Consider the following 57,671-nt stretch of genomic DNA (forward strand, 5'->3'; position numbering starts at 1 on the left):
TCCGGAAGTTTGACCGGGAATTGCCGGGATGGTGGTGACGGTCGGCTCGGCGGCTTGGTCCTTGAAGAGCACCAACAGCAGCACGCCGAGCACCACGCCGGTCACGACCGCAAGCAAGGCGGGCAACAGGTACGAGAATCGCTTCGCATCGCCATCGTTTGGGCGGCGGAAGGAAAACGCGTTGCGCGGCTTGAGGTCGAGCAGGTGACGCGAGTTATGTTGGCGATCTGACATCTGACGGTTCGACGCGGTGTTCAAGGTGGGCTGGTCCATGTCCTCATCGACTCCTTCGTTTCTCTTAACTCCAATACTAGACTCTATGAGCGGAGTTGGAAGTCTATGACCGGAAAAAAAGAAAAAAAACGACCGCTTGGTGTGTAACCAAACGGTCGTGTTGTTCGTCTAACAGGTATCTAGAGAGTTCGATTAGTTCAGGATGTACACTTGCACGGTCCGTCGACCGAATTGCAATGCTTGTGCTTCGCTGTCGAAGTGCAGATCGATTCGGTTCCCCTTGATCGCTCCGCCCACATCGCTTGCAACCCCGTATCCGTACCCCTCTATGTAGAGTCTCGTACCCAACGGAATTACACTCGGGTCCACTGCGACGGTTCCCTGTCCTGCCGCGCCGCCGGTTGCGGTGCGCGACCCCGGCATGGAATACGCCGAAGCGGCCATGGTCATAGATTTCTGGGCTTCTAAATTCTCACCGCTGCGGCTTGCAACGATGATCGGCCGCTGTTTCGTGCCATACGCGATAACTTGATTGACCGGTTCAGCGGTCGTCGTGCGATCTTCCTTGCGGTCCACAGCTTTGCCGTTTTCATAGAAAACGGTCGTTTTGACTTGGACCTTCCCTTCCACACCGGGCGTCAGCACCTTCTCTGTGCCGGTATACTCGTTGGCATCCGGCTGGCGTTCGGTCTGAAAAGGTATTGCTTCTTCTGCAACTTGGACATCTTGCGTGCGACGGGTAATCGCGATCGTAAGCCCTGATTGTATGGAAGCTGTTGCATCTACACTGAGTTTATCGGCGTCCGTTACTTGGATCTGAAGTTCCTTGAGCACATCGGCGACGGTGTCGCTCAACGTGTTGACGGAGACTGGGTCGTGGGTGCCATCTTGTATGACGATTGATTTCGCGTGTTTTACTTTGATTTGGGTGCCGTCAGTAAGTTCCTTCGTCACTGTAGGTTGCACCAGATCATCTTTCCCTACCTGTACGCCTTGTTTCTTCAGCAGATCGGCAACCGTCCCGAACTCGAACCCTTTGACGAGTTGGGATTTGCCGTCGACTTCTATGGAGATCGACTTGTAGGCCGTGGCGGCCGTGGCCGAACCTCCCAGAAGCAACGCAACTGCTGCGGCAGACAGGCAATAGATCGACTTTCGGTTGACCTTGCGCACTCAACCACCTCTTTTCACTTTTTGCAGTTCCTATGACCTAGGAAAAAAGACCCCCATTACCTGTTGGACAAATGCTGGAATCAGTATAACCCGACTTTTCCATCTTGGCAATGGGGGAAATTACCGTTGTCAGAAAATTACCGCGACTCGACAGGATTCGTCCGCCATGTCGGGTCGTAGGTTTTCATGGGTCCCGGAGCAGGCAAAACGTCGATTGCGTTCGGTGCAAAGTAGAGCGTGAAGTCGATGTCAAGCGTCACCACCGTCTTAAACACGTGGTTGCTTTGGATCGTATAGTCCGGTTGGTTGACGAGAATCAGCGGCGGCGGAATGTTCGCCGGGGGTTGCGGCGTCTCGTTTTGACCACCTTGCACATCGGACGTCTGTGCGTCCGCCGTGGAAGATATCAACCCGAGCACTTCGCGGATGTTGGCGTTGGTGCCGGGGATGAACACTTGCGCAAACTCTTGGTCAAAAACGGAATCGGCCTGTTTCTTCCCTGCCGTTCCGGCACTGTAGCGGTTGAACCCCTGTTGGATTCGCAGGTTTGCCACGTCCTTCTCATGCTGAGTCGTCAAGGTCGGAACGGTGGCGCGGATCGTCTCTTGGTAGCGGTTAAAATCGGTTTGCGTAAAAATCGGCGTGAGATCGTTCAACAATTTGTCGTTGAGAAACTCCGGCGTCAGGTGTTTGCGAATCTCGGCCGGGGTGAGGTTTGCGACGGCGAGTTGGTTTTGCAAGCGTTGCACGGTCGAAACCGTGTTTGCTGTGCTCCCCGTTCCCGTCGTGACCGCTGAAAAAGTCGCGGAAGAGCCGGAAACTCCGGAAGTCCCGGCTGCGGGCACGGTCGTGTTTCCCGTTCCGGTCGACGTCGGGGTAATGTCCTGTTTCTCTGCTTTGAGCGTCCAGGCGTTGTACGTGACCAGACGGCTCATCGTCGAAAATTTTTCGAGAAACGTTCGGACTTGTTTGTAGTCGCCGGTTAACGACAACTTCCCGCTGAACGTCTGCATCGGCAGAGCGGCGCTGCCCGGTTTGGCGTTCGTTTTCACCGAGGGCTTGGCGTTCGACCCGGCCGAAGCGTTCGGCGCTTGCGCACCCGCCAGCCCAGAGGACTTCGAGTCCAAAAACGCAATCGACACCACGTTCACTCCTGACGCTGCCGCACCCGCGTGCAGCTCTTGCAAAAAACGCTCCTGCTCCAGCTGCGCTGGCACCAGCAGGGCCAGTGCGTTTTTTTGCGCGTCGGTGACAGTCGAGGGCTTCGGGGTGGAAAGCAGGTTCGCTTGTTGCGCTTGGGCGGTCGAGAGTTGTTTCTGCAAACTCTCAACCCAGAACACTTTCGGTATGAAAACAAAATATGCAAGCAAAGAACCGACAAGAACCAACAAAACAACGCAGAGGATGACCCACTGTCGCAGTTTCCACTGTTTGACGTTCATACCGACGGGCCTCCTCTCTAGGATTGTTGCGCCGTCTTGGGCTTCAAAGCGACGGTGAGTTGCGCGGTAAAACTTTTCAAAGCGGGTTCGGACGTTTCTTCTTGGATATTGAGGATCGTGAGGTCGGACACCCAGACTTCATGGCGAAGCAAAGCGGCGTACTCCTCGATCTTGGACGCGTCGTCGGTGCGCAGCTTCAAGTCGAGCGACTGCTTTCCGGTGTCGACCGTCAACTGTTCCACCTGCATGTGCTCCGAAAGTTTCGCAGAGAGGTCGTCCAACATCTGCCCATAGTCGTTCTGCTCGGCGATCAGTTTGTCCACCGCCCCGCGCACTTGGTTGTATTTTTGGGTGCGGGAGTCCACGGTGCGCTCGGCGGCGAGAGCGGTGTTGTCCGCTTTGACGCGGTTGAGTTGCGCTTGCAGGTTGCTCTCCGTCGTCACGAGATGAATGTACCCAACCAGCGTTGACCCCACTCCGCCGAGGAGCAAGACGGCTGCGGCAAGCCAGGCGAGCATGCGGTATTTTTTGGTAGGGGACTCTTTGGGCAGGAGGTTGATTTCCACGTCACTTCACCTCCTTGAGCGCCAAACCGATCGGAATTGCGTATTCGTGCACGATTTCCTTGAGGTGTTCGATTTCCTCCGTCCATTGCAGCGCATCCAGCGGCATCGTCGTCGTCGCGATGTCGACGAAACGCTCTTGGAGATATCCTTGCAGCACGCCGGTCTTCGGCAGAACGCCGGAGACGATGATGCCCGTCAACGTGGCGTCGCGGTTGTTCAACGTGTAGCGGTAAAAGTTCATCGAGCGCTCGATCTCGTACCCGAGGTCGTTGGTAAACGACCGGAAGTCGGTGTTGCGCTCGAAGTATTCGAGGATTTCCAAGACGTGCAGCGGCTTTTGCAACTCCCGGTCGATCCGGTATTGCTCCAGTTGCATCGGCACGTTGCGGGTAAACTGCAAGATCTCTCCGTCAAAAATGTGGATGTCCGTCCACTCTTCGGCGATGTCAACAAACATCGTGGTTTGCCGGGGAATGCTCGGGCACAGTTTGCTGCACGTCCGCGAGAGCGCCAACGCGCGGATGTCCACGCCGGCGGGCTTCAGTCCGGCTTTTTTGGCAGCTTCGACAATCGGGTCGATCACGGAGCGAGAAGACGCGATCAACGCCACGTTGGCGAGCGGTTTGTTGTCTCCCGCTTTCTCCGTCGAAAGCTCGTCGACCGGGACTTGCGGCGTTGCGCGGCCTGTTTTAACCACGTCGTACACCGGGTCTTCAAACGGCAGGTGGATGGAGTTTTGCAACTCAAAGTCGATCACTTTGCGCAGTTGCGGCTCCGGCACGTCCGGCAGTTGCAACTGCCGGATCACGACATATTGGCTGGGCACGACGAGATGCGCTTTGTTGCTGCGGATGTTGTGTTGGCGCATCGTCTCCCGGATCACGTTCGCCAGAGTTTCCACTTGGACGATTTTGCCTTCGGAAGACATGACGCCCAGGGGAATCGAAGCTTGCACGATGCGTTGCAGGGTGTAAGTACCGGATTTTTTTCGAAGCTCGGCGATCAAGACGCGGTATTCGTTGATCTCGATGCCGAGTGTGGTTTCGGAGATGATGCTGAGCATGGGACTCCCTCTCTCTTCTCAAAAAACTGCGCTGTCCATCAGTGGCGGGTCAGCGTCCGTCTTGGTCATACAGCGCGGCTTGCGCTGCCGTCAACGTCACATAGAGGCGGTAGTTGGACGGCCAACTCGGTTTCTTGGCGTCGGTGTTCAAGATGCGCTCCGCCGTGATCGCGCCGCTGTGGTTCCAGACGAAGTTGTCCGGGAGTTTCAGCGTGGACGGACTGCTGCTCGCTGTGTTGTAGACGATGAGATCGCCCTGTGAATCGGTGCTTGGGTTCAATTGCAGCGAACCGTTGACGAGGATGATTTTGTCCGCTTTCTCCGCCAGCACGTCCCCGAGCGTTTGGGTGGACGAGAGGAACGTCGAACTGCCGGGGGGTTTTTTCACGGCTTTGGTCGCGGACGTGACGTTGCCGGAGAAATAGTAGACCGGAACCGCTTGCAGGCTGTTGTAGACTTTGTTGCCCAGTTGGTTGACGTAGGCGTGGAAATCGACGTTGCGGCTGCAGGAATCCGGCTGTGCGTACGGCCCCATCAACGAGTACTGCAACTCGGATTGGTGGCCGTTGCCTTGAGACCACTCCAATCCGCCCTCCGGTCGAATCCATCCGTTTATGAGGGTGTAGATGTCAAATTTGTCGTTGTTTTTCGGACGCGCGATCACCAAGGGGGCGTTGTTGTCCAGATAGACGCCGCCGGAGATGTCCACGCTGTCCGCTTTGTAGGCGTACGGGTCGTTTTTTAACAAGCGGCGGTCGTCTTCGAGCATCGCGTTGCCTAATTGAAGAGAGTCGCCGAGAACCAGCGCCCGCATCAGATACGTGTTGCTGACCCCGCAAATTTCTTCACCCGGATACGGTCCGGCGTCGGGAAGCGGTTTGATCGGTTCGGGGTCCGGCGTCGGGGACGGACTCGGGTCGATCGGAGTCGGATCAGGGGTCGGTTCCGGTGTCACGGGCGATTCGGACGCGGTGAGTTGAAAGCGAATCGCGCTCTCCGGTTTGGCAGGTGAAGAATTCCCGAAGCCCGCTCCGTCGGCGCTCGCCACCAGCGTTTCCACCGTCTGTCCTTGCTCGTCTGTGGAGGTTTCCAAACAGACGTTGACCGTGGGGTCGGACGGATTGACCATGCAGTGCGTGCCGGTGTCGCTGCGAAATGTCGCGGTAAATTGATCCGGTTGGTTGTACAGCATATACACGGCCAATTCCATGCTTTGCTCGGCGCGGTACTCCGCTTGCACGTTCCGCTCATGCAAAAGCGATTGATTTTGCGAATTGTGCACTGCAAGCGTCACGCCGCCGAGCATGATCCCGAGAACGGTCACGGCGACAAACACCAGCAACAGCGCCGAACCCTGTTCGTTTTTGAAAACGTTGCCCAACCTCCCTGTCAGACGCATCTTCATCGCCCCCAATTGAAGCGGGAGACCTTGGTGGTCATCTCCGCTCGATTTGCATCGTTCACATCCCCCACCGTCACCGCAATCGTAAACGAATCCCCTTCCTGCTCCACTTGAAACGTTCCGTGTTTCGTCAACGACAACGTCGTCTCCGTCCCGTTTCGCGAGGTCGTGTACAAAATCTCCGTTCCCGCCTGTTCATAGGCAACGTCGATTCCCTCCTGCGTTTCGTCGTTGGAGCGAGCCGTGTGCAGATGGAATTTGTGATCCGCCGCTGCTTGCCATCGGTCGGTCGACGCGCTGCGCCGGAGGTCTTGCGCCAACTGGTTCATGATCTGCGAAGCTTGCTCTTGGTTCAAGGAGCCTTGCGTCGTGTCGCGAAAACTGCTCATCGTGCTGATCGAAAACGCCACCACTCCGCCAAACACCACACCCATCAAGGCAATCACCATCAATAGCTCCATCAACGTCACGCCGCGCTCGTCGTCTCGAAGCATCATGGCGTCACCCCTGCCGCTTTCTGACGGACGGTCGTGGCAAGCGTCGTCAACGCTTTGCGAGCGCCGCCCGCCTGCTCCAAATCCGGGCCTTTGATTTCCACAGTGACGTCGACCAGTGCATGGGTCACCGGGACATCCGGTGTTCCAAAGTCATGGCGTTGAAGCGTAACGGTCGCTTGCAAGCCGTCAACATTCGGGTCGAGCGTGACGACGTGCGGGTCGTCCGGGTACGTGAATCCGTTGACTTCGAGAACTGCTTTTTGTTCCTGCACCGTTTGTTCGGCGAGCAGAACGGCTTGGTTTTTGAGTTGGTCTTCCTTATACCACCGATAGACGGTCGTGCCAATGCTCGTCAACGGAAGCGCGACGATCGTCAGCACGACGACGGCGATCAGCAGTTCCAACAGCGTCAAGCCTTGCTCGTTTTTTAGCATTCGCACCACCTCCTCATCGGTTATCTGAAGAGTTTCTTCTATAGAAACAACTGGCGATACCAGTCCCACACTTGCAGTCCGTACGCCCAAGACGTCAGCGTCCCCAGCAAGATGAACGGTCCGAACGGGATCGCTTGGCGCGGACGCAATTTCCCCGACAGCTTCAGGGGCACTCCGACCGCCGTCCCCCACACGCAGGAAAAAAACAACGCAAGCAACACGAGTTTCCAACCGAGCCCCAGCCCCAGCAACGCAAACAGTTTCACATCTCCGCCGCCCATACCGTTGGGCACGAGTGCCAGCAACAGAAGCAAACCGCCTCCGACCGCAAAGCCCAGCAGGTACACCCAGATCGGATCGGTGTGCACAAACAAGCGCAACACCAGGACGACGACCATGCCGGGCAGCGTGATTTTGTTCGGAATCAACTTCGCCCGCAGGTCGGTCAGCGTGACGGTGATCAGCAAGAGGAACAACACGACATCCACCAACGTCTCCCATCGACCTCCTCCGTGCCGCACGACGAACGTTAAGAGCATCGCCGTCGCCAACTCTCCCAGCGGATACAGCCACGAGATCGGTTCTTTGCAAGTCCGGCACTTGCCGCCCAACACCACCCACGACAAAAACGGAACCAAATCGCGGGCCTGCAATTGCGTCCCGCAAGACGGACAATGCGAACGCGGCGGGTTCCACACCGACGTCCCGGAGAGCGTCCGAAACGCCCACACGTTCAAAAAGGAGCCCAAAAACAGAAACAACACCCAAAAATAGCTCAGAATCACCCAATTTTCCATAGTCCCTCATCTAGAGCAACTGCGTGGACAAAACGTGTCCACGCAGCGCCGGTTGTGTTCTGGTTGTACCATCGATTCTTGCTGGAAATTAGTTGTGTGCGTACGTCACGGTCCCGTCACTTTTGTTAATCGTGTAGGTGCCGCCGTCTGCCGTGTACGTGCCGGCAGCGTTGTCCACGGTGCCGGATGCCGCCGTGATGCCCGATTTCGTCACGACTTCAGCCATGTCGTACTGCGTGGCATCGCTGGAAGCGTCCTTCGCCGTCGCGTACGTTTCGCCGTCGAAGATCAGGCGTTTGGCCGTTTGCGACATCGTCTGCGCGTTGGCTTGACCGGTCGAAGTCTCCGCGTCGGAACGGCTGTTCATGATCGCCGGAATCCCGATGGCGGCGATAATGCCCAGAATCACGATAACGGCGAGCAACTCGATGAGGGTCACCCCTCGTTCTTCTTGCAGTTTCTTCAGTACTTTGCGAATCAGTACCATAAAATGTCGCCTCCCGAGATTCTCTCTACTGCGTGCGTCCTGCGTGTTTATAAATTTCAAACATCGGCGCAATCGCGGCGGTGACGATGATCCCCACCACGACGGCCAAGATCAAGATCATAATCGGTTCAATCATCGGCCGGAGTTTGTCGACAGTCGCGTCGACGTCCGATTCATAGAAATCGGCGATTTTGCTGAACATCGCGTCCATGCTGCCGGTCTGCTCGCCGATGGCGATCATCTGCGTCACGAGCGGCGGGAACATTTTTTCCTCGCGCAAGGGCGTGACCATCGACTGCCCGGCACGAAGCGCATCGCGGGAGCCCCGCAACGCCCGGGCGTAGACTTCGTTGCCCACGACGTTCGCCGCCACCGTGAACACCGTCAAAGCCGGAACGGCGCTTTGCAAAAGCGTCGCCATCGTGCGGGAGCTTCGGGCGATCGCCGCTTTTTGAAACAGTTTGCCGAAGATCGGCAGTTTCAACTTGAACAGGTCAACCGCGAAACGCCCGCGCGGAGTTTTGACGAACGACCGCCCGCCGAGAATCAGGACGATCAACAACCCCAGATACCAAAACCACATGTGAATCAAGTGATCGGACGCTCCTATGACCATTCGCGTCGGCAGGGGCAAGTCGCCGCCGAGAGCGGTCAGGTTTTTGACGAAGTTCGGGATGACTTTGACGAGCAGGAAGATCGAAACCAGCACCGCGACGACGGCGATGACGCTCGGATAGGTCAGCGCGGATTTGACTTTCTCCCGCGTGTAGTGCTCCTTCTCCATCATCGAAGCCAGCCGCTCCAGCACGTCTTCCATGTTCCCGGTCAACTCTCCGGCGCGCACCATGTTGGCAAACACGGGCGGGAACCGCTCGTCGTGTTCACGCAGCGCGTCGGAGAGTTGGTTGCCGCGCGCCACGTGCGAGGCGCAGTCGGCGAGGATTTTTTTTAACCTTCTGTTATCGGTTTGCTCGCTCAAGATGCGCAGAGACTCCACGAGCGTTACACCCGCTTTGTACAGCGTGGCAAACTGGCGGAGAAACGGTACGAAGTCCTTGAGCGGCAAGCGTTTGGAACCGAGTTCGATCTCACGTTTCCAGATGCTGACCTTGGCGTCGGCGAGCTTCGTGACGTACAAGCCCCGGTCTTTGAGGTCGAGCACGGCGGCCTGACGGTCGGCCGATTCGATCCGGCCCTTGTGCGTCTTGCCTGTGTGATCCACTGCGTGATAGGAAAAGGCCGGCATCGAACGTCTCCCCTCTGTGATTCAGGCGGCGGGCGCTCCTAGAGCACCGCGCTCTGGTGTGAAAGCTGCTCGCGGGCGGATTGATCGCTGATGTCGCCGCGCCGCACCAACTCTTGCAAGTGCATCTCCAGCGTCTGCATGCCCTGTGCTTTGCCGGTCTGCATCGTGGTGCGAATCTGATGCACTTTCTCCGAGCGGATCAAGTTGGCGACGGCGGGCGTGTTCACGAGAATCTCTTGTGCCGCCACCCGTCCGTTTTGGTTGGCGCGCGGGAGCAGGCGCTGTGAAACCACGCCGAGCAACACCGCCGCCAACTGCACGCGAATCTGTTGCTGTTGCTCCGGCGGAAACACGTCGACGATTCGGTCGATCGTCTGCGGCGCGTCGGCGGTGTGCAGGGTGGCAAACACCAGATGGCCCGTTTCCGCTGCGGTGATCGCTGTGGAGATCGTCTCCAAATCGCGCATCTCCCCCACCAATATCACGTCCGGGTCTTGGCGCAACGCCGCCCGCAAACCGCTTGCGAACGACTGGGTGTCTTTGCCTACTTCACGCTGGTCGACGATGCTTTGCTGATGATGGTGCATGTACTCGATCGGGTCTTCCAGCGTGATGATATGACGGCGTTGGCGGCGGTTGATCGAGTCCAGCATGCAGGCGAGCGTCGTCGATTTCCCGGAGCCGGTCGGACCGGTGACGAGAAACAGCCCCTGCGGTTTATGCGTCATGTCGAGCAAGATGTCGGGCAGGCCCAATTCTTCGGGAGAAGGAATGCGCCGCGGCACGACGCGCACCGCCATCGAGAGACTGCCGCGCTGGCAGTACGCGTTGATCCGGTAGCGGGAGACCCCCTCTATTTCCCAGGAAAAGTCGTACTCTCCGCGCTCCATCAGCGTTTCGAACTGATCGCGGGTCAACAGTTCCCGCGCCATGTCCATCGTGTCCTGCGGTTTCAGCGGGTCGCCCGGCAGCGCGCGCAAGTCGCCGTGCAAGCGCAACACCGGGGCACTTCCCACCGTCAAGTGCAAATCGGAAGCGCCGCGCTCATACGTCGTGCGCAACAAATCTTGGATCATGCACGTGCCCTCCTTCGGTCATCGTGGTTCTGAACACTTCCGCAAACGTGGTGACACCGTTTGCGACTTTGCTCAGTCCGTCGTCGAACATCGTCCTCATGCCGGCCCTTATGCAGTGTTGACGGTACTCGGAGTCGGGTCTTTTTTCCATGATCAGGCGGCGCAACGGCTCGTCCATGTGCATGATCTCTTGGATGGCGACCCGCCCTCGATAGCCCGTTCGATTGCAGACACCGCACCCGCGGCCGATGCGCAGGAAGTCGACCGGAAGCCCTCGCGCTTCCAGCAACCGACGCTCATCTGCGAGCGGAATGTACGGCTGCGAACACTCGTGACAGATGCGGCGCACGAGGCGTTGCCCGACGACGCCGACAATCGAGGACGAGACGAGAAACGGTTCGATGCCCATGTCGATCAAACGCGTGATCGTTGCGACGGCGTCGTTGGTGTGCAAGGTGCTGAACACCAAGTGTCCGGTCAGCGCCGCCCGTACGGCGATCTCCGCCGTCTCGCCGTCGCGGATTTCCCCGACCATGATCACGTTCGGGTCTTGGCGCAAGATCGCCCGCAGTCCATTGGCAAACGTCAACCCGGCCGCTTGGTTCACTTGCACTTGGTTAATTCCGTCCACTTGGTACTCGATCGGGTCCTCGACGGTGACGATGTTCACTTCGTCGGTGTTCAGCCGGTTGAGCGCGGCGTAGAGCGTCGACGTTTTGCCGGATCCGGTCGGGCCGGTGATCAACACGATGCCGTGCGCGTGGCGCAGCATCCGGTTGAAGCGGTCCAAGTTGTACGATTCAAAGCCCAATTTCTCGATGTCGTTGATCGCGGTCTTCACGTCAAGCACGCGCATGACGATCTTCTCCCCGTGCGCGGTGGGCAATGTGGAGACGCGGACGTCGACCGTTCGCAAGTCGACGTCCATATGGAACCGTCCGTCCTGCGGCACACGGCGTTCGGCGATGTTCAGGTGCGCGAGTATCTTCAAGCGTGCGGAGATGACGCCCTGCATGTGTTTGGGCAGCGAGCGCTCGGTGCGCAGCACACCGTCCACCCGATAGCGCACGCGGATGCCGTCGTCCTGCGGGTCAATGTGAATGTCGGACGCGCGCTGGTGAACCGCCTGTTGGATCATCTGGTTGACCATCCGCACGACCGGCGAATCTTCGTCGATAATCTCGCGGTCGACTTCCAACTCCACTTGCGGCTGCATCGTCTGCATGACTTCTTCGACGGAGCCCTGCATGCCGTAATAGCGGGAAATCGCCCGCATGATCTCGTCTTTGGACGCGATGGCGGGCTCGATCACAAAGCCGGTGCTCATCCGCAAATCGTCGATCGCGTAATAGTCAAGCGGGTCGACCATCGCGACCATCAGCTTGTTGCCGTCTTTCTTGAGCGGCAAGACTCGGTACATCGTGGCGAGGCGTTCCGGGATGATCCCGAGCAAGCTCTGGTCGACTTTGTAGCGGTGCAGTTGGACATGCGGGATGCCCAACTGGAATTCTAAAGCCTCAATTAATTGTTGCTCCGTTACCAGCCCCATGTTGAGGAAGACGTCGCCCAGCTTCTCCTTGCCGGTTTTCTGGATGGTCAACGCCTCATGCAGTTGTTGTTCGGTGATCAATCCGGCGTCGATCAACAAATCCCCGATGCGTTTGCGGATCATGCGTGCGCGCCTCCCTTTTAACGTCTGTAGGCCAATCGTCCCAGTTTCATGGAGACGTATTTCGACATTTTCAGAAACTTTCCTGCTCGCCTTTTAAAAAAAAGATATTAAGGAACAATCCAGACTTACCTTCCTGTGATAAGTGTTTGAATTTATTGCCTTCTCTACAAAAAAAGAACCCCTGCCGCCAGGGCAAGGGTTCGGGGTGCGAGGTTTACTTTTGGAAGAGGAAGTGCCGGACTTCGGAAATCGTGTACAGCGACCCCGTGTAGAGGACGGCGTCCACCTGCCCGCCGACGGCGAGCTCTTGCGCGCGCGCCAACGCGGTCGGCACGGTGTCGCACACATCACTTGGCAAGTGCGGCGCCAGATCGCGAACGACAACGGCCACGTCTTGCGGGTTGGCGGCTCGCGGATAGTCGGCTCGGGTGACGATCACATGTGCCGCGTGAGCCAGCACGGGAGCGAGCACGCCGGGGATCGCTTTGTCGGCGAGAATTCCGAAAACGACCGCCAAGCGGGTGTTCGGCAGCAGTTCGGAAATCGTCTTGGAAAGCATCTCCGCCCCCTCGGGGTTGTGCGCGCCGTCGAGGATGGTCAGCGGCTCCTGCGAGACCACTTCAAACCGTCCGGCCCAGCGCATGCGCTGCAATCCTCGGCGCAGCGCGCCTTCGGAGATGTTCCAGCCCATGGCGTTCAGCTGCACGATGGCGGCGACCGCCAGACTTGCGTTCCACACTTGGTGCGGACCCAACATGCCGATTCGCAATTCGGAAAAAACAACTCTGTCACGCGCGGGCCCCACGTTCGCGTTCGAAGCATCAACCTGCGAAGCAACGGCGCTCGAAGAATCAACGTGCAAGTCATTCGCGCTGGAAGCACCCGCAATTCGGTCAATCGGCGATGCGATGGCAGACGTTGCTTCCCCTTGCCAGTCAAACATCTGGCCTTCAAGCCCGAGCGCTTTGCGGCCGGTTGCCCAAAAGTCGCGCCCCATGTGCAGAGACGGGGCGCTTTTTTCCGAAGCGGTGCGTAAGATGACAGAGAGTGCCGGTTCCGCGGCGGTCGTGAGCACGGGAACGCCGGGTTTGATGATGCCCGCTTTCTCGGCGGCGATCTCTTCCAGCGTCTCGCCGAGGATCGCTTGGTGATCGCGTCCGACGTTCGTGATCAGCGAAAGCACCGGTGTGACCACGTTGGTCGAATCGAGCCGTCCGCCCAATCCGGTTTCCCAGACGACGACGTCCACGCCGACGCGGGAATAATGAAGAATCGAGAGCGCCGTGACGACTTCAAACTCCGTCGGACGACCGTGCTCCGTTTCCGTCACTTCCTCGACTGCGGGACGGAGGAGGTTCCCCATCGCGAGCAATTCTTCGTCGGTGATGTTCAAGCCCCCGACCGACATGCGGTCGTGAAACGACGTCATGTACGGCGACGTGAACAGTCCGACGCGATACCCCGCCTCTTCCAAGATCGAAGCGAGATACGCGCAAGTCGAACCTTTGCCGTTCGTGCCCGCGACGTGCAGGAACTTCAACTCGCGGTGCGGGTTGCCGAGGCGGCTCAGCATCGCTTCCATGCGCTGGAGACCCGGCTTGATGCCTTTGCGACCGTCAAAGCGGTCAAAGCCGTGAATCCACGCGAACACGGCATCCACTGTTTCAAAACCCTCCGGCGACGCGGACGCCGCCGGGAGTTCGTGTTCCGTGCCTTTCATCAGCCGCGCAGCTCCGCGATGCGGGCGTTGACTTTTGCGCGCTTCTCCGCGTAGTCGGCGAGCTTTGCTTTTTCCGCTTCGATGACTTCCGCCGGCGCTTTCGCCACGAAGCCTTGGTTGCCGAGTTTTTTCTCGATGCGTTCGACTTCGCCGTCGAGTTTCTTCGCTTCCTTCTCCAAGCGGGCGATCTCGGCGTCGATGTCGATGAGGCCTTGAAGCGGCAGGAACAACTCCGCGCCGGTGACAACGTTGGTCACCGCTTTGTCCGGAGCGGCGAGGTCGGTGCCGATCGTCAGGCTCTCCGGGTTGCAGAAGCGAACGAGGTACGATTCGCCGCGCTTGAGCACTTCTTCGGTCGCCGCGTCGTTCGCTTTGATCAGGAGCGTGATCTTGCGGGACATCGGGACGTTCAGTTCGGCGCGGGTGTTGCGGATCGAGCGGATGATATCAATGAACAGAGACATTTCGCGCTCGGCGGTTGCGTCGTCGAGCCCTGCGCTGTATTCCGGGTATTTCGCCGTCATGATCGACTCGCCTTCTCGGGAGGCCGGCAGATGTTGCCAGATCTCTTCGGTCAAGAACGGCATGAACGGGTGCAGGAGGCGCAGAGCTTGGTCGAGGACGTAGACGAGAACGTTTTTCGTGGTGTTCTTCGCCGCTTCATCTTCGCCGTTGAGCGGCATCTTCGCCAATTCGATATACCAGTCGCAGTATTCGTTCCAGAGGAATTCATAGAGCGCGGTGCCGGCAGCGCCGATGTCGTAGTTGTTGTCCATGCGCGCGTTGACTTCGCGGGCGGTTTCGTTCAGGCGGTGCAGGATCCATTTTTCGGCGATGCCGAGCTTGGAGTTTTCGTGAATGCCTTCGTAGGTGAACGACTCGTCGAGGTTCATCATCACGAAGCGCGACGCGTTCCAGATTTTGTTTGCGAAGTTGCGGCCCATCTCGACGCGCTCCCAGTTGAAGCGCATGTCGTTGCCCGGCGACAGACCGGTCAAGAGCATGAAGCGCATCGCGTCGGTTCCGTACTTCTCGATGACTTCGAGCGGGTCGATGCCGTTGCCAAGCGACTTGGACATCTTGCGGCCTTCCGGGTCGCGGATCAAGCCGTGGATGAGCACGTCGGAGAACGGCTTCTCTTCGGTGAACTCCAGCGCCGTGAAGATCATGCGCGCCACCCAGAAGAAGATGATGTCATACGCCGTGACCAACACGTCGGTCGGGTAGTAGCGCTTGAGGTCTTCCGTCTGTTCCGGCCAGCCCATCGTGGAGAACGGCCAGAGACCGGAGGAGAACCAGGTGTCGAGAACGTCGTCGTCTTGCTTGAGGTTGTGCGAGCCGCACTTCGGGCAGGAAGTGACTTCTTCCATCGAAACGATCGTTTCGCCGCATTCGCAGTACCAAGCCGGGATGCGGTGGCCCCACCAGAGCTGACGGGAGATGCACCAGTCGCGAATGTTTTCGATCCAGTGCAGGTAGGTGCGTTCAAAGCGCTCCGGCACGAAGTTGACGGCGGTTTTTTCGTTTTTCTGCGCTTCGATGGCAGCGTCGGCGAGCGGTTGCATTTTGACGAACCATTGCGTGGAGAGGAACGGTTCGACAACAGCGCCGGAACGCTCGGAATGACCGACGGAGTGCATATGTTCTTCGATCTTGATCAGAACGCCCATCTCTTGCAGGTCTTTGACGATCTTCTTGCGCGCGTCGGCGCGGTCGAGACCTTGGTACGGACCCGCGTTTGCGTTCATCGTGCCGGATTCGTCCATTACGTTGATCTGCGGCAGATCGTGGCGCAGGCCGAGTTCAAAGTCGTTCGGGTCGTGCGCCGGGGTGATCTTGACGCAGCCGGAGCCGAATTCTTTGTCGACATAGTCGTCGCCGACGATCGGGATTTCGCGGTTCATGATCGGGAGGGTGACCGTTTTGCCGATCAGGTGTTGGTAGCGCTCGTCTTCCGGATGAACGGCAACGGCGGTGTCGCCGAGCATCGTTTCCGGGCGGGTCGTGGCGACGGTGATGTGGCCGCTGCCGTCCGTGAGCGGGTATTGCAGATGGTAGAGCGCGCCTTGCACGTCTTGGTAAATAACTTCGATGTCGGAGAGCGCGGTGCGTTGTGCCGGGTCCCAGTTGATGATGCGGTTGCCGCGGTAGATCAGACCTTTTTCGTAAAGCTTGACGAACACGGTGCGAACCGCTTTGGACAGCCCTTCGTCGAGGGTGAAGCGCTCGCGGGAGTAGTCGACGGAGATGCCGACTTTCGCCCATTGTTTGTGGATGGTGTCGGCGTACTCGTCTTTCCATTCCCAGACTTTTTCGAGGAACTTCTCGCGGCCGAGGTCGTAGCGGGAGACGCCTTGCTCGTCGCGGAGTTTCTTCTCGACTTTCGCTTGGGTGGCGATGCCGGCATGGTCGGTGCCCGGCAGCCAGAGGGTATCATATCCCTGCATGCGCTTGCGGCGGATCAGGGAGTCTTGGATGGAGAGGTTCAGCGCGTGCCCCATGTGCAGGTTGCCGGTGACGTTCGGCGGCGGAATGACGATGGAGTACTTCGGCGCTTCTTTGTTTTCGTTCGGTTTGAACAGGTTGTTTGCAATCCACCAGTCGTAGAGTTTGGTTTCTACGGCTTTGGGATCGTAGACTTTCGGGATGTTCAGTTCTGTCATGTTGGAAAACCTCCTCAAAATAAAAAAGTCCCCTCCGTCCTCCGACGCGGAAATCGCGTCAACAAGGACGGAAGAGACGTTTCTTCCGCGGTACCACCTTGGTTCGCCCCGCTCTGTGGTCGAGGCGCACTCCAATGAAGATAACGGATTCACCGGTCACCCTTAGTGATCCTGCCACAGACAGGAAGGTTCAGGGCAACGACTCCGGGACGACGTTCGAGACATTTCACTTAGGCGGCCTCACAGCGGGTCAACCACCCTCTCTGAAAGTTTCCAGTCTCTACTCTTTCCCATCGCAGTCTTACGTTAGTGTGGGTTGATTTGATACATAGTATACACGAAGAGTGTGTGAAGGTGCTACTGTTTCTTAGTAAAATTTAGATTCGAATTGGAGTTCGTCGGACGGGACGACGACGATGTAGTGTTCCAAATTGTCCAAGCCGTGCAAGTTGCAGTTGTGGTGCGCGACGATTTGCTCGGCGGAGAGGACTTTGTTGTCGGTGGTCGAGTGCGCGTCTTGGACGAGCGTGACGAAGTAGCCGAGCGTCGTGGCGCGGCGGCACGCGGAGTCCACGCAGTATTCGGTTTTAAAGCCGGTGATCACGAGATGGTTGACGCCGAGAGCTTGCAAACGTTCGTGCAAATCCGTCCCGTAAAAAGCGTCGGTTGATTTTTTGTGCACCGAGAGTTCTCCGTCGAGCGGCGCGATGCTGGGGTGAACGGCAAATTCCGGGGTTCCGACCGGGGCGACGTCGACGTCTTGGACGTAGAGCACCGGGATGTCGGCGTTGCGGGCTTTGGCGAGCACGTCTTGAATGCGATCCAGCGTTTCTTCCTTGCGGTAGATCGGGCGAGTGCCTTCCACCAGTCCTACTTGTGCGTCGATGACGAGGACTGCGGTTTGGTTCGTTTTTGGCTCATCTCCACCAATTCCTTCCGGTCATTGTTACAATCATTCTTACAATATCACAAGAGAGATGGAAAAAGACACCTCAACTTTTCAGGAGAGGTGTCTTGGACTTAGAGATTTTCGAGGTCTTGGAGAATCAGAGACTTATCCTTGGGGAGCGATTTGCGCAGAGCGTGGATGGTATCAAGCGGCTGTTCGCGCAGTTTTTTCAGATAGGGAGTGAAGTCGAGTTTGTAGAAGGCTTGGAGGATGTCTTGATAAGCGGAGATTGCTTCGATTATTGCTGCTTCTTCAACAGCCTCTTCGATTGCGTCTTCCATTCGTTGCAGTTCATCTAACCTTGCGATATCACGACTAAGGGCTCGATGCCTTAATATTTCATCTCCACTAAGAGTTACGAGTTTGTGATAAGCACCTTGGACCTGTTCGCTCATAGAACTCACATCCTCTTCGCTAAGTCTGTCTGCATAACGCAAGAAAAAAGCCAGTGAAACAAGGCGTTCCCCGTCTCAAGTACTTTTTCTTTATTATATCCGAACTTCGGCAATTCGATAAAGTGCATCTCCAGATGGTCGGTGAGCGTGAAGCCTTTGTTTCGCTCCCGAATCAAAAACGAGTTGTGAAAATCGGCCTGTCCTTGAAAATGAACAAAATCCACGAGATTGATGCAGATTGCCTTTTTTAGCTGTCGATACTGTTGTCCATTTTCTAATTGTCCACCGTACATTCTGGCCCAATAATAGAGGGAGCGATTGGAGTAATGCTTTTGGTTCGTAATCTGAATTTCGAGGTCGATTTGCTCCCGTTCAGAGGTGAGCACTTTGATATCCAGAATGGAGCTTTTGTCGTCAAGATCTTGAATTTTAAGTACAGGGTCTACAAGCGTCAGATCTGAGATCTTTGCGTCAAGGATCGCTTCCAACAGTGATTTCAAGTACTCTTTGCTGCTTTCCTGACCGAACAAAGCTTTAAACACAAGATCATTAGTAGGCTTCATCAGAGTTTCCTGTTTCATCGTCTCCCCGCCTTTTTGGAACGTTAGGCTGATCCTACCACGTGATCACAGCGGATACAACATGTAACATCCGCTTGCAAAAAAGACACCTCCACGTTTCGGCAGAGGTGTCTTTTTCCTACCGGATTCTCTTAATGCCCTGCCACGTGGTCGACGTGCTTCACATGGCGATGGTTCATTCCGATGAACACCACCGACACAAAAACAAACGCGGCCCCGACGATGAACGGGATGTGCGGGTTGTACCATTCGGCGAGTTTGCCGGCGAGGTACGGGGCGACCGCGCCGCCGATGAAGCGCAGGAAGCTGTACGCAGCAGACGCCGTGGAACGCTCCACCGGCGCGGCGTTCATAACCGCCGTCGTGATCAGCGTGTTGTTGTTCCCAAGCAACGCCCCCGCCACGATGACGCAGGTGATCGTCACCCATTGCGTTTGCGTCCAAATCCCCATGATCAGCAACACGACGGCAAACAGCGCAAGCATCAGGCTCATCGCTTTGATCGTGCCCATCGCCTTCTGCAATTTCGGCGCCATAAACACCGACGTGACCGCGAGCAGGATCCCCCAGCCCAGGAACACAAACCCAAGACCGTGCTCATCCAGCCCCAAAACAAACGGCGCGTACGCAAGCAAGGTGAAGAACCCGAAGTTGTACAAAGCAGCCGTCAAGCCGAACACGACCAGCGAACGGTGCTTCAACGCCTTGAACGGTGCCGACAGCGAGATGCTCTTCTTCGGCCCCTCATGCTTCTTCGCTTTCGGAAGCAGGAACACCGTCGAGAAAAACGCCACCACCATCAGCCCCGCCACGCCGAGGAACGGACCGCGCCATGAGATCGCGCCGAGCCAGCCGCCCAGCAGCGGACCGACGGAAATCCCGAGTCCGATCGCGGCTTCATACAAGATGATCGCTTGTGCCGTCCCGCTGTTCGAGAGCGTGACGATCGCTGTCAACGCCGTCGCCACAAACAGCGCGTTCCCCAATCCCCAACCGCCGCGCAGGGTGATCAACGCGCCGATGCTGTTGGAAAAACCGCCCAAAGCTGAGAACAGCGCAATCACCAAGATCCCCAGCAACAGCGTCCACTTGATCCCCAAACGAGACGAAATCGCGCCGGTGATCAGCATCGCCACGGCCATCACAGCGTTGTACGACGTGAACAGCAGGGTGACTTGACTCTGCGAAGCATCCAGCTTCTTCGCAATCGCCGGCAAGATCGGGTCGACCAACCCCAAGCCCATAAATGCAATAATGCCTGCAAAAAACACAGCCCACACCGCGCGCGGCTGTTTGAGAAGACTACTGCTTCCCTGTTCCGGCAAGGATGACATTGAAACCCCTCCTTCATCGGAATATGCCCATTCACATCGAGATGCGATTGTTTTCCGATTGTTTCTTGTCCAAAATAGTTGTATCATGAAACTACATAGTTGCATTATACAACTTCCTCGAAAGTTGTCAACATGATGACAAGTAGTTTCCCGAAGAGGTGATTGAAATGGATAAACGCGCCTTGGAGACGGTCGAAGTGGAAACAGCGTTTCTCGTGCGCCGCGCCACGTCGATTTCCACGTTAAAAAAAATCGGCGACCTCGACCGCTCCGCGTACCTGTTGCTCCATCAAATAGCATCCCACGGATCGGCCGGAGTTAAAGCGCTCGCCGACGAATTCCGTCTGAACATCTCCACCGTCTCCAGACAAGCGGCGTCTCTGGAGCAAAAAGGCTATGTCACCCGCATTCCCGACCCGACGGACAGACGAGCGTATTCTTTGGAGATCACAGAGGAAGGACTCCACGAGCTGCAAGCCCACAAACAGGCTCGCATGAAACGCATCGGGAACCTGCTCAGAGACTGGTCGGACGAAGAACTGGAGACCTTCGGCCGGCTTCTGACGAAATTCAACCGCACGTTCCTTGACGAAGAGTCTTGATTCTGCACGCCCAAAAACCATTGGCGCAGACCCCCGAAAGAACCAACTCCTTCTGCTCGCGCCGGAGGGATTTATCAAAGCAAAAAACCGTTGCAGCCACCCGGCCTCAACGGTTTTTCTCTGTTGCTCAGCTTATTTCTTTTTCTTCTTCTTCGTGTTGCGGTAGCGCTTTGCCGTCGCGTGCGGGACGAACGGTTTGTCGACTTTGGAATGCTTGTCTTTGACTTTGGCGCGCTCTTCATTCGCTTTCTTGGCGGCCACTTTCGCGTCGAGTTCGGCGCGTTTCTTCTCGGTCCATTCATGCGTTTTGGTGAAGATAAACGTCCCGAACACCGAGATGATCACGACGAGCATCGGGAGCTGCTTCACGGCGTTCAACAACAGCGTGTTGCCATCGACAGACCCGTATCGCGCGTAGACGTAGATCGCATAAACCGCATAAGAAATCACCGCAGCCAATATCGAGCCGATGATTCCGTGCGTGAAGCGGCGCTTCTCCACGCGCTGTACGATGAAGTAGATCGCAAACATCATCGCGACCGGCAGTGTCGAAACGAGCAGATCCGGGGTGAAGAACATCGGGATCACGCCCGAAATCACACCCAAAATCCCCGCGACAGCAAAAATTCGTTTCCAATTCAATTCATTCATCATGTTTCAATCACTCCAGACTGTATCTTCACGGTGCGGTTCGCGTACCGCGTCAAGCTGCGGTCGTGCGTCACCATGACCACCGTTTTGCCCTCCGCTTGCAAGCGGGAGAACAAACCCATCATCTCTTCCGCTGTTTCTTCGTCCAGCGCTCCGGTCGGCTCGTCGGCCAACAAAAGCGGCGGGTCGCCCATCAGCGCGCGCGCCAACGCCACGCGCCGCTGCTCGCCGCCGCTGAGCGTAAACGAACGGTCTTCTCCCCGGTCGGTAAGCCCCACGCGCGCGAGCAGCGCGTCCGCCCGCATCCGGTCGGATTTCGTCACGCTCCCCCGCAACAAGATCGGCAGCAGCACGTTCTCCCGGACGTTCAACGTGTTCACGAGGCTCGGGAACTGAAACACAAACCCGATCCGCCGGGCTCGAAGCCTCGTCCGCTCCCGCTCCCGCAACTGCGTCATATCCCTGCCGTCTATAAAAACGGCACCCTCCGTCGGCTGGCTCAACAGCCCGATCACCGAAAGCAACGTGGATTTCCCGCTTCCCGACGGCCCCATGATCGCGACAAACTCGCCCTGCTCGATCCTCAGGTCGATGCCGGCGAGCGCATGAATCTGCCGTTTGCGCTCCAAATAGTCGGGCACATCCCGGCCCCGCACCCGCTCGCGGCTCCCCCCGTTCCACGGTCCCTGGTAGGTTTTCGTCACGCCGAGCAACTCGATCATCACGACTCCCCCTCCCGAATCGCGTCGTAGGGATTGCGGCGCAGAATCCGGTGCACCGGCACGGCGGCGGCGAGCATGCCGATGCACATCGTGACCAAGAGCGCCGAAACGGCAAGCACGGACATCGACGCAAGCGTCGGGAACACGAGCGGCAACGTGAACGACTTGAGCAGCAGCCCTTGGTTGTCATACAGCGTCGTCGCCACCGCGAAGACCCCGATCCCGCCGCCCGCAAGCGCGGCGAGCGCGGCCTCCGTCAAAAACAAGCGATAGACCGCCCACGCTCCCGCCCCGACCGCGCGAAACATCCCGATCTCGCGCATCCGCTCTTGCACCAGTGCGGAAAAAAGCGTCATCGCCTGCAACGCCGCCATCACGAGCACGATTCCGATCATCGCATACGAGAGCAACCGCATCGGACGAAGTTGCTTGTTCATCGTATCACGAATTTTCGCTCCCGTCACCGCCGCAACGTCCGGCACGGTGCGTTCAATTTGACGTTTGACGAACTCTTCGTCGCCCGGTTTCGTTTTGACCAGCGCCACGGAGATCGAATCGGGCGGCGCTTTCACGTCCAACGTCCGCGCTTTGTCCAAACTCATGAAAATCGTATGATCCGCTCCCGTGCCCGTCGGAAACAACACCTGCGCCACTTCAAAGTCATGCCCGAACAAGTTCAACCGCTCGCGGTACGCTTGGTACTTCATGTGGGCGATCGCGTTGCGCCCTCCGGCTTCGCTGCCTATTAGAAGGGAGTCGGACGTCATCTTGTGCCCGACTTCGCTTCGAAAGCCCTTCAACGTGAAGTCGCTGCCCGGGTCAAACGCCACGACGGAGAAGTCCCCTTGGATCTGACAGCAAACGCCGGAGTACGTCGCCAGATACAACTGCGGCGACACCTGCTCGACTTCCGGAATTTGACGCAGCTTGTCCAACACGGAACTCGGCATGTAAAACGGAGAGGTCTCACCGGAGATCATCACCTGCTCGGCGACCGCGCCGTAGCTTTTGGGCACCACCATCACGTCGGCCCCGAAGCGGGCTTGGCTTGCGGTGAGGCCTTTGTCGACGCTCAGAAGAAAGAAATAGCTCAGGAACAAAATCGAAGCGGTAATCGCCGTGCTCGCCACGAGCAGCGAGCTGCGCAGCGGTTTGCGCCACAGGTTCCCCCACGCGAAACGCACGCGTTGCCACATGGAAGTCCCCCCTAGTCCTCTTCTTCGACGACAGCCGTTCCCTCGTCATACGGGTCCGGTTTGCGCAGAATCCGCACGGTCATCCACGCGCCAACCCCCAACAGAAACAGCCACAACAGATTGAAGAAGATCTCGATGCCGTTCAACATCTCTGTTCCCTCGCTCTCTTGCGTCAGTTTTGATCATAATAAAAAGGCCAAGGGCATGCAACCCTTGGCATGTAAGGACTAGTTTTCCACGATCGTCCGCATTTCATCCAACGACCGGCTCAAGCTCTGCTCCGTCCACAACAGATGCTCCAACAGCAACACGCCGACGAACAGCCCGTCGCGCTCCGGCATGTGACGCGGGATGATCAGCGAGCCGTTGCTCTCGCCCGCCGCGAGCACGTCTTCGCGCTGCACGCGGTCTTGGACTTTCTTGAACCCCTTGCCGACTTCCCGCACGCGCTGTTCGTAGCGGTCGCCGAGCCGGTCGATTTTTTTCGAGACGTCGGACGTTTTGACGAGCGAGCCGCTCCAGCCGCGCTCCCGCAACAGATGCAGCGCCGTCAAGGAAAAAAGGTCTTGGCCGCTCACGACCCTCCCCTGCTCGTCGACGGCGGTGAGGCGGCCTCCGTCGCCGGAAATCGCCACGCCGAAGTCGGCTCCCGTCTCGATCACTTTCTCCTGCAAGGCGGTCAGATACTCCGAAACCGCCGGGTCGGGCGCGATGCCGCCAAACAGCGGATCGTGGCGCAGACGCATCCGGATCACGTCGCTGCCGAGCTCTTCAAACGCCGTCGCCATCAGCTCGCCGCCGGCTCCGTACATGCCGTCGACCACGATGCGCAGGCGGCGTTTCTTCCGGGCGGAGACGGAGAGCAGGCGCAAGAGATGATGCACATACGGCTCGTCGCAGTTGGCGAAACGGATCAGCTCTTGCTCCAGCGCTTGCTCGAACTCCATCGTCTTCGGCGCGGTTCGCCCGACTTTGGCGGCGAGGTACTTCAGTTCGCTGGTCATGATCGGGCCGGCGTGCGGGCCTTTCCACGCGAGGCCGTTCCAATCCGGGGCGCGGTGGTTGCCGGAGATCATCACGCCGACCGCCGCTCCGTGGTAGCGCACCGCAAAAGAAAGCAACGGCGTCGGCGCCGGCGCGTCGAGCAAGTAGACGGAGACGCCGTTGCCCGCCAGCACTTGCGCCGTAACACGCGCGAACGCGTCGGAGAGAAAACGCGTATCATAGCCGATCACGACGCCCTGCTCTTCCGCCTGCCGCTCCACCAGATCGTCCGCCAACGCCTGCGAGACGATCCTGACGTTCGGGAGTGTCAGCGCGTCGGCGGTGCGTCCGCGCCAGCCCTCGGGTCCAAACACGATTTCCATGACGTAGATCCCCTGCCCTCTGCAAAAAAGTTCTTTCCATACCCTATGCAGAGAGATGGGCCGTTGTCACGCCGTGCACGGCACCTTCATAGGATACGGTGAACCGACCCATGCAGTTTGTCGAAACGGGGGTGACGGCGATGTACTACTATCTCTTGCGCGTCGTCAAAGTGTTGCTGTGCACAGCCATCGGGATCATCTTCTTGCGGGCGCTGTTCTTCCCGAACGTGCTGGACATCTTGATCCTCTTGCTGTTGTTCCTCGTGCTGATGACGATGTTCCTCGGAACTTGACACAGTAACTTTGATGACGAAAAAAAACACCACGAGCGCGCCGTCATGCGGCGTTCGTGGTGTTTTGCCATTTAGTTCTGAGCACTGCTCTTGGCGGGCATTTCGCGGCCGTTTTGGTAGCGATGCACAACGCCGACCTCGTCTTGAATCGAGAGGATGTTCTCTTTCTCGTCAAACCACGTCTTCTTCGGCTCGAAGCCGTTGAGCCCGATCGACTTGAACCCGAACATCGACTCGTAGAAGCCGAGGCGCTTCTGCCCGTCTTCGGTATAGAGGAAGTAAATCGATTGGGCATACTGTGATTTGAACAGTTGCTCGATGGAAACGCGATTCCCCGACTCCATGTCGTAGAGCGGCACCAACTCCTGCTCCGCGACTTTGTACACGCCAAACGTGTACTTGCCCCAGTGGTGGACGAAGTAGAACAGCGTCTTGCCGTTGTCCATCCATTGCAGGTATTGCGCGCCCTCCAAGTCAAACAACCCGAGGGTTTGTTTCTTCTGATTGGTGATCACGACTTGCGATTGATGCGTGTAGTACGCCATCGTCTTGCCCTTGGCGTCGATGTCGTACAGCAACGCCGTGTCCGGAGGTTGCAGATGCTCTTCGATCGGCACCGACACTTTGGCGACGGCGACCGCCGAGAAGCTCGACGTCTCGCCGGACGGCGTCAAGTATTGCTCCAGCGCGTAGAAGCCGGTCATTTGCAACACGACGACCGAGGCGAAGAGCATCAAGTATTTCTTCCACGATTTCATGGGCTCTTCCCTCCTCAGTTTTTCGTGACGACAAACGCCGTGGCGACCGGGCGTTCCCCGAGCGGGTTGCTGGGCGGCACGGTCAACGAGCCGTCCTGCCACATCTCGGAGGAAAACCCGCCGTCCAGATTGGCGGCCGTCATCGCGCCGTTTTCAAGCATCACTTGCTCAATGTCTTTGAGCGTCGCGCCGATGCCGCCCGTCCCGCGCCCTTGGACGACGAGGAGCAGCACCGCGCCGTCGCTGCGCTGGCCGATCGCCGAGCGCGCCGAACGTCCCCAGCCGCCGTCGCCGTTCGTGATCAACCCTTGGCCTTTGTCGACCAGTTGCGGACCGAACGAGACCGCTTCGGTGAGGTGCAACGACGCGATGTCTTCCTTATTATAGTTGCCGATGACCAGAGCGCCTGCTTGATTGAAGCCGATGATCGGGGCGTTCGTCGGCGACACGACGGTCTTTCCGTGCGAGATCGTCAACCCCAGCGGAATCCCGCCGGTGCCGTGTCCCGACACGTCCAAAAATCCGCCGGCGTTCACAGCGGCCACCGCGTTCGTGCGGTCCGCCATGTCGCTGACCAACTCCCCGACATCGTTGAGGTGTTGCGTCACTTCGACGTGCAGACGCTTCGGGTCTTTGACGATCATCAACTTGCCGGTGAACAGCTTCTCGTCGATCGGGATCACGTCGATGGAATTATCGTGGATGTCGCTGTAGTTGTTCAGCGCCTCTGCATCGGCGCTTCCCGCCGCCGCCGCGTCCATCGCCAGAGGTTGGTATTGCTTCAGTTTCTCTTCAGATAAAAAATATTCTGCGTACTGCGGATGCCGGGACGTGAGAATCGACCCGACAACCATAGCACGCAGATGTTCAAAAGGTCCGTAAAAGACCAGCAGTACGCTTGATACCAGTAGATATGTGAACAAGCTGAAGAGCAGACCAGTTCGCTTGAGCCATTTTTTCATGCGCACGTTTTTCGTCTCCCTACTAAACTATACTCTATCTCTACCACTTTATAAGAGATGGAGCCGACATAGCAAGAGGGAAGTTCTAGGTCTTTCGTAAAGATTTTCGTACGTTTACGATACCATCGAGTTGAACGACATGATCCAGATCGAACCGCCGACGATGAGCACGGTGAACATCAGGCCCAAAATCAGGCCCATGACGTGGTAGCGCGGACCGTCGGTTTTTTCCGTGATGTGCATGAAGAAGAACAACTGCACGACGATCTGGAGAGCAGCCAAGATCACGATGGTGAAGATCAAGGCTTTGACAGCCATGACACCGGCTTCCGTCAGCCACCATGCTGCCAGCGTGAGCACGATGGAGAGGATGAAGCCGATGATGTACATTTTCGGCGACTCATGTTTTGCATGCGAGTTCGTGTTTGCCATGTTACATCACCATCCCACTCAGATAGACGACGGTGAACAGGAAGACCCACACGACGTCCAAGAAGTGCCAGTACAAGCCGGAGGTCATCACTTTGCGCTGGGTGACATCGGTGATGCCGCGACGGGACAATTGAATCATAATCCCGATGATCCAGAACATCCCCACCGTAACGTGGGCACCGTGAGTGCCGACCAAAGTGAAGAACGCCGACAGGAACGCACTGCGGGACATCGTTGCGCCGTCCATCGCATATTGAACAAACTCGGTGATTTCAAAGCCCAGGAAGCCCATGCCCAAAAGCACGGTGACGATCAGCCAGCCGATCAGCCCTTTGACGTTGCCTTTTCGCATTTCAAGCGTTGCCAGACCCGAGGTGAAACTGGAGGTCAGGAGCAAGAACGTTTCGGTCATGAAGCCTTTTACTTCAAACAGTTCCTTGCCGGTCGGGCCGCCGTCGACGTGCGTGCGCAGCACGATGTACGTCGCGAACAGGCAGGCGAAGATCAGCAAGTCGGTGGCCAAGAAGAACCAGAAGCCGAGCATCTTCAAGCCTTCTTGGTCGTGATGCCCGTGGTCATGTGCATGAGCATCATGTCCGCCGTGTTTCATATCATGTGCAAGTTGTGCCACGTCTTACAACCTCCCCAATGCGGATTCGGTTGCTTCGACTTCTTCGACCGGGATGTAGTAGTCGGTGTCGTATTGGAAGGAACGAGCGAACAGGCAAGCGAAGATCCCGATCAAGCCCGGAATCGCCATCCAGTACCACTCAAACACCGCACCAAAGCCGCCGATGAAGAAGAAGACAGCCATGAAGAACGGAATCCCCGAGTTTTTCGGCATGTGGATCGGTTCGATGTGAACCGGTTTTTTCTGATAGCCAGGTTGAGCCATTTCTTCTTTCATTTCAAACCAAGCGTCGCGGGATTTCACGACCGGGATTTCCGCAAAGTTGTACAGCGGTGCCGGAGACGGAATCGACCATTCGAGCGTACGGCCGCCCCACGGGTCGCCGGTGGTATCGCGCTCGCCGTGTTTGATGGAGTAGATGATCTGCCATACCATGACGATAAAGCCGATCCCCATCAAGAAGGCACCGATCGTGGACACCATGTTGAGCGGAGCCCAACCGCGGTCCCAACCGTATACGTAGATACGACGGGTCATGCCCATGAAGCCCAGTGCGTATTGCGGCATGAAGCAAACGTAGAAACCGATGTTCCAGAGCCAGAACGACCATTTGCCGAGGCGGTCGTTCAGTTTGAAACCAAACATCTTCGGCCACCAGTAGTAGAGGCCGGCAAACATCCCGAAGACCACGCCGCCGATCAAGACTTGGTGGAAGTGGGCGATCAGGAAGTACGAGTTGTGGTACTGGTAGTCGGCCGGAGCGACGGAAAGCATAACCCCGGTCGCGCCGCCGATCGCAAAGCACGGAATGAACGCGAGGGTCCAAAGCATCGGCTGCGTCAAGGAGATGCGGCCGCGGAACATGGTGAACAGCCAGTTGAAGACTTTAACCCCTGTCGGTATTGCAACCGCCATCGTCGCGATGGCGAAGAATGCGTTGACGTCTGCGCCTGCGCCCATCGTGAAGAAGTGGTGAACCCAGGTGAAGAAGCCGATGATACTGATCGAAACGAGCGCCAAGACCATCGAAGTGTAGCCGAACAGTCTCTTTTTGGAGAACGTGGAGACGACTTCGGAGAAGATCCCGAACGCCGGAAGGATGACGATATACACTTCCGGGTGACCCCAGATCCAGAACAAGTTAATAAACATCATCGGGTTGCCGCCGCCGGTCAGCGTGAAGAAATGCGCGCCGCCGATGCGGTCGATGAACAGCAGAATCAGCGCCACGGTCAGAGCCGGGAACGCGTACAGGATCATGATGCAAGTGGCGAGCACCGACCAAGAAAACATCGGAGTTTTCATCAGTTTCATGCCCGGAGCGCGCATCTTGAGGATCGTAACCAAGAAGTTGATGCCGGTTGCGGTCGAACCGATACCGGAGATCAAGATCGAGAGCAGATAGTAGTTTTCACCGGGGCCGTTGGAGAAGCCCAGTTCGGAGAGCGGCGGGTACGAAGTCCAGCCGGAGTCCGGAGAACCGCCGATGACAAACGACAGGTTCAGAAGCATGGCGCCCATGAAGAACAGCCAGAAGGAAACGGCGTTCAGGAACGGGAACGCTACGTCGCGCGCGCCGATTTGCAACGGCACGACGATGTTGAACATCGCAAAGATCAGCGGCATCGCCATGAACAGAATCATGATCGTGCCGTGCGTGGTGAAGATTTCGTTGTAGTGCTGCGACTCCAAGAACTTCATATTCGGAGCGGCCAGCTGAATCCGCATCAGAATGGCGTCAACGCCGCCGCGGAACAGCATCAGCAGAGCCGCGATCAAATACATGATCCCGATTTTCTTATGGTCGACGGTGGTCAGCCATTCGCGCCAGAGCCAACCCCACTTTTTGAATTTGGTGAGGTAGAACAGGATGGCGACACTGACGAGAACGATGGATACGTCGGCCCCGTAAATCATGGGATCGCCTGTCACGAAGAACGTGGAAGCGAATTGTTTGATGCTATCCATATCCAAGTGTCATTCCTTTCTCTTTCGAACTTTTCCTGATTCAGGTTGTTATTTCGCCATGCTCGGCATGTTCTCCATACCGCTCATATTGCTCATGTCGTGTTTCATGTACATACCGCCGTTTTTGTCAACGGTGTTTTCATACAAGCCTTCCGGGTAGGACGAGAAGGTTTGCGGTTCTGCGGTGCCTTTTTCGGTGAGCTTGTTGTAGCCGTCCACCGTCAGCGCCGGAGAGTTTTTCTTCACGTCGGAAACCCACGCGTTGAAGTCGGCTTCCGACTTCGAGACGACTTTGAAGTCCATGTGTGCAAAGCCTTCGCCGGTGAAGTTTGCGCCGTTGCCGTCAAACGTGCCGATTTTGTCGGCTTGCAGCCACAGACGCATGTCCATACCCGGCATTGCGTATTCTTGACCGCCAAGCGCCGGAATCCAGAACGAGTTCATCGGAGAGTCTGCGGTCAGTTGGAACTGAACCGGAACGCCAGCCGGGATTTCTGCGTAGTTGACAGTTGCGATTTTTTGATCCGGATAAGTGAAGACCCACTTCCAGTCGAGCGACGTAACTTGGATGACCAGCGGTTTGATGTCGGCCGATTCGACCGGCGGCTTGGTCAGCGAGAACGTGCTTTTCGCGGTGAAGGTGCCCAAGATCGCGATGATCACGATCGGAATGCCCCACCAGAGGTATTCCAGCTTCGTGCTGTGATCCCAGTTCGGCTGGTACGGTGCGGTGTTGCCTTTTTTGTCACGATAGCGGTAGACGATGATCGCAAGCAAGATCAAGACCGGAATGATGACGATGGCGACCAAGACTGTGGACAGCTTGATCAGATGCAGTTCTTCTTGACCAACTGGACCTACAGGATTCAGGACCGGATATTGATCGGAGCAACCCGACAACAGGACGGTGAGACCTGCAAGCAGCGCCGCGATAGAAAAAGGTTTTTTGAATCTAGACGGCTTCAAAGTGTTTCTCTCCCCTCACGTTTATTGGCCCAGCCACGCGCGGAATACGTTAACCGTGGGGCCCGGCGGGTAGATCACGTACAGCATCAGGAAGACTCCAAGACCGCTGATTGTCGTGATAAACCAAACAGGTGCTGCTACACGCCCGATTTTCGCATGTTTGCGAAGCGAGCGTTTGTATATGAATCGAAGAGCCAGAAGCCCTAAGACCGCGCCGACAGTTGCCAAGACCGTGTGCAGTTGCAAGAAGGTTTGATACGTGACACGGAGATGTTCCGGTCCTCCGAAGCTGGTGTCCCCGACCAGAATCGTTTTGGTCGCGTATCCGATGAAGAACAGCGAAGCCAGCACCACGCTCGTTACCATCAAACGTTTATGGGCCTCGACCCGCTTGCGACGAATTTGCCACCACCCGAGTGCCATCGTAAGCGCACTGGCCAACATAAACCCTTCGTTGATGTACGGAAGAACGTGTAGCATGCGATTCCCCTCCTTGTACTCACTTGTTTTTTACTTAGCTTGCCTCGACATTTCATGTAATACTCTATACCCAACCGAGGCATTTTTGTATGAACACTTTGTGAAAGTCTTCACTTTCACGATTTCGTCACAAAAAGGGGACCATCATTTTCCTTTGATGGTCCCCTTTCCCTTGAACGACTGGGCGTTGTCTGTTTTTTCGCTCGAATCAGCGACCCGGCGTCCACGGACCCGTAGGTCCGCCGCTGTTCGTCGAACGGCGGCGCGGTGCCACATCCGCTTGCGTGCGCTTGGCTTTCGGGCGCGCTTGACGGGTTTGCGCCGCTTGGGTGATCGCTTGCGGCGACTCTTCGCTCTCGTCTTCGTCGTCTGCAAAGCGGGCGAGCGTGACGTTGGCCTCATGGTCTTCCACTTGCACGGCGATCGGGCCGCTTTCCTCGTCCTCCGCATTTCGATTCTCTTCCCAGCCGTCGTTGCGCGCTTGCGCCGAGGAGGATTCGTATTCTTCGAGATCGTAGGAGCCGACATCGTCGAGCTGCGGCGCGAACGACGGCGCCTGCATCGTCAACCCGTAGCGGTCGATGATCTCTTGCACGAACGTTTCACGGCCGCGGTCGAGCGCGAGCGATTTGCGGAAGTTTTTGGCGAAGCGCTCCACTTCCCAGTCGCGGGTGCGCTCAAAGTACGACTCCACCAGCTGCAGCGTGCGCGACGGGAACGAGAGATACGCGGCGAGCACCGTCATCTCTTCTTTGGTGATCTCGCGCTGGGCGCGGTAGACGTCCAGCACGGAGAACCCGATTTCCGCGTCCCAGTTGCAGCGCGGCATGTAGCGGGAGAGCAGCGCGCCGAGGTCTTGGATCGGGTGCCCGAAATGGCAGTGGTCGAAGTCGACGATGCTCATGCGTTCCTTGTCGACGATCAGGTTTTGGCGCGAGTAGGAACCGTGGCAGATCGTCTTCTGGTCGCGCGCCCATTCGAGCACCGCGCCGTAGGGCGTCTCGTTCAATTGTTCACAAGCGTGGTCGATCATTTGCAACAACTCGCTGCGATGCTCGGCGTAGGCGATGTCCATCAGCGTCTGGTCGCGCCGCTCCTCCAGGTGCTGGTCGTAGCTGACCAGTTTGGCGCGGTACTTGCCCCAGAGCGCGGAGAAATCCTCCCGCGTCTCTTGCCCGAAACCGCCGCCTTCAAAACCTGCCCCCGCGTTGTGAAACCGTGCGAGCGTTTCGGCTGCGAGAAACAGGTTTTTGGTTTTTTTCAGATCGGCTTCTTTGCCCGGCATCCAGTCGGTCAAGTAGTAAAGCCCGGACGCGTGCACGACAAACGGGTCGCCGTACTTGGTGCGGATGAAGCGCGGGACGTTGGTAAAGCCGTTTTGGAACAAGTGCTCCAGCGTTTCTTGGATGAAGCGCAGGCGGGCATGGGAGACGTTGACTCTCTTGAGCATGCGCGAGCCGGCTGAGGTGTAGAGTTTGATCACGCCGCGCACGGCACGGGCTTTTTCGACAGGCAGATCCCACTCGCGCAAGATTTCCACGTCGGCGCCGTAGCTGTCAAACGTTTCTTGCAACTCGCGTTCCTCTTTGCGTTTCCCCATCGTTCACACTCCCCCTTACTTATAAAAACTCGCGCAAATCGCGCTTCTCGATGCCGCGAACCAGGTCTTTGATCTCTTGGTCGCGCTCTTTGTCGGCGACGAGGATCGAACGGTCGGACTGCACGATCAACAGGTCGCGCACGCCGATGGTCGCGATCAGCAAATCTTCGCTTTCGATGATGCACTTGCGGGTGTCAATGCCCACATGCAGGCCGTTGACGATGTTGCCGCTGTTGTCCTGTTGCAAAAAACGCTCCACCGACCGCCACGACCCGACGTCGTCCCACGCGAAATCGGCGGGGATGACGGCGACGTTCGGCGCTTTTTCCATGATCGCGTAGTCGACCGACAGCTTTTCGAGCTTCCCGTAGGTCTCGCGGATCACGTCGCGCTCATCCGGCGTGCCGAGGTGCTCATAGATGTAGGAAAGCTGCTGGTACATCTCCGGCATGTGCCGGCGGTACGCTTGCAGAATCGTCTGCACTTTCCACACGAACATCCCGGAGTTCCACAGGTACTTCCCCGATTGCAAAAAGCGCAGCGCCCGGTCGAAGTCCGGCTTCTCGGTAAATTCCGCGACGTGGTAGGAGCGGCGGCCGTTGTCGTTGACGAGCAGAGAATCCATCTTGATATAGCCGTACCCCGTTTTCGGCTCGGTTGGGCGGATGCCAAACGTGACGAGCATCTTATGATTGCGGGCAAACTCAGCCGCCCAAGAGAGACAGCGGCGGAAATCCTGCTCCGAGCCGATAAAGTGGTCGGACGGCAGGACGGCCATCACCGCGTCTGGATCGCGCCGCGCCAGTTTGATCGCGGCAAGCCCGATCCCGGCCGCCGTTTCGCGGGCTTCCGGCTCGATGATCAAGTTCTCCGACGGCAACTCCGGCAGCTGTTCTTGGATTTTGTCGAAGTAGCGGTCGTTGGTCACCACGTAGATGCAATCTTGACGGATCAGCGGGCGAACGCGTTGGGCGGTGGTTTGCAGGAGGCTTTTGTCCCCGAAGATCTGCAAAAACTGCTTCGGGTTCGCCGAAGAGCTTTTCGGCCAAAAACGACTCCCCACTCCACCGGCCAAGATCACGGCATACAGCATGTGGGTGTCCCTCCTTTCACACTCCTTCGGCCCTTTACGACCATGTGATGCTGTCGGCGCCGTAGAGGATCGGACGGCGCGTCTGCCCTTGGATCACCGCCTGTTCCAGCCGCTCGGCAAACACGTCGGCGCTTTTTTTGAAGCGGGCGTATTGCGAGATGTGACGGTACGCCGCGTGCGGGAACGCCATGTACGCGTCGAGCACGACGATGTCTTGTTCGCTCAGTTGCCCGGTTTCCGCGTAGGAATCCACAAACAGGCGCGCCATGTCGTATTCGCCCTTCTCGATCAGGCCGTGCGCAAATTTCGCCACGTCATAGAGCGGCAGGTCGGCGATCGCGTCGTCGATGTGCAGCGTGGCGACGCGGCCTTCCATCGAGATGCGCAAATCGCTCAAACGGTAATCGCCGACGGCAAACTCCGCCTCCTGCTCTGCGCGGCGGGCCGCCTCTTCGTACTTGGCGGCGGTCAACCCTTCGACGGCGCGGGAAATCTGTTCGGAAATCCACTCGTAGTGTTCGAGAAAGCGCTCTTGCAGCATGTTCTTCTGACGGTGTTCGCTCCATTGCTGCGAGCGCTCCGCCAGTTCCTCGCCCGCTTGCGTGAAGCGTTGCAGCCAGGTGCCGTGGCGTTTGGGCAACGCGAGCTCCGGCGGAAGTTGCAAACCCCGGCACGCATCATGAAGATGCGCGAGGTTGCGCCCGACCAGCCGCATGTCGAGCGGCATCACTTCCGGCGTCCGGCCTTCCCAGTCGTCGCTCAGGGTAAAAAGCTGATCTGCCGCTTCGACCCACGACTCGCCGTAGAGGGAACGGATATGCCGCGGGATGCGGCGGAATCCGTTCTTGGCGAGGTGTTCCCAGAGGGCGTGCCGCCGTTTGACCACTCGTTCGTCCGTATCGATACGCAGGCGCTTCACGCCGCGGTCGCTGTCCACGAGGACGGTCTGGGGGTTGAGCGGCATGATCCCGCGCACGTTTATTCCGTAGCGCGGCAATACCGTTTCGAGGATCACGTCTACTTGCGCACTGTCCATACGTCTCCCCTCCCTTTTCTTGCTGTAAGCCTATGCGTTTGTACCAACGAGTAGACGAAAAAAACAGGCGGGACAAGGTGTCCGGCCTGTTTTTTCGTTAACGGCGTTTCGTCGGGATGTAGAGGATCTGACCGGCCTCCACTTCTTGGCGCGTCAGGCGGTTCGCCCGCTGCAGCTCGGAAGGGGTGGTGTTGTATTGTTCCGCCAGCTCTTGGAGCGAATCGGTTTCGTGCACGATGCGGAATTTCAACGTGGTTTTCGTCTCTTTCTGGCGCAGGAAGTTGCCCCAGACCGAGTCGTGCTTGCTGGTCGTCGAAGGATAGAGCGGCGCGGCGATCATCGACTGCTCGGTGGAAGAAGCTTCTCCCGTCAGGCTCTCCTGCAGGAGAGGCGCCGATTCCGCAAACGCCGCTTCCACGACTTCCGCAAGCGTCAGATCTTCTGGCGCCGCCGGAGCGCGGGACTCGCCCAGCAGAGCGGACAGTTTCAAGCCGGAGCCGCTCTCGGAGAACGTGGACTTGCTGCCAAGCGAGAGTTTCGGACCGCCGGGCTTGGTCGGTTGCTCGACCACTTCCGGCGCGGCGGCGATGATCTCTTGCTCCGGCACTTCGTCTTCGAACTCGTAGTGCGCGACCACCGTTTCCTCGGCTTCGAGGATCGGGCGGTCTGCTTCGTCCGCTTCTGTATAGTCGGCTGCTGGGTCGGCATCCGCTTGGTCGGCTTCGTCCTCGACGGAAGGTGCGTCGTGGAATTCTGTCGTCGCTTCGGAGTCTTCCGCCCCTGCCGTCTCGGCGGTTTCCTCCTTCTCTTCCTGACGAACGGCGTGGGCGGTTTCGACCGTCTCTTCGTGACGAACCGCATCGTCGTCCGGCGCTTCCGCCGCTGCAAACGGCTCCGGCGCGTCGAACGTGTCGTCGAGCTCCGTGATCTCCTCAACGCGGGTGTCTTCGAGGACGAACGCATCGGCGTCTTCATCGACCGGGCTCGGAGTGCCGTGGCTCGCGACGATGCGGTTGTACGCTTCGTGGTACGCGTCAGCAGAAGCGCCTGCCGACGAGGACGACGGCGTGCCGGAAGAGGAGGGAACTTTATAGTCTGGCTGCAATTCGCCGAATTGCTCCAGCGCGCGGTCATACGCCTCACGGTATTGATTCGCTTCGAACGCTTGATGTTGCCCGCCGCTCGCATAAGGATTCAAAAACTGATTGGCGTACGGCGACTGTTGCGCTTGATCGAAGAGACTCTTCTGCAACTCTTCGAAACTCGACACTTGGTACTGCTCCATGACTTCGCGTGACGCTTGTGCAAAATTCACTTCTTGCAAGTCCGGGAACTCGCGCTGCGCTTGCTCAAACATCGCTTGCGCTTGTTGGAACAACTCCTGCTCTTGGAGCGGCAACCCGTTCGGGAACGCTTGCTCCGCCGCGTTCAACTGCTGTGCCCACGCGCTGTCCGCTTCCGGCATCGGGAAGACCAGACGCGGGTCCGGCGTGAAGAGGATTTCGGTTTCGTCGTCGTCATCGTCATCGTCGTCCGCTTCTTGGTCGCGATATTCCGCTTCCGCCGTTTGCGCATCCGGCGCGGGCGATTCGATCAGCCAGTCATCTTCGGACGCCGGCTCTTCGACTTCCTCCAAGCTCTGACGGTAATTCGACGCCCACGCGTTGTCAAACGGCGCTTCAAACTCCGCGTCCTCCGCCACCGCGGGCGGCACGAGCGTGCGGGACTCTTCCTGATCCAGCAAGGTGTCGAGGCTCGACGCAGGCTTGACTCCCTCTTCCTGCGTGCCGCAGCGGAACACATAGCCCTCTTGGCCTGACAACCCTTGCAAAATCAACTCCGCGCGCAGATGAAGCGTGTTCTCGCCGAGCACATGCACGTTCCACTGGCCGATCTTGGGATTCACGTACAGCGAGCCGGACTCTCGTTGGTGAACCTCCTGCGCCGTCACCGGCACTTGCAAGAGAAACGGCAAGCGGTGATGGAACGGCAGCACCGGCGCTTCCGGCACGTCCGCCCCCGCGTCAAATACATCCCGGTCGTCCTGCGCATCTGGAATCGGAGCGTCGCCCGCTTCTTCCTGTCGGAAAAATCCTGCAAACGACAGCGCCCCGCGCAACACATACAGATCGTCTTCAATGTCAAATCCGGTAATCTCCGTCGCGACCGTTTCGTCTTCCACTTCTTCATGGCCGCGCACGCCTTCTATCGTGACCTGCTGGTCAACATGAATCCGAATCGACGGCTTGTTTTCCGCCTCCGCCACACGCAGTCCCTCCTTCGTTCACTAACGTCACGTTCATATCTATGAGACTGCCTGTACCCATATGACCCCGTTTGACAAAAAAGATGTGCCCGAAATCCGGCCGGGCACATCGTGACAACTTATGTGGTTCTCCAAGATTTTTGTATGGCTTTGGCAGCCAAGCGCGCGGAACGCATCGTGCCGAACACCCCGTGTCCCGCCGTCGTCCAATGTCCGGCGGCAAACAAGCCGGGAATCGCCGTCGTCCCTTTCGCGCTTCGACTGAACGGTTGGCAGGCAGACCGCTTCCAACCGTAGATTGCGCCGTCTGAATTGCCGGTGTAGCGGGTGATCGTGCGCGGAGTTGCCGTTTCCAAAAAAGTAACGCGTTCGCGAAGTCCCGGCAGGTGATGCTCGATCGCTTGCAGCGCGGCGTCTGTCAAAAAGTCCTTGCCGCGTGTCTCTCGAAGCTGCTCGACGAAATCGGCTTCGCAGCCCATCATGATGGAGACGACGGCGGTTCCTTCCGGTGCCAGACTCGGGTCGGACTTGGAGGGACACGTGAGCACAAACCAAGAGCCGGGAACGGGTTCCAGCGGGTTGAAAGAGTTGCAGTCTCGGGAGAAGTTTTCGTGTGGGTAGACGATCAATTCGTGAGGGAGTTGTTGTGTCCAGCCGTCATTGCGAAGCGCGGCATAGAGCAGCAAGGCGGAGTGTGAGGGGATCATGCGGTGGACTTCGCGGTGCAAGTGCGACGGAAGATCGGAAGGTGCGATCATGCGGGTAAACGTGGTTCTCATGTCGGCGTTGCTGACCACCGTCGAAGCTCGGAATTCCTCGCCCCGTTTCGTCCGCACGCCGACCGCGCGGCCGTCTTCGATCAAGATCTGCTCCACCTCCGTGCGCAATTTTACACGTCCGCCGTCGCGTTCCACGGCGTAGGCGAGCGCATCGGCCAGTTTTTGCGTGGAGCCTTCGATGTAATACGCGCCTCCGTGGTACGAAGCGAGCACCGCCATGAACGTCAGCGTCTCCATCTCGTCCGGTGTGACGCCGATGTATGGAAACAGCGACGTGATCAGAAACGGTATGCGCGGGTTGCGAAATCTCCCATGCAGATAAGACTGGACAGTCGTCCGGTTCACTTCCGGCATCCGTCTCAATCGTTGCAAGGAGAGTTGTTTCGGGAAAAAAACCCCCGTCCCCAAATCTTTGATCTCCATCATCGTTTCTTCGATCGCCGCCGCTTCGTCTGGAAACCAAGCGCTCAGCGAACGGGCGAACTCGTCGAGGTCGGCCGGTATGTCGTAGTGGTCGGAGCCGATCTGAACCCGATACATCGGCGACACTTCCACCAGCGGCAACCGATCCAAAACATCGAGTTCTTGCAGAATCCGGTGCGTAAAGCCTCCTGGCTCCAGACCGCCTATCAGATGGACCGCCGCGTCAAACACACAGCGGTGCCGACGGAACGTGCTGGCACAACCGCCGACCACGTAATGCCGTTCCAACACCAAAACGTTTGCTCCTTGCTTCGCCAACAAAGCCGCCGTCGTCAAGCCGCCAAGCCCGGCACCAATGACGATGACGTCCAGCTCTTTTGACATTCTAGTAGACCTCCTTTTATCCACATTAATCACTTACACGTAAACATCATACATGAAAATTACATATTTATAAATAAATTTCACTAAAAAAGGAGATGCATCCCTTTTGCGGGATGCATCTCCTCGTGTGTTGTCGTTTTGCGTTAGTGCGCCGCTTTGCCGATCTCGAAGTTGCCGGAAGACGAGTCGATTTTGACGAGCGGAGCGTTGTCGCCGGCGTTGTTGGCGGTGGCGGTCATGTGCTCGCCGTCGTCTGTGGCGTTTTGCGCGGTGAACGGGAAGCCGATTTTCTTATTGCCCGATTTCGTGACGGCGTCAAGTCGGAACGCGGCGGTTTCCGGCAGATAGAGCGCGGTGTCGCCGGAGTGCGATTCGAGAGAAAGGTCTTGCTTGAGATCGCTCATCGTCAGCTTCACATCCCCCGAGTGCGAAACGACCACGCCCTTGCCGCTCATCGCGTCAAGCGTCATGTTGCCGGAGTGCGTGGTCAATTTGAACGAATCGCCTTGGAAGCCGTGCACGTGCGAGTCGCCGGACGAGCTGTCCAATGTAAACGACTTCGCTTGGAACGCGTCGAGTTCCACGTCGCCGGAATGTTCCTCCACTTTGAGCGAGTCGTACGCTTTCTTCGGCACTTGCACGTCGAGTTTCAAATCGCCGCCCTTGTAGTCCATGAACGAGGCCGGAACTTTGGTGACGATCACCAGCTGCGAACCGTTGACGGAAGCGTCGAGGAGCTGTTCATTGTCGGAGTCCTTGGCGTTCTCGCTGAGCGTTCCTTTGAGCGAGAGCAGGATTTGGTCCCCGTCCGTCGGGATCAGATGCAAGTCGACGGAGTGCCCTTCGATCGAGACGCTTTGGATGTTTTTGCCGTCAAATGATTTCTCTTGCGAAATCGGAACCATCTTGCCTTTGAACACGTTGGCGTCGCAACCCGTTACGCTTGCCGCCAACAACAGCGTTGCCAACCCCGTCACCCACATCGTGTGTTTACGCTTCATTGTGACTCTTCCCCTTTACGAGCTTTATATTGTAAGCCAGATATCTGACCAACCATCTGTACATCCATTTCGTCACCCAGATCATGCCGCGGCCGAGGAAATATCCGACGATCGCCAGAACCAGCGAGAGCAGCAATTGCAGCCAATCGGCTCCGGTGGTCGGAAATCCATTCATATAGAGTTCGATCAGCGGCGAAACCAGGAACGCGAGGGCGACGACGATCATGCCGGCCCAGAGGCCCAGCAACCCGACAAACGGCCCCGCCACAATCAGCAGATTGAACAGGCCGAGAGACGCGGCGGTGAAGATCGCTTGGAACAGTTTCTTCATAGAAAGTTCCTGTTGCGCCTGTTCGACCAGCACCGAGGCGCGGATCTCCTTGGCGAGCGTCTTCGGGTTGCCAAGCGCCAGCGCCACACCGGATTCGTCTCGGCCGGCCTCCAGCGCCAACTCGAAGTGCTCCCGGTATTCCGCCAAGATGTCTGCGCGCTCGTCCGCATCGAGACCTTGGAGCTCTGCTTCGAGTTTTTTCAGAAAGGTTTCCTTGGTCATGCCTCTTCGCCTCCTCGAATGATGGAATTGACCCGTCCCACGAAGTCGTCCCATTCGCGGACCAACTCGTCCCGATAGCGCATGCCGCTGTCGGTCAAGCGGTAGTACTTACGGGGCGGACCCTCTTGCGACTCCATCAAATAAGTGGAGAAATAGCCTTCCTTCGTGAGCCGCCGCAAGAGCGGGTAGATCGTGCCTTCTGAAATTTCGATGTGTTTTGAAATGCTGTTCACCAGTTCGTACCCGTAGAGGTCTTCCCGGCCGACCAGCACGAGGACACACAATTCAAGCACTCCCTTTTTGAATTGTATATTTTCCATGTTTCTCACCCGCTTTCCTGTTAGTGAGTAAAATTTTACTTGTCAGTTTATCTCCTTGTGGTTTATTATAACACCAGCTACCTTGCAATGAAAGGTACTGTACGAAAAAAATTCACGGCGAGGTGATCTCGATTCCATTCGACAAAAAAGAATAAATTTTTACATGACAGAAGGAAACGCACCAGCTAAAGTAGAAATTGGATAACGCATCATGTAAATCATACTACTCCATATGAATGTTCGAGAAGAAAAGGAGTGAATTGGACTGTGACCCATTTAACACGTTTTTCGTTGCGCAACCCGATCGCCGTGTTCATCTTGGTGTTGCTCATCATCGTCGGCGGTGTCTACTCCACGACGAAGCTCAACCAAGAGATGATGCCGGACGTATCGCCGGCCGCCATCTACGTCAACGTGGTCTGGCCGGGTGCTTCAGCGCAAGAAGCTCTCAATTCCGTGACCAAGCCGCTTGAACGGGCCCTCAATAATGTAGAAGGTGTGCAAAAGCTCACCTCCAGCACCTCAGACTCGGTATCCTTCATCCGTTTGGAGTTCGACCTCGGCGTCGACCGCGAGCTGAAGAAAACCAAAGTCGAAGAAGCGGTTGCTTCTGTCCAATTGCCGGCGACGGCGATGGCTCCGAACATCATCAAGGGCGGTTCCAACACCGTGCCGATCCTGTTTGCGTCGCTCGTCCCGAAGGACGGCGTCTCGCAAGACGACTTCGAGAAGGAAGTTGTCGATCACGTCCTCCCGGCGATGAAGTCGGTGGGCGGCGTCGCTTCTGTCGACGCACAAGGTCTGAAGCAATCCAAGATCGTCATCGCCGTCGATCCTGAGAAATTGAAAGCGCAGAAAGTCACCTATCAACAAGTGCAACAGATGATTCAAGCTCAGAACGTCAACGCTCCGCTCGGTCAAGTCACCCTCAACAAAATGGACGAGACCGTCACGCTCAGCGGCGCGCTGACCACAATCGATCAAGTCTCCAACCTCACGCTGCGCCCGGACCTCAAGCTCCGCGACGTAGCGACCGTCTCCAACGTCAATTCCGCAGAAACGATCACCACCGTCGGCGAAAAGTCCGGCATCGCGATCTCGCTGATGAAAAACGCGGACGCCAACACCGTCGAAGTGGTCAAAGCTCTCAATGAAGAGATGAAGAACTACGACAAAGTGGAAATGAAGATGATCTGGGACTCTTCGGAACAGATTTCCGAATCGGTGTTCTCGATGGTGCGCGAAGGCGGCCTCGGCGCCGTGTTCGCGTCACTCCTGATCCTCTTGTTCCTGCGCAACTTCCGCGCCACGATCATCTCCATCGTTTCGATTCCGCTGTCCATCTTGATCACGTTGACGCTCTTGCAGCAGTTCCACATCGCGCTCAACTTGATGTCGCTTGCCGGGATGATCGTCGCGACCGGCCGCGTCGTCGACGACTCGATCGTCGTCATTGAAAACATCATGCGACGACTGCAATCCGAGAAGATGAGTTACGAATTGATCGTCGACTCGATCAAGGAAGTCGTCAAAGCGATCACGTCGTCCACGCTGACGACCGTCGCGGTCTTTGCACCGCTTGGCGCGCTCTCCGGCATGATCGGGATCGTGTTCGGTCCGTTCGCGCTGACCGTCGTGTTCTGCTTGCTCGCATCGCTCCTCGTCTCCGTCACCGTCGTTCCGATGCTGTCGTACCTGATGATGAAGAAATTCGGCTCCGCTTCGCATGAAGACCATGAAGGCGGCTGGGCGAAACGCTACAAAAAAGCTCTGCTCTGGTCGTTAAACCACAAAAAAACCGTGCTCCTCGCAGCGCTCGTGCTGCTCCTCGGCTCGGCTCCGCTGGCGATGACGACCGGCTTTACGTTCTTGCCGTCCGAGCAAAACAAAGTCGTCGGCTTGACGCTTACCCTGCCGCGCGGCACAGAACTGCAAGAGATTCAATCGTACTCGAAAGGCATCGACGAAAAACTTCGCCAAGACCCGCGCGTGGAAACGTCGCAGTTGACCGTCGGCGCTCCGAAAGGCAGCGGCAAGGAAGCGTCCGTCACCAACGTCGCCAACTGGATGGTGCTGCTCAAGAACGGCACCGACATCGTGAAGTTTATCGACGAGAAGAAACAAGAACTGAAACCGAACCGCGAATTCACCACGCTTGAACTGTTCCAAATCCCGAACGCCGCCAACGGCGCAGACGTGCAGATCGTCGTCAACGGCCCGACCCAAGAGGCGATCAAGAAAGCGGCTGAGAAACTCACCGACATCGTCAAAAACGTTCCGGGCACGGAAAACGTCAAAAACAACCTGCAGGAAGGCATCAAGGGCATCGAAGTCAAAGTCCGCCATGACGACGCGCTCGCACACGGCTTGACCTCCGGCCAAGCGCAACAGATGATCCGCCCGTACCTGTCCGATTCCCAAATCGGCGTGATCTCGGACGGCACGACGCAAGAAAACCTGTACATGCAACTGAAGCCGGGCAACGGCATCTCTTCCGTCGATGCGATCGCCAACCTCGAACTGATGGATGCGACCGGCAAAGTGTTCCAAGTCAAGGACATCGCCGATGTCAACGAAGTCGACCAACCGGGCGCGCTGCAACTGCTCAACGGCAACGAGTACGCTTCCGTCTCGGCGGGCATCATCGGCGAAGACAAGTCCAGCACCTCTTCCGCGATCAAAGACGCGCTGAAAGGCGTGCAACTCGAAGACGGCGCTTCCTACTCCCTGGGCGGCGCAAACGCGCAAATCGCAAGCATGGTCAAAGACATGATGATGGCGTTCTTGATCGCCATCGGCGCGGTCTACATCGTTATGGTCGTCACCTTCGGCGAAGGGAAAGCACCGTTTGCGATCCTCTTCTCCATCCCGTTTGCGCTGATCGGTTCGTTGCTTGGCATCAAGATTTCCGGCCAACCGATCTCGTTGCCGAGCATGATCGGCTTCCTGATGCTGATCGGGATCGTCGTCACCAACGCAATCGTCCTGCTCGACCGCGCGAAGCAAGAGATGGCCAAGGGCCGCTCGATTCGCGAGTCGCTGGTCTCCGCAGGCGGCGTGCGTCTGCGCCCGATCTTGATGACGGCCATCGCGACGATGTTCGCGATCCTGCCGCTGACGATCGGCTTCGGTTCCTCGATGGTCATCTCGCAAGGCTTGGCGGTCGTCGTCATGGGCGGTCTGATCTCTTCGACCTTCCTGACCCTGTTCATCGTTCCGGTCATGTTCGAGATTCTGCATCGCAAACAAGTGAAACAAGAACGCCAAAACACCGGCAAAGCGAACCTGAAATCCGCACAAGCGTAATGAGAAGAGCCCCCGCCAAACGGCGGGGGCTTTTTTTGGTGCATTTTTATTCCAGAGCGTCGAACAGTCCGAGAGCGGCGACGATGTCGATTTCGGCAGCGGAAATCGTGTCGATCTCGGCGAGCGCGAGGTCCGGGTTCTCCGCGACGGCGCGCAAGATGTTGCCGTACTGTTCGGCAAACAGGCGGATCGTCTCTTCTTCGAAGAGATCGGAGTTGTACTCGAACGTGCACCAGATCACGGTGTCGGAAGTGCGGACAGACAGCGAGACATCGAACTTCACCGCTTGGTGGTCGATCAGCTCGTACTCCATCTCCAAGTCGGAGAGCCGGATCGGCACAACGGTTTTGTTCAAGTTGAACATGGTTTGAAAGATCGGGGGATGTCCCGGCACGCGCTCCGGTTGCACGGCGTCGATCACGCGCTCAAACGGCACATCTTGGTGTTCGAACGCTTCCATCGTGCGCTCGCGCACTTGTTTGAGCAGGTCGCGAAAGCTCATGTCGGCCGACAATTGACTGCGCAGGGTCAGCGAGTTGATGAACGCGCCGATGGAGCCGTGCGTCTCCGGCGCGTTGCGCCCGGAGATCGGGAAGCCGACGAGGATGTCTTCGAGTGCGGTGTAGCGGTAGAGCAGCGTTTGGTACGCCGCCATCATCGTCACAAACAGCGTGACTTCTTCGCGGCGGCTCATCTCTTGGATGCGCTCCGGCAGGCCGTCGGAGAAAAACAGGTTGAAGTGCCGCCCGGAGAACGTGCGGATCGCCGGACGAACGGTGTCGATCGGCAGTTCCAAGACCGGGAGCGGACGCTTCAGTTTTTCTTGCCAATAGGAGACTTGCTTGTCGACGCGCTCCGGCGTCAGGTAGGCGCGTTGCCAAGCGTCGTAGTCGATGACGTCCGCTTGCACGGGCGGCAGATTCACCGCGCCGCCCTGCTTGAGCGTTTCGTAGATCGTCGCCACTTCCTGAACGAACACACCCGTGGACCAACCGTCAAACACGCTGTGATGCACGGCGACGGCCCAGAGGTGTTCGTCTGCCGAGAGCCGCAGAAGTTTCGTGCGAATCAGCGGCAATTGATCGAGTTGGAACGGCTGCGAGCAGACTTCAACGGCGAGGCGTTGCTCTTCGGCTTGCCGTTCCCCTTGCGGCAAATCGGACAAATCGACGAGCGGGACGGGCAGATGGAGAGCAGGGGCCAACCGTTGCACCGGTTGCCCCTCCTCGTTGAGATGAAACGTCGTGCGCAGCGCTTCATGGCGCGCGATGACGGTGTTTAGGCTTTGTTCCAGCAGGTGTACTTGCAACTTCCCCCGAAAGCGCAGCCCGACCGGGATGATGAACGCGGCGTTGCCGGGCTCCAATTGGTCGGACCACCACATGCGGGCTTGCGTGGGAGACAGTTCATACGCGTCTTGGTTGCGCGGCACGCGAGGGATCGTGGAAGATCCCTCGTTCGCCGCTTTGTTGCGTTTCAGTTGTTTCTCCAGCAACTCGCGCTGTTTGGGCGACAGTGTTGCCAGCTTGGCTTTTAACTTGTCATTCATGTTCGCTCACCGCCGAATTTTGCAACAGTTCCAGCACGTCGTCTTCGTCCAGCTCGCCAAGCTCTGCCAGCAGTTCTGCCAGTTCTTCGTCTTCGCCCAGTTCCGCCGCGCCGATCATCTGGTCTTGCAGCGATGCCGCCAGTTCGGAAATCGTCGGGCCTTTGAGCAGTTCGACAACCGCGAGTTTGACTTGCAGGGCTTTTTCCAGCGAGACGCGCAGTTCGATGGCGAGCATCGAGTCGAGACCCAGCGAGTTCAGCGGTTGGTCGGCCGTCAACGTGGAGCGGTTCAAGCGCATGACGTGCGCGACCACGTCTTGGAGGTGCTCTTCGAGCATCGCGAGACGCTGTGCGTCGTCCGACGCGCCCTTCCACTGTTCCAGGAAGTTCACGTCGTTACCGACCTCTTGGCTTTCGTTTCCTTCGCGGCATTCGGCGGCGATGTCGACGATCATCGCCGGAGCGAAACCGCCCGGGTAGTTGTTCTGGGCGACGACGTCCCACTTGGCAATCGAGACGGTCACGTTCGGGTTTTCGTTTTGCAGCAGGTGGCCGAACGCTTCCAGACCTTTTTCCGGCGAGAATTGGTACATGCCGCGGCGCTCGAAGAACTCGATCAAGTCGAGCTTGGTCGCCATCCCGACTTCCCCCCACGGCCCCCAGTTGATGCTGAGCCCCGGCAAGCCTTGCGCTTGGCGGTCATACGCCAGCGCGTCGAGGAAGGCGTTGCCCGCCGAGTAGTTCGCTTGCCCCGGCGAGACGACGACGGCCGCCAGCGACGAGAACAGGACGAAGAAGTCGAGGTCGTGATGGCGGAAGTATTGGTGCAAGTTCCACGAACCGAACACTTTCGGGCGCAGGACGTTGCTGAGATCGTCCAGCCCCATGTTGAGGATCGTTTGCGGGACGGAAACGCCCGCGGAGTGGATCACGCCGCGAATCGCCGGCCAGCCTTCCGCTTCAAACTGCGCGAGGCGGGCAAACAGGTCTTCGCGGTTCGACACGTCGCAGCCGAGGACGTGAATGCCGGCGCCGAGCGCTTCCAGTTCCTTCACGGCGGCGATGCGTTCGCCGACACGGCTGTCGCGCTCAATCTGCGACCACGTGTTGCGCGGCGGGAGGTCTTCACGACCGAACAGAATCAAACGGCGAGCACCGTTTTCGATGGCGTAGCGGGCGATCTGCAAGCCGAGACCGCCGAATGCGCCGGTGATCAAATAGCTGGCATCGGCGCGGAACTTCGGCGCCATCGGCAAGGTCACGTCCTGTGTGAAGACGACGCGGACGATGTAGCGCAGCCCGTTGCGGAATGCCACTTGGTCCTCTCTGATTCCCTTGGAGACCAGGTAGAGTTCCGCTTCGATCTCCGCCGCGTCCGCCGCCGCGTCGATCGTTTTTCCGTCGAGATCGATGATGCCGCCCCACAGTTCCATGTGCTCTTGGTGCCCGAGAACGCGGGCGAGACCCCACAGGGGCGCTTGCGCCACGTTGAGACGGTCTTGCGTGCCGAAGACCGGCTGCGAACCGCGCGTGACGAGCCACAGGCGCACATCGTCTTTCAATGCGGCTTGAGCCAGCGATTTGACGAGCAGGAGTACCGACGCGGAACCGAGCCGTTCCGCTTGGGCGAGGTCGTCGTTCGTCAGTTCGCCGCCGGTTGCGGCGTCCACGCTCCAGAGGTGCACCACGCCTTTGCACGCCACCCCTTGCGCGGCGATCCATTGCATCAGCTCGCGGTAATCGTCCGCAGAGGTCGGGTTCAAGCGGGCTGCGCCGTTTTCTTGGCTCCAGCTGTCTCCGCGCTCGACTTGCAGAACTTTTTCACCGCGTTTCAAAAGGGAAGCTGCCAGTTCACGGCCGACGCCTTGAGCGTCTTGGAAGACCACCCAGAGACCCGGTGCCTCCGCTGCGCTCTCTTCCGCGACCTCGCGCTCTTGCGCTTTCCATGCCAATTCGTTGAATCCGATGTTGCCGCCGCCGCTGCCGTGCGAATCGTCCTTGAGCGAGCGGGCGATGCAATCGCGGATGAGGATCACCAGTTCCCCACGATCATTGACGAGGCAGATGTCGCCTTTGAGGATCGTGTCGGTCTGCTCGGTGATGCGGGCGTGAATCCACATATCGGGAGTCATCGCGCCGTTGCGGGCGTAGGTGTTGTTCATCGCGGTCGGCATGTAGACGGAGCTCTCTCCGTCGTTGAACGGCAGCGCGGCTGCGAGCACTTGGAAGCAGAGGTCGAGCATCGCCGGTTGCAACGTGAATTTGTCGAGGTCCGGGAGCAGGGATTCGTGCACGGCCACCTTGGCAAACGCTTCGTCATCGCCTTGCCAGAGCTGTTGAATGCCTTGGAACGTCGTGCCGTATTCCAGACCCAGCGTGCGGAAGTGACGGTAGCATTGTTCCTTCGGCACTTCGCGGTGGAAACGCGCCTGAAGGCTGTCCAACGGTTCGGTCGGTTCGACGAGATGCTTGGCGGGGCGCACGTTGCCTTTGGCGTGCAACACCCACTCCCCGTCTCCTTTCGGCGAGGAGAAGATGCCGACGGAACCGTCTTGCTCGTTGTAGTGCGTGCGCAGTTTTACGGTTTCTTCTTCGCCTAGGAACAGCGCTTTTTGGAACTCGATGTTCGAACCGACGACCCCGTGATAGTTCTTGCCAAAGTGTCCCCAAACCGCTTGGACCATCATCTCCGCGTACGCCGCGCCCGGATAGACGACGGTGCCTTGAATTTGGTGGTCGATCAGCCACGGCAAGTTGTGCACGTCGGCGTCCGTCTCCCACATCGGGTGCGGAGCGGTCAACGTGCGGGTGAACATCGGCGAGAGGTCTTCGCCCAGACGGTCCGCTTTCGAGCGCGCCGACTCATGCCAGCAACGCTCTTTCTGCCACGGGTAGGTCGGGAATTTCACGCGCTTGCCTTGCGGATAGAACGCGTCCCACGCCGGGTTGATGCCTTGGGTGTACAGGCCGCCGAGCGCTTCGAGCAGCTGCGGCAGTTCCGGCTCGTTGCGGCGCAGCGAGGTCAGGACGACGCCCTGCTTGTCCGCCAAAGTCAGGCATTCCCGAATCGAGGACGCCAAGACCGGGTGCGGCCCGACTTCGACGAACACGCGGTAGCCGTCTTCGATCATGCGGCTCATCGCGTCGGCGAAGTAGACCGGCTCGCGGTTGTTGCGCCACCAGTAGTCCGCGTTCAGCTCCGGCCCGGTGATGAAGCCGCCGGTGACGGTCGAATAGAGCGGGAACGCCGTCTCTTGCAGTTGGACGTTGCCCATCGATTCATAGAATTCGTCCTTGAGCGGTTCCAAGTAGTGGCTGTGGTACGGCACTTTCCCGTTCAGGAAGCGGCAGAACACTTGCTGTTCTTGGAGCGGCTCGACGATCTTCTCCAGCGCTTCCGGGTCGCCGACGAGCGTGACGGAGCTCGGGGAGTTGATCGCGGCAAACGAGACGCGGTCTTCATAACCCGCCATCGCTTGCTTCGCCTGCTCCATCGGCAGGCCGATCGCGACGAGGCGGCCAAGGCCTGTGGTTTTTTGCTGGAGGCGGGAGCGGTGGTAGATGAGGCGCACCGCTTCGTCGAGCGTCATCGAGCCCGCTTCGTACGCAGAAGCGACTTCGCCCGCGCTGTGCCCGATGATCGCGTCAGGCTGGATGCCCCAGGAGCGCCAGAGCGAGGTCAGACCGACTTGGATCAAGAAGTTCGCCGGTTGCGCGACTTCCGTTTCGATCATGCGGGAGTCTTCCTCGGACTTCAGCATTTCTTCGAGCAGCGACCAGCCGGAGAGCGCTTTGAATTTGGCGTCGATCTCCTCGGCGACGGCACGGAAGACCGGCTCTTGCTTCAGAAGTTGGTGACCCATCGCCCACCATTGCGGGCCCATGCCGGTGTAGACGAACGCGAGCTTCGGCGCGCCTCCGCGCGGAACGGTGCCGAGCGTCAAGCCCGGCGCCGCCTCCCCTGCTTGCACGATCGCGAGTTTGTCGATCAACTCTTGCTTCGACGAAGCGACGACCGCCAGACGGGAGTTGTGCTCCGCGCGGTGATGAGTCAGCGTGTAGCCGAGGTCGGTGAGGGACATGTCCTTTTTTTCCAAGGCGGTTTGGAGGTCGGCGGCGAACGCGGTGACCGCTTTTTCGGTGCGGGCGGAGAGCGGGATGAGAACCGGCTTTTCGATTTCCGCCGTTTCATCTGCCGTTTCCGCCGCTGCGTCTGCCGCTTTGCGGGCGGCGATCGCCGAGTCCGCGTCTTGGAGCACGGCGTGCGCGTTGGTGCCGCCGAAGCCGAACGAGTTGACGCCCGCCAGGCGCGGGAGTCCGTGCGTGTCCGGCCACGGAGTGTGCGTAAGCGGCACGACCAAGTTCATCGCGTCGAAGTCGATTTTCGGGTTGACGTTTTTCAAGTGCAGGTGCGCCGGGATCTCGCCGTGTTTCAGAGCGAGTGCGGCTTTGATCAGACCGGCGACGCCCGCCGCCGCTTCGGTGTGGCCGAAGTTGGTTTTCACCGACGCGATGTAGCAGGGACGGTCTGCCGGGCGGCCTTCCTTCAACACGTTGCCGAGCGCGTTGGCTTCAATCGGGTCGCCGACCGGCGTGCCGGTGCCGTGCGCTTCGAGGTATTGAATTTCGTGCGGTTGCACGCCGGCGCGCGCCAGAGCTTCCCGCACGAGCTCTTGTTGCGCGTCGCCGCTCGGGACGGTCAAGCCTTCGCTGTGGCCGTCTTGGTTGCAGGCGGTGCCGCGAATCAGCGCGTAGATGTCGTCGCCGTCGGCGAGCGCTTGTTCAAAGGGCTTCAGCACGACGACGCCTGCGCCTTCTCCGCGCACGTAGCCGTTGGCGCTGTCGTCAAACGTTTTGGAGCGTCCCGTCGGCGAGAGCATGCCCGCTTTCGATTCGGCGATCGTGATGTTCGGCTTCACCATCACGTTGACGCCGCCGACGACGGCGAGATCCGTTTCGCCGTTCAGCAAGCTTTGCACCGCGAGATGCACGGCGACCATCGACGACGAGCAAGCGGTGTCGACCGCGACGGACGGGCCGCGGAAGTCGAACACGTAGGACAGGCGGTTCGCCAGCAACGTCATCATCGCGCCCGTCGCGGTGTGCGATTCGATGATGCCTTGGTTGCTGTCGGCAAATTGCAGCGCTTGCCAGTCCAGCGTAAAGCCGCCCATGAACACGCCGGTGCGCGATCCTGCCAGCTGTTCCACGATCATCCCGGCGTCTTCGAGCGCTTCATAGGTCGTCTCCATCAAGAGGCGTTGCTGCGGGTCGAGCAGCGCGGCTTCGCGCGGCGAGATGCCGAAGAACCCGGCATCAAACTGGTCGATGCCGTCCACGAATCCGCCCCACTTCGTATACGTCTTGCCTTCTGCGGAACGGTTCGGATTGAAAAAGTGCTTGCCCCAGCGGTCGGACGGCACTTCGGTGATCGCGTCTACGCCGTTTTTCAACAGGTTCCAATAGGCCTCCGGGGAGTTAGCACCTCCGGGGAAACGGCACCCGATCCCGACGATGGCGATCATCTCTTGGTTTTGAGTGGCTTTCAAAAAACTCTCCTCCTATCCGATGTGTGCTTGCTATCCGATGTGTGCTTGCACGATGCGTTGGATTTCTGCTTCAAACAACCGCATGAGACGACCGATGTTGTCTTCGTGGTAGCGTCCGGTCGAGAACTGGTAGCCCATCGACAGCTTGCCGTCGCGAATCCGTCCGCGAATCAAGATGTCGAAGTGGTTCTCGCTGTCGCCCGGGTGGTTTTCCACAAACTGGACGCCCGGCGACCAATCGAGCGTCAAGGAACGCATGTTGTCGTATTGGCCGAAGAAGTTGTAGCAAACCTTGGGCATCTCGAAGTTCGCAAACAGCTCGCGCACGTCGCTCTGCTCGCTCAAGTAGCGCAGCATGTTGAACGACGCCCCGCCGTGCGGCAGGTTGTCCAAGTTCTCCACGACTTGACGGACCGACTCGGCGACAGGTTGGTTTTTTTCAATCCGCGCATAGAACGGATAGACGCTGGTGAACCAGCCCACCGTGCGTTCGAGGTTGATCCCGTCATCCTCCGCCAACTCGTCGCGTCCGTGGCCTTCGGTGGCAAGTCCGACCCACTCTTGGCCGGTCCACGCGGCGACGGAACGCAGCATCGCGGTGAGCAGGACTTCTTTGATCGACGTGCCGTGGCGTTCTGTAACTTCGGTCAGCAAGCGCGTCGTCGTCGCTTCGTCGATGGTGACGAACAGTTCCTTGTTGTCCATCATCCGGTTCGGTCCGTCCGGCACGTCGACCGGCACGGACTGTTGCCCCGCCGCTTCGAGGAACGGTTTCCAGTACGCAAATGCGCGCTCGCCTTGGTCGCCGTTCATCTGCCGGGTCGCGGATTCGACCCATGCGGCGTACGTGCTGGTCTTCGGCGGAAGTTTCGCGTCCGTGCCCGCTTCCAAGTTTTCGTAGATCGAGATCAAGTCGGTGGTCAAGATCCGCGACGACACCATGTCGGTGACGAGGTGGTGGATGATGAACAGCAAGCGGGCTTGGCGTTTGCCGAAGTTCAGCAGCGCCGCTTTGACGACGAGGCCGTCGGCGAACTTGATACGGGCTTTCAACTCCGCCTCGACGCGCTCGCACTCGCGGAACACGCCGTCCATCTCCATCTCCGGGAACTCGTGCACTTCAAACTCCAAGCGCGCTTCTTCCTTGGAGAGGATGCGCTGCACCACTTCCCCGTCTTCAAACGAGTAGGTCGCGCGCAGCATGTCGTGGTGCTCCAGCAGTTGTTGCAGCGCCTGTTGGACGTATTCGGAGACGACCGGTTTGCGGATGTCGAGGATGAGGGCGAGCAGGTAGTATTCGCGGTCGGTGTTCTCCAGTTCGAACAGGTGCTTTTGAATCGGGCCGAGCGGCACGACGCCGGTGACGGTTTCTTCCGGCTGGTCTTCGAGAAGGTAGAGGTCGTTCGTTTCGATGTACGCGGATAGTTCGGCGATGGTTTGGTGTTTGAACAGGTCTTGCGTTTTCACGCGCAACCCTTCGCGGTTGAGCACGGCGACCACTTGCATGGAGATGATCGAGTCGCCCCCGACGGAGAAGAAGTTGTCGTGGATGCCGACCCCTTCGCGGTAGAGGCATTTCTCCCACGCAAAAACCAATTTGGCTTGCAGGTCGTTTTGCGCCGGAACATAGCCGACCGTCGAGAGTTCGACGTCGCGTGCCAGCAAGTTTTTGCGGTCGATCTTGCCGTTCGGGGTCAGCGGCATCTCGTCCAGCACAACGAAGTGCGACGGCACCATGTAATCCGGCAACTGCTCGGCGAGGAAGGCGCGCAGGGCGGCGGTGTCGAGGGTTTCCGCTGCTTCCGCGTCGCTTTGGCTGTGCCCGCTGTGCCCGGTGACGTAGGCGATCAACTGCTGCCCGCCGCCCGGCAGTTTCGGGGCGACGACGGCACCGTCCTTGACGGACGGATGGCGCAGGAGCAACTCTTCGATTTCGCCGATCTCGATGCGGTGGCCGCGAATTTTCACTTGGTCGTCGCGGCGGCCGATGAATTCGATCTGGCCGTCCGGCAACAAGCGGACGAGGTCGCCCGATTTGTAGAGCACCGCTCCCGGCTCCGACGAGAACGGATGCGGGATGAACGCTTGCTTTGTGCGCTCTTCTTGGTTGCGGTACCCGCGCGCCAAGCCGACGCTCTCGATGTAGAGCTCGCCCACGGCGTTGACCGGGCAGGGCTTGAGGTTCGCGCCCAAGATGTAGACGCGGGTGTTGGCGATCGGCGTGCCGATCGGGATGTGCACTTGCTGTTCGGAGACGGCATCCTTGATTTCGTACACCGTGGCGCAGACGGTCGATTCGGTCGGGCCGTATGCGTTCAAGATCGCAATCGACGTCCCGAAGCGGCGTTGCCAAGCGCGAACCACTTCGCCTTGGAGCGCTTCTCCGGCGACGAACACGCGCTTGAGCGTCGCAAACTTAGGCAGGTCATCGTCGTGCAAGTTGCGGCTCAACTGGTTGAAGAACACGGTCGGCAACGTCACGGTCGTCGCTTGCAGACGTTGGACGGCGTCGGTGAAGCCCGCGACGGACGTGCGCTCTTCTGCTCCCAGCAGGTACAGATGCGCGCCGTTCAACAGTGCCGGGAACATCTCCCACACCGACGCGTCAAACGAGAACGACGCGAACTGCAGGACGGTGTCTTCTGCACAGTACCCGAAGCGCTCGCGCTTCCACTGCGTCAAATTCGCCACGCCGACGTGGTGCAGTTCCGTGCCCTTCGGCGTGCCCGTGGAGCCGGAGGTGTAGATCATGTACGCGAGGTCTTGCGGGCTCGCGGTGAGCTCCACATTCTCGGTCGGCAGGTCGGCAGGGACCCGTTCGAGACAGATCGTTTTTTCCCCGATGTCTTGCAGCGCCAAGCTCTCGACGATCGCTTCGTGCGTGAGAAAAAGGGCGGCGGAGCTGTCTTCCAGCATGTAGCGCACGCGCGATTCCGGATAGCTCGGGTCGATCGGCACGTACGCCCCGCCGGTTTTCAGCACCGCGAGGATCGCGACCACCGCATCGACGGATCTCTCCATCAACACGCCGACGATGTCCTCCCGCCCGATGCCCTGCTTACGCAGCAGGTGCGCAAGCTGGTTGGAGCGCTCGTTGAGCTGGCGGTACGAAAGCGTCTGCCCGCCGTCGGAGAGCGCCGGAGCGTCCGGGTTCCTCGCGGCTTTCGCGTAGAACAATTCGGGGATCGTCTGCTCCGCCGGGAAGTTTGCCGACGTTGCGTTCAGGCGTTCGTACAGCTCTTGCTCTTCGTCCGTCAGCAAGTTGAGGCCGGCGACGGATTGGTTCGCGTCGGTGACAAACGCTTCCAGAACTTGACGGTAGCCGTCGAGGAAGCGGTCGATCGTCTCCGGGCGGAAGAGGTCGGTGTTGTACTCAAACAGCACGGTCATCTCGTCATCTTTGCCGTTGACGATGCAGGAGAGGTCGAATTTCGAAACGTTGTGGCCGAGACCCCGCGATTCTTCGCCGGGGGCGGTGAAACGGATCAAGTGCTTCCCCGCGTCTTTGGGCTCCGTCACGTAACGGTAGGAGAAAAACGTCGTGAAGATCGGCGAGCGGCTCATGTCGCGCTCCACGCCGACGAGGTCGACCAGTTGATCAAACGGGAACGACTGGTGCTCGAACGCATCGAAGCTTTGCGAGGTGACTTGGCGCAAGAGATCGCGCAACGTCTCGACGTTGTTCAGGCGGGTGCGGATGACGACGGAGTTTGCGAAGAAGCCCACCGTCGATTCCAGCGCTTCCACCGTGCGGCCCACGACCGGAGTGCCGACGAGCACGTCGTCTTCGCCGCTCAAGTGGTGCAGGAGCATCTTGAACGCGGCGATCAAGAGCATGAACATCGAGATGCCTTCTTGCTGGGCGAACGCGCGCAGAGAGTCCGCCAGTTCATTCGGCAGTTGCAAGCGTCCGAGCGCGCCGTTGTACGTTTGAATCTCCGGGCGCGGGAAGTCGGTCGGCAAATTCAGCACCGGCAGCGGCTTGGCGAGCGTTTGCAGCCAGAAGTTTTCTTCCTTCGCAAAAGTGCCTTTGGCTTGTTCGGCTTCGTACCACTCGACATAGTCGATGTACTGCACGGCTTTTTTGAAGGAAGGCGTTTGGTTGTTCGCGATGGCATGGTAGGCTTCGAGCAGTTCCCGGCGGAACAGGTCCAAGCTCCAGCCGTCGGTGATGATGTGCGCTTGGTTGAGGTAGAAATGGTACTCGTCGTCGGAGAGCTTAAACAGCATCGCCCGAAGCAACGGGCCTTCCGTGAGGTTGAACGGGATGTTCTGGTCCTCGATGATCTTCTGTTCGCCGTAGCGGAGCTGCTCGGCTCGGGAGTGGAAGCCCGACCCGTCCTCGTAGTGGAGTTTGAACTTCCACTCCGGGCGGATCACTTGGTACGGCTTGCCGTCGATCTCCTTGAACACGGTGCGAAACGCGCTGTGGCGGTCGACCATCACTTGCAGCGCCGCTTCCAACCATTCGACGTTGACATCCCCCTTCAGCAAGTAGTGCGACGGCATGTTGTACACCGGCGACTCCGGCTGGAATTTGTAGAGGAACCACAGGCGGCGCTGGGTGTGCGAGAGCGGGTAGACCTCTTTGACTTCCGCCGGTTTGATCTCGCTCTCTTCCTCGTCGCTCGCGGCTTGGCGCAGGCGGTCGACGTGGGCGACGAAATCGGAGAACGTCGGGTGCAGGAACACGTCCTTGATCGGGATGTCGAGCCCAAGCGTTTTTTGCACCCGCGATTTGATCTGGATCATCATCAGCGAATCGCCGCCGAGCATCAGGAAGTGGTCGTCCGGCTGGACGGAATGCACGCCGAGGACTTCCTTCCAGAACTGCTCCAGCAACTCCTGAGTCGGGCGGGTGGAGCGTTGAATTTTTTCTTCAGCGGGTGCCGTCGCGGCGACTTCGGAAAGCGCCGTACTGATTTCCGGAGCGAGCTGCAACGCCGGCGTGTCGAAGGAGATCCAATACGACTTGTGCTCAAACGGATAGGTCGGCGCATGCACGCGGCGGCGTTTGAAGTCGGCGTCGAACGCTTTCCAATCCACGTTCACGCCCGCGGCGGCAAGTTGCCCCAGCGACATCTGCAGCGCCTGCCACGGTGCTTCTTTGCGGTTGAGGGAGCCGACGATCAGCGGCGAGCCGTCGGTCATCGCTTCGACCATCGTCTTCAAGACCGGATGCGGCCCGATCTCGACAAACGCGGTCACGCCCTGCTCCAAGAGCACGTCCACCCCTTGGTAAAAAAGCACCGGTTCGCGCATGTGCCGCCCCCAATATTCCGCGTCGAGAACGCGCTCCCGCATCACGTCCGCCGTCAAGTTTGAGACCAGCGGAATCGAGAGCGGCTTGAACTGGATGTTCTGCTCGATGTGCTCCTTGAACGGCGCCACGATCGGGTCCATCAGCGGCGAGTGTCCGGCGACGGAGATCGGCAGGCGTTTGTGCACGATGTTGTCGGCGGCCAAGCGTTCCGTCAGCTCTTCAATCGCGTCCGCGAAGCCTGAGATGACGAATGACTGCGGGGAGTTTTGCGTGGCGACGGAAAGCCGGTCGGAATGGCTCTCCAAGTACCGCTGCAGCGCGTCCGGCTCGCAGAGCACCGAAACCATGCCGCCCTCTTCCATCTCTTCGTGCATCAAACGCCCGCGCTCGACGAGCAGCAACAGCGCTTCTTCCGTCGTCATCGCACCGCTGATCGTCGCCGCCACATATTCGCCGAAGGAATGCCCCATCACGAGATCGGGCTTGATCCCCCAGGACATCCAAAGTTTGGCGAGGGCGTACTCCAACACGAACATCGCGGGCGTGGCGATGTAGATCAAATCCAGTTCGTCGCGGTACATCGGATTGACCAAGTACTGCAAAAACGGAACGGGGAAGTACGGGTCGAGGATGTCGAGGCACTCGTCCACCGCCGCTTTGTACACAGAAGAGCTTTCGTACAGGTCTTGCCCCATCCCGGTGTACTGGTTGCCTTGGCCGGTGAACAGGAACGCCAATTTTGGCGCTCCCTTCCCGACGCGTTTGCGGTACGAGATGCCGCCGATCACCTGCCCGTGCTCCCACGTCTCGGACGCGGCTTGGCGGCAGAGCGCTTGGAGCTCTTCCTTGGACGAGGCGACGAGGTTCAGACGGTGATCGAACTGTTTGCGCCCGACATGCAGCGTGTACGCCAAGTTGGCGAGGTTTTGGTCAGGTTGTTGCTCCAAATGTCGGCTCAAGTTCAAAGCCGCTTGGCGAACGGCGGACTCGCTGCGGGCGGATAGGTTGAACAGATGGTGTGAGCGTTCGTGAACGGGTTGATCGGGTTTCAAAGGAGCCCCCCCCTTACCTGGATTGCTTCTTGTTCATCGGAGTCGGCTTCAAAGTCGGACGGCGCTTCTTCCAAAATCACGTGGGCGTTGGTGCCCCCGATGCCAAACGCGCTGACCCCGGCGCGGCGGATGCCGTTTTCCGCTTCCCACGGCTTGTTTTCGGTGATGACGTAGAACGGCGATTCTTCGAATTTGCATGCGGGGTTCGGTTCTTTGAAGTTGAGGCTGGGCGGCAGTTCGCGGTGGTGGAGCGCGAGCGCCGTCTTCATCAGACCTGCGACGCCGGCCGCCGTGTCGAGATGCCCGATGTTGGTTTTGATCGAGCCGATGGCGCAGTAGTTTTTGCGTGCGGTTTTGCGGCGGAACACTTCGGTGAGCGCGGCGACTTCGATCGGATCGCCGAGCACCGTGCCCGTGCCGTGCGTTTCGATGTAGGTGATGTCGTCCGGCGTGACGCCAGCCGAAGCGTGAGCCTGCGCGATGACTTCCGCTTGCCCGCTTTGGCTCGGCGCGGTGTAGCCGATCTTAAACGAGCCGTCGTTGTTCACCGCCGACCCGCGAATCACCGCGTAGATCGGGTCGCCGTCACGCAGCGCGTCGGAGAGCCGTTTCAAAAAAACAACCCCTGCCCCGCTGCCGTCTGCGGTCCCCGTGGAATTTTTGTCAAACGCCCGGCAATGCCCGTCTTCGGAATGCACGAAGCCCGGTTCGTAGACATAGCCGCGCTTTTGCGGCAGCA

The 57,671-nt window shown here is 58.4% G+C and carries 46 protein-coding genes and 1 other annotated feature (2 of these 47 only partly in view); of the genes, 3 read left to right on the plus strand and 43 right to left on the minus strand.

Annotated elements, in window-relative coordinates:
* The 19 genes from EL26_RS13360 to EL26_RS13450 form a co-directional block, all read right to left on the minus strand.
* Positions 1-273, minus strand: partial view of a hypothetical protein gene (locus EL26_RS13360; protein ID WP_038089647.1) — the beginning only. It extends 633 nt beyond the left edge of the window; only the first 273 of its 906 coding nucleotides appear in the window; it begins with the start codon at positions 271-273; the stop codon falls past the left edge of the window.
* A gap of 153 nt (positions 274-426) precedes the next feature.
* A complete protein-coding gene (locus tag EL26_RS23810) occupies positions 427-1,407 on the minus strand; it encodes a 3D domain-containing protein (RefSeq protein ID WP_052036343.1) in 981 nt (326 codons plus the stop codon).
* 137 nt (positions 1,408-1,544) lie between these two features.
* Entirely contained in the window at positions 1,545-2,849 is a 1,305-nt protein-coding gene (locus EL26_RS13370) for a hypothetical protein (protein WP_038089650.1), read from the minus strand.
* Positions 2,850-2,866: 17 nt separating this feature from the next.
* Entirely contained in the window at positions 2,867-3,415 is a 549-nt protein-coding gene (locus tag EL26_RS13375) for a hypothetical protein (RefSeq protein WP_038089653.1), read from the minus strand.
* A gap of 1 nt (position 3,416) precedes the next feature.
* Entirely contained in the window at positions 3,417-4,478 is a 1,062-nt protein-coding gene (gene pilM, locus EL26_RS13380; RefSeq protein WP_038089655.1) for a type IV pilus biogenesis protein PilM, read from the minus strand.
* Positions 4,479-4,527: 49 nt separating this feature from the next.
* Complete coding sequence (locus EL26_RS13385; protein ID WP_038089658.1) at positions 4,528-5,877, minus strand: hypothetical protein; 1,350 nt, start codon at positions 5,875-5,877, stop codon at positions 4,528-4,530.
* A gap of 2 nt (positions 5,878-5,879) precedes the next feature.
* Complete coding sequence (locus tag EL26_RS13390) at positions 5,880-6,377, minus strand: PulJ/GspJ family protein (RefSeq protein ID WP_081857189.1); 498 nt, start codon at positions 6,375-6,377, stop codon at positions 5,880-5,882.
* Positions 6,374-6,811 carry a type IV pilus modification PilV family protein gene (locus tag EL26_RS13395; RefSeq protein WP_038089663.1) on the minus strand — a complete coding sequence of 146 codons (438 nt, stop codon included), beginning with the start codon at positions 6,809-6,811 and terminating at the stop codon, positions 6,374-6,376. The genes EL26_RS13390 and EL26_RS13395 overlap by 4 nt, the downstream gene beginning before the upstream one ends.
* 38 nt (positions 6,812-6,849) lie before the next feature.
* Positions 6,850-7,608, minus strand: coding sequence for a prepilin peptidase (locus EL26_RS13400; protein WP_038089666.1), 759 nt, complete (start codon positions 7,606-7,608; stop codon positions 6,850-6,852).
* A gap of 88 nt (positions 7,609-7,696) precedes the next feature.
* Positions 7,697-8,095 (minus strand): prepilin-type N-terminal cleavage/methylation domain-containing protein, encoded by a 399-nt coding sequence (locus EL26_RS23815; RefSeq protein WP_052036344.1) that lies wholly within the window; start codon positions 8,093-8,095, stop codon positions 7,697-7,699.
* Between the two features lie 25 nt (positions 8,096-8,120).
* Positions 8,121-9,341: a type II secretion system F family protein gene (locus EL26_RS13410; RefSeq protein WP_038089668.1), complete on the minus strand. Its 1,221-nt coding sequence runs from the start codon at positions 9,339-9,341 to the stop codon at positions 8,121-8,123.
* Between the two features lie 38 nt (positions 9,342-9,379).
* Positions 9,380-10,417 carry a type IV pilus twitching motility protein PilT gene (locus tag EL26_RS13415; RefSeq protein WP_038089671.1) on the minus strand — a complete coding sequence of 346 codons (1,038 nt, stop codon included), beginning with the start codon at positions 10,415-10,417 and terminating at the stop codon, positions 9,380-9,382.
* Positions 10,386-12,089 carry a GspE/PulE family protein gene (locus tag EL26_RS13420; RefSeq protein ID WP_052036345.1) on the minus strand — a complete coding sequence of 568 codons (1,704 nt, stop codon included), beginning with the start codon at positions 12,087-12,089 and terminating at the stop codon, positions 10,386-10,388. The genes EL26_RS13415 and EL26_RS13420 overlap by 32 nt, the downstream gene beginning before the upstream one ends.
* 214 nt (positions 12,090-12,303) lie before the next feature.
* The gene (locus EL26_RS13425; protein ID WP_052036346.1) at positions 12,304-13,809 is read right to left on the minus strand and encodes a bifunctional folylpolyglutamate synthase/dihydrofolate synthase; all 1,506 of its coding nucleotides are present in this window, start codon (positions 13,807-13,809) and stop codon (positions 12,304-12,306) included.
* Positions 13,809-16,472, minus strand: coding sequence for a valine--tRNA ligase (locus EL26_RS13430; RefSeq protein WP_038089675.1), 2,664 nt, complete (start codon positions 16,470-16,472; stop codon positions 13,809-13,811). Before EL26_RS13430 ends, EL26_RS13425 begins: the two co-directional genes overlap by 1 nt.
* A gap of 60 nt (positions 16,473-16,532) precedes the next feature.
* Positions 16,533-16,778 (minus strand) — a binding site (T-box leader).
* Between the two features lie 61 nt (positions 16,779-16,839).
* Positions 16,840-17,403: a cysteine hydrolase family protein gene (locus EL26_RS13435; RefSeq protein WP_038089678.1), complete on the minus strand. Its 564-nt coding sequence runs from the start codon at positions 17,401-17,403 to the stop codon at positions 16,840-16,842.
* An 89-nt stretch (positions 17,404-17,492) separates the two neighbouring features.
* Complete coding sequence (locus tag EL26_RS13440; RefSeq protein ID WP_038089680.1) at positions 17,493-17,816, minus strand: hypothetical protein; 324 nt, start codon at positions 17,814-17,816, stop codon at positions 17,493-17,495.
* 5 nt (positions 17,817-17,821) lie between these two features.
* The gene (locus EL26_RS13445) at positions 17,822-18,397 is read right to left on the minus strand and encodes an Rpn family recombination-promoting nuclease/putative transposase (RefSeq protein WP_052036347.1); all 576 of its coding nucleotides are present in this window, start codon (positions 18,395-18,397) and stop codon (positions 17,822-17,824) included.
* A gap of 131 nt (positions 18,398-18,528) precedes the next feature.
* A complete protein-coding gene (locus tag EL26_RS13450) occupies positions 18,529-19,731 on the minus strand; it encodes an MFS transporter (RefSeq protein ID WP_038089683.1) in 1,203 nt (400 codons plus the stop codon).
* 167 nt (positions 19,732-19,898) lie between these two features.
* Here EL26_RS13450 and EL26_RS13455 point away from each other — a divergent pair, with 167 nt between their 5' ends.
* The gene (locus EL26_RS13455; RefSeq protein ID WP_038089686.1) at positions 19,899-20,333 is read left to right on the plus strand and encodes a MarR family winged helix-turn-helix transcriptional regulator; all 435 of its coding nucleotides are present in this window, start codon (positions 19,899-19,901) and stop codon (positions 20,331-20,333) included.
* Between the two features lie 132 nt (positions 20,334-20,465).
* On the opposite strand, the gene EL26_RS13460 is transcribed toward EL26_RS13455, so the two are convergent.
* From EL26_RS13460 to EL26_RS13475, 5 genes are all read right to left on the minus strand, one after another.
* Positions 20,466-20,987, minus strand: coding sequence for a chromate transporter (locus EL26_RS13460; protein ID WP_038089689.1), 522 nt, complete (start codon positions 20,985-20,987; stop codon positions 20,466-20,468).
* Positions 20,984-21,706: an ABC transporter ATP-binding protein gene (locus EL26_RS13465; RefSeq protein WP_081857190.1), complete on the minus strand. Its 723-nt coding sequence runs from the start codon at positions 21,704-21,706 to the stop codon at positions 20,984-20,986. The genes EL26_RS13460 and EL26_RS13465 overlap by 4 nt, the downstream gene beginning before the upstream one ends.
* The gene (locus EL26_RS13470; RefSeq protein ID WP_038089692.1) at positions 21,706-22,902 is read right to left on the minus strand and encodes an ABC transporter permease; all 1,197 of its coding nucleotides are present in this window, start codon (positions 22,900-22,902) and stop codon (positions 21,706-21,708) included. The genes EL26_RS13465 and EL26_RS13470 overlap by 1 nt, the downstream gene beginning before the upstream one ends.
* An 11-nt stretch (positions 22,903-22,913) precedes the next feature.
* On the minus strand, positions 22,914-23,051 hold the full coding sequence (locus EL26_RS25530) for a hypothetical protein (RefSeq protein ID WP_161780729.1): 138 nt from the start codon (positions 23,049-23,051) through the stop codon (positions 22,914-22,916).
* A gap of 78 nt (positions 23,052-23,129) precedes the next feature.
* On the minus strand, positions 23,130-24,269 hold the full coding sequence (locus tag EL26_RS13475) for a phosphohexomutase domain-containing protein (RefSeq protein ID WP_038089694.1): 1,140 nt from the start codon (positions 24,267-24,269) through the stop codon (positions 23,130-23,132).
* 110 nt (positions 24,270-24,379) lie between these two features.
* Here EL26_RS13475 and EL26_RS25765 point away from each other — a divergent pair, with 110 nt between their 5' ends.
* Positions 24,380-24,562, plus strand: coding sequence for a hypothetical protein (locus EL26_RS25765; protein WP_038089697.1), 183 nt, complete (start codon positions 24,380-24,382; stop codon positions 24,560-24,562).
* 71 nt (positions 24,563-24,633) lie between these two features.
* Here EL26_RS25765 and EL26_RS13485 read toward each other — a convergent pair whose 3' ends face one another.
* The 15 genes from EL26_RS13485 to EL26_RS13555 all read right to left on the minus strand — a co-directional run bounded on the left by EL26_RS13485 (position 24,634) and on the right by EL26_RS13555 (position 40,214).
* Entirely contained in the window at positions 24,634-25,320 is a 687-nt protein-coding gene (locus EL26_RS13485; protein WP_038089700.1) for a hypothetical protein, read from the minus strand.
* Positions 25,321-25,334: 14 nt separating this feature from the next.
* The gene (locus tag EL26_RS13490) at positions 25,335-26,282 is read right to left on the minus strand and encodes a phosphodiester glycosidase family protein (RefSeq protein ID WP_038089798.1); all 948 of its coding nucleotides are present in this window, start codon (positions 26,280-26,282) and stop codon (positions 25,335-25,337) included.
* A 114-nt stretch (positions 26,283-26,396) separates the two neighbouring features.
* A complete protein-coding gene (locus EL26_RS13495; RefSeq protein WP_038089702.1) occupies positions 26,397-26,714 on the minus strand; it encodes a cytochrome o ubiquinol oxidase subunit IV in 318 nt (105 codons plus the stop codon).
* Between the two features lies 1 nt (position 26,715).
* A complete protein-coding gene (locus EL26_RS13500) occupies positions 26,716-27,324 on the minus strand; it encodes a cytochrome (ubi)quinol oxidase subunit III (RefSeq protein ID WP_038089704.1) in 609 nt (202 codons plus the stop codon).
* 24 nt (positions 27,325-27,348) lie between these two features.
* On the minus strand, positions 27,349-29,313 hold the full coding sequence (gene qoxB / locus EL26_RS13505) for a cytochrome aa3 quinol oxidase subunit I (protein ID WP_038089707.1): 1,965 nt from the start codon (positions 29,311-29,313) through the stop codon (positions 27,349-27,351).
* A gap of 48 nt (positions 29,314-29,361) precedes the next feature.
* On the minus strand, positions 29,362-30,279 hold the full coding sequence (gene qoxA / locus EL26_RS13510; RefSeq protein WP_052036349.1) for a cytochrome aa3 quinol oxidase subunit II: 918 nt from the start codon (positions 30,277-30,279) through the stop codon (positions 29,362-29,364).
* A gap of 21 nt (positions 30,280-30,300) precedes the next feature.
* Positions 30,301-30,759, minus strand: a complete 459-nt coding sequence (locus EL26_RS13515; RefSeq protein ID WP_038089710.1) for a DUF420 domain-containing protein — start codon at positions 30,757-30,759, stop codon at positions 30,301-30,303.
* A gap of 208 nt (positions 30,760-30,967) precedes the next feature.
* A complete protein-coding gene (locus EL26_RS13520; protein ID WP_038089712.1) occupies positions 30,968-32,359 on the minus strand; it encodes a CotS family spore coat protein in 1,392 nt (463 codons plus the stop codon).
* 19 nt (positions 32,360-32,378) lie between these two features.
* Complete coding sequence (locus EL26_RS13525; RefSeq protein ID WP_038089714.1) at positions 32,379-33,452, minus strand: mannose-1-phosphate guanylyltransferase; 1,074 nt, start codon at positions 33,450-33,452, stop codon at positions 32,379-32,381.
* 34 nt (positions 33,453-33,486) lie between these two features.
* A complete protein-coding gene (locus tag EL26_RS13530) occupies positions 33,487-34,488 on the minus strand; it encodes a protein kinase family protein (protein WP_038089717.1) in 1,002 nt (333 codons plus the stop codon).
* A 97-nt stretch (positions 34,489-34,585) separates the two neighbouring features.
* Complete coding sequence (locus EL26_RS13535) at positions 34,586-36,754, minus strand: LysM peptidoglycan-binding domain-containing protein (protein WP_038089720.1); 2,169 nt, start codon at positions 36,752-36,754, stop codon at positions 34,586-34,588.
* Between the two features lie 119 nt (positions 36,755-36,873).
* Entirely contained in the window at positions 36,874-38,340 is a 1,467-nt protein-coding gene (locus EL26_RS13540) for a phytoene desaturase family protein (RefSeq protein WP_038089723.1), read from the minus strand.
* A gap of 143 nt (positions 38,341-38,483) precedes the next feature.
* Positions 38,484-39,341, minus strand: coding sequence for a DUF4097 family beta strand repeat-containing protein (locus tag EL26_RS13545; protein ID WP_038089725.1), 858 nt, complete (start codon positions 39,339-39,341; stop codon positions 38,484-38,486).
* The gene (locus EL26_RS13550) at positions 39,331-39,894 is read right to left on the minus strand and encodes an HAAS signaling domain-containing protein (protein ID WP_038089728.1); all 564 of its coding nucleotides are present in this window, start codon (positions 39,892-39,894) and stop codon (positions 39,331-39,333) included. The genes EL26_RS13545 and EL26_RS13550 overlap by 11 nt, the downstream gene beginning before the upstream one ends.
* Positions 39,891-40,214 carry a PadR family transcriptional regulator gene (locus EL26_RS13555; RefSeq protein ID WP_038089730.1) on the minus strand — a complete coding sequence of 108 codons (324 nt, stop codon included), beginning with the start codon at positions 40,212-40,214 and terminating at the stop codon, positions 39,891-39,893. The genes EL26_RS13550 and EL26_RS13555 overlap by 4 nt, the downstream gene beginning before the upstream one ends.
* Before the next feature lie 267 nt (positions 40,215-40,481).
* On the opposite strand from EL26_RS13555, the gene EL26_RS13560 reads away from it, so the two are divergent.
* The gene (locus tag EL26_RS13560) at positions 40,482-43,520 is read left to right on the plus strand and encodes an efflux RND transporter permease subunit (protein ID WP_052036350.1); all 3,039 of its coding nucleotides are present in this window, start codon (positions 40,482-40,484) and stop codon (positions 43,518-43,520) included.
* 46 nt (positions 43,521-43,566) lie between these two features.
* Here the strand turns inward: EL26_RS13560 and EL26_RS13565 are convergent, their stop codons facing one another.
* The 4 genes in view from EL26_RS13565 to EL26_RS13580 are tightly spaced (at most 30 nt apart) and all read right to left on the minus strand, a layout consistent with a single transcriptional unit that may run on beyond the window.
* Positions 43,567-45,069: a condensation domain-containing protein gene (locus EL26_RS13565; protein ID WP_052036351.1), complete on the minus strand. Its 1,503-nt coding sequence runs from the start codon at positions 45,067-45,069 to the stop codon at positions 43,567-43,569.
* Positions 45,062-50,617 carry a type I polyketide synthase gene (locus tag EL26_RS13570; protein WP_238546115.1) on the minus strand — a complete coding sequence of 1,852 codons (5,556 nt, stop codon included), beginning with the start codon at positions 50,615-50,617 and terminating at the stop codon, positions 45,062-45,064. Before EL26_RS13570 ends, EL26_RS13565 begins: the two co-directional genes overlap by 8 nt.
* A 30-nt stretch (positions 50,618-50,647) precedes the next feature.
* Positions 50,648-56,932: a non-ribosomal peptide synthetase gene (locus EL26_RS13575; protein WP_038089732.1), complete on the minus strand. Its 6,285-nt coding sequence runs from the start codon at positions 56,930-56,932 to the stop codon at positions 50,648-50,650.
* A protein-coding gene (locus EL26_RS13580; RefSeq protein WP_038089736.1) for a non-ribosomal peptide synthetase crosses the window boundary here: on the minus strand, positions 56,929-57,671 show its final stretch. Its footprint extends 12,256 nt past the window's final position; only the last 743 of its 12,999 coding nucleotides appear in the window; its start codon lies beyond the right edge, outside the window — the gene reads right to left on this strand; the stop codon is at positions 56,929-56,931. The genes EL26_RS13575 and EL26_RS13580 overlap by 4 nt, the downstream gene beginning before the upstream one ends.

Source organism: Tumebacillus flagellatus (assembly GCF_000714935.1).
In the GTDB taxonomy this organism is placed as follows: Bacteria; Bacillota; Bacilli; order Tumebacillales; family Tumebacillaceae; genus Tumebacillus; species Tumebacillus flagellatus.

Bases quoted from the DNA above. Each gene is read 5' to 3' on its own strand.
- EL26_RS13370 (WP_038089650.1), bottom strand. From the start codon at position 2,849: ATGAACGTCAAACAGTGGAAACTGCGACAGTGGGTCATCCTCTGCGTT.
- pilM (WP_038089655.1), bottom strand. From the start codon at position 4,478: ATGCTCAGCATCATCTCCGAAACCACACTCGGCATCGAGATCAACGAA.
- EL26_RS13385 (WP_038089658.1), bottom strand. From the start codon at position 5,877: ATGCGTCTGACAGGGAGGTTGGGCAACGTTTTCAAAAACGAACAGGGT.
- EL26_RS13390 (WP_081857189.1), bottom strand. From the start codon at position 6,377: ATGATGCTTCGAGACGACGAGCGCGGCGTGACGTTGATGGAGCTATTG.
- EL26_RS13395 (WP_038089663.1), bottom strand. From the start codon at position 6,811: ATGCTAAAAAACGAGCAAGGCTTGACGCTGTTGGAACTGCTGATCGCC.
- EL26_RS13400 (WP_038089666.1), bottom strand. From the start codon at position 7,608: ATGGAAAATTGGGTGATTCTGAGCTATTTTTGGGTGTTGTTTCTGTTT.
- EL26_RS23815 (WP_052036344.1), bottom strand. From the start codon at position 8,095: ATGGTACTGATTCGCAAAGTACTGAAGAAACTGCAAGAAGAACGAGGG.
- EL26_RS13410 (WP_038089668.1), bottom strand. From the start codon at position 9,341: ATGCCGGCCTTTTCCTATCACGCAGTGGATCACACAGGCAAGACGCAC.
- EL26_RS13415 (WP_038089671.1), bottom strand. From the start codon at position 10,417: ATGATCCAAGATTTGTTGCGCACGACGTATGAGCGCGGCGCTTCCGAT.
- EL26_RS13420 (WP_052036345.1), bottom strand. From the start codon at position 12,089: ATGATCCGCAAACGCATCGGGGATTTGTTGATCGACGCCGGATTGATC.
- EL26_RS13425 (WP_052036346.1), bottom strand. From the start codon at position 13,809: ATGAAAGGCACGGAACACGAACTCCCGGCGGCGTCCGCGTCGCCGGAG.
- EL26_RS13430 (WP_038089675.1), bottom strand. From the start codon at position 16,472: ATGACAGAACTGAACATCCCGAAAGTCTACGATCCCAAAGCCGTAGAA.
- EL26_RS13440 (WP_038089680.1), bottom strand. From the start codon at position 17,816: ATGAGCGAACAGGTCCAAGGTGCTTATCACAAACTCGTAACTCTTAGT.
- EL26_RS13445 (WP_052036347.1), bottom strand. From the start codon at position 18,397: ATGAAACAGGAAACTCTGATGAAGCCTACTAATGATCTTGTGTTTAAA.
- EL26_RS13450 (WP_038089683.1), bottom strand. From the start codon at position 19,731: ATGTCATCCTTGCCGGAACAGGGAAGCAGTAGTCTTCTCAAACAGCCG.
- EL26_RS13455 (WP_038089686.1), top strand. From the start codon at position 19,899: ATGGATAAACGCGCCTTGGAGACGGTCGAAGTGGAAACAGCGTTTCTC.
- EL26_RS13460 (WP_038089689.1), bottom strand. From the start codon at position 20,987: ATGATGAATGAATTGAATTGGAAACGAATTTTTGCTGTCGCGGGGATT.
- EL26_RS13465 (WP_081857190.1), bottom strand. From the start codon at position 21,706: ATGATCGAGTTGCTCGGCGTGACGAAAACCTACCAGGGACCGTGGAAC.
- EL26_RS13470 (WP_038089692.1), bottom strand. From the start codon at position 22,902: ATGTGGCAACGCGTGCGTTTCGCGTGGGGGAACCTGTGGCGCAAACCG.
- EL26_RS25530 (WP_161780729.1), bottom strand. From the start codon at position 23,051: ATGTTGAACGGCATCGAGATCTTCTTCAATCTGTTGTGGCTGTTTCTG.
- EL26_RS13475 (WP_038089694.1), bottom strand. From the start codon at position 24,269: ATGGAAATCGTGTTTGGACCCGAGGGCTGGCGCGGACGCACCGCCGAC.
- EL26_RS25765 (WP_038089697.1), top strand. From the start codon at position 24,380: ATGCAGTTTGTCGAAACGGGGGTGACGGCGATGTACTACTATCTCTTG.
- EL26_RS13485 (WP_038089700.1), bottom strand. From the start codon at position 25,320: ATGAAATCGTGGAAGAAATACTTGATGCTCTTCGCCTCGGTCGTCGTG.
- EL26_RS13490 (WP_038089798.1), bottom strand. From the start codon at position 26,282: ATGAAAAAATGGCTCAAGCGAACTGGTCTGCTCTTCAGCTTGTTCACA.
- EL26_RS13495 (WP_038089702.1), bottom strand. From the start codon at position 26,714: ATGGCAAACACGAACTCGCATGCAAAACATGAGTCGCCGAAAATGTAC.
- EL26_RS13500 (WP_038089704.1), bottom strand. From the start codon at position 27,324: ATGAAACACGGCGGACATGATGCTCATGCACATGACCACGGGCATCAC.
- qoxB (WP_038089707.1), bottom strand. From the start codon at position 29,313: ATGGATAGCATCAAACAATTCGCTTCCACGTTCTTCGTGACAGGCGAT.
- EL26_RS13515 (WP_038089710.1), bottom strand. From the start codon at position 30,759: ATGCTACACGTTCTTCCGTACATCAACGAAGGGTTTATGTTGGCCAGT.
- EL26_RS13520 (WP_038089712.1), bottom strand. From the start codon at position 32,359: ATGGGGAAACGCAAAGAGGAACGCGAGTTGCAAGAAACGTTTGACAGC.
- EL26_RS13525 (WP_038089714.1), bottom strand. From the start codon at position 33,452: ATGCTGTATGCCGTGATCTTGGCCGGTGGAGTGGGGAGTCGTTTTTGG.
- EL26_RS13530 (WP_038089717.1), bottom strand. From the start codon at position 34,488: ATGGACAGTGCGCAAGTAGACGTGATCCTCGAAACGGTATTGCCGCGC.
- EL26_RS13540 (WP_038089723.1), bottom strand. From the start codon at position 38,340: ATGTCAAAAGAGCTGGACGTCATCGTCATTGGTGCCGGGCTTGGCGGC.
- EL26_RS13545 (WP_038089725.1), bottom strand. From the start codon at position 39,341: ATGAAGCGTAAACACACGATGTGGGTGACGGGGTTGGCAACGCTGTTG.
- EL26_RS13550 (WP_038089728.1), bottom strand. From the start codon at position 39,894: ATGACCAAGGAAACCTTTCTGAAAAAACTCGAAGCAGAGCTCCAAGGT.
- EL26_RS13555 (WP_038089730.1), bottom strand. From the start codon at position 40,214: ATGGAAAATATACAATTCAAAAAGGGAGTGCTTGAATTGTGTGTCCTC.
- EL26_RS13565 (WP_052036351.1), bottom strand. From the start codon at position 45,069: ATGAATGACAAGTTAAAAGCCAAGCTGGCAACACTGTCGCCCAAACAG.